The organism is Acidovorax sp. 94 (genome assembly GCF_003634645.1).
Classification (GTDB): domain Bacteria; phylum Pseudomonadota; class Gammaproteobacteria; order Burkholderiales; family Burkholderiaceae_C; genus Acidovorax; species Acidovorax facilis.
Genome location: NZ_RBJA01000001.1, coordinates 2,760,001 through 2,814,953 on the forward strand (window position 1 = coordinate 2,760,001; position 54,953 = coordinate 2,814,953).

The 54,953-nt window shown below is 65.0% G+C and carries 58 protein-coding genes and 1 tRNA gene (1 of these 59 running past the window's edge); 28 read left to right on the plus strand and 31 right to left on the minus strand.

The annotated features are described in order from the left end of the window. Positions 1-615 carry the 3' portion of a tripartite tricarboxylate transporter substrate binding protein gene (locus C8C94_RS12675; protein WP_055398594.1) on the plus strand. Its footprint begins 423 nt before the window's first position, so 615 of the gene's 1,038 nt are visible here — the last part of the coding sequence; its start codon lies beyond the left edge, outside the window; its stop codon occupies positions 613-615. A gap of 134 nt (positions 616-749) precedes the next feature. Here C8C94_RS12675 and C8C94_RS12680 read toward each other — a convergent pair whose 3' ends face one another. Genes C8C94_RS12680 through C8C94_RS12700 form a run of 5 tightly spaced genes read right to left on the minus strand, consistent with a single transcriptional unit; the run spans position 750 to position 4,926 of the window. Beyond that, positions 750-1,367, minus strand: coding sequence for an SCO family protein (locus tag C8C94_RS12680; RefSeq protein WP_121422835.1), 618 nt, complete (start codon positions 1,365-1,367; stop codon positions 750-752). Between the two features lie 8 nt (positions 1,368-1,375). Beyond that, entirely contained in the window at positions 1,376-2,278 is a 903-nt protein-coding gene (cyoE, locus tag C8C94_RS12685; protein WP_121420952.1) for a heme o synthase, read from the minus strand. Beyond that, positions 2,275-3,456: a heme A synthase gene (locus tag C8C94_RS12690; RefSeq protein ID WP_121420953.1), complete on the minus strand. Its 1,182-nt coding sequence runs from the start codon at positions 3,454-3,456 to the stop codon at positions 2,275-2,277. The genes cyoE and C8C94_RS12690 overlap by 4 nt, the downstream gene beginning before the upstream one ends. Beyond that, positions 3,456-4,199, minus strand: coding sequence for a hypothetical protein (locus C8C94_RS12695; RefSeq protein WP_055398591.1), 744 nt, complete (start codon positions 4,197-4,199; stop codon positions 3,456-3,458). Before C8C94_RS12695 ends, C8C94_RS12690 begins: the two co-directional genes overlap by 1 nt. After that, positions 4,141-4,926 (minus strand): SURF1 family protein, encoded by a 786-nt coding sequence (locus C8C94_RS12700; RefSeq protein WP_121420954.1) that lies wholly within the window; start codon positions 4,924-4,926, stop codon positions 4,141-4,143. The genes C8C94_RS12695 and C8C94_RS12700 overlap by 59 nt, the downstream gene beginning before the upstream one ends. 15 nt (positions 4,927-4,941) lie before the next feature. Here C8C94_RS12700 and C8C94_RS12705 point away from each other — a divergent pair, with 15 nt between their 5' ends. Beyond that, positions 4,942-5,166: a twin transmembrane helix small protein gene (locus C8C94_RS12705; protein ID WP_055398589.1), complete on the plus strand. Its 225-nt coding sequence runs from the start codon at positions 4,942-4,944 to the stop codon at positions 5,164-5,166. Positions 5,167-5,283: 117 nt separating this feature from the next. On the opposite strand, the gene C8C94_RS12710 is transcribed toward C8C94_RS12705, so the two are convergent. The 8 genes from C8C94_RS12710 to C8C94_RS12740 form a co-directional block, all read right to left on the minus strand. Beyond that, positions 5,284-6,165, minus strand: coding sequence for a cytochrome c oxidase subunit 3 (locus tag C8C94_RS12710; protein WP_121420955.1), 882 nt, complete (start codon positions 6,163-6,165; stop codon positions 5,284-5,286). 65 nt (positions 6,166-6,230) lie between these two features. Then, positions 6,231-6,455 (minus strand): DUF2970 domain-containing protein, encoded by a 225-nt coding sequence (locus tag C8C94_RS12715; protein ID WP_055398587.1) that lies wholly within the window; start codon positions 6,453-6,455, stop codon positions 6,231-6,233. After that, entirely contained in the window at positions 6,452-7,087 is a 636-nt protein-coding gene (locus C8C94_RS12720) for a cytochrome c oxidase assembly protein (RefSeq protein ID WP_121420956.1), read from the minus strand. Before C8C94_RS12720 ends, C8C94_RS12715 begins: the two co-directional genes overlap by 4 nt. A gap of 13 nt (positions 7,088-7,100) precedes the next feature. Beyond that, on the minus strand, positions 7,101-7,211 hold the full coding sequence (locus C8C94_RS25870; RefSeq protein ID WP_212742253.1) for a cytochrome oxidase small assembly protein: 111 nt from the start codon (positions 7,209-7,211) through the stop codon (positions 7,101-7,103). A gap of 11 nt (positions 7,212-7,222) precedes the next feature. Further along, entirely contained in the window at positions 7,223-8,854 is a 1,632-nt protein-coding gene (gene ctaD / locus C8C94_RS12725; RefSeq protein ID WP_055398585.1) for a cytochrome c oxidase subunit I, read from the minus strand. Between the two features lie 30 nt (positions 8,855-8,884). Beyond that, positions 8,885-10,054 (minus strand): cytochrome c oxidase subunit II, encoded by a 1,170-nt coding sequence (gene coxB, locus C8C94_RS12730; RefSeq protein WP_055398584.1) that lies wholly within the window; start codon positions 10,052-10,054, stop codon positions 8,885-8,887. Positions 10,055-10,113: 59 nt separating this feature from the next. Continuing rightward, positions 10,114-10,590: a DUF2244 domain-containing protein gene (locus tag C8C94_RS12735; protein WP_121420957.1), complete on the minus strand. Its 477-nt coding sequence runs from the start codon at positions 10,588-10,590 to the stop codon at positions 10,114-10,116. A gap of 151 nt (positions 10,591-10,741) precedes the next feature. After that, on the minus strand, positions 10,742-11,647 hold the full coding sequence (locus tag C8C94_RS12740) for a class I SAM-dependent methyltransferase (protein ID WP_121420958.1): 906 nt from the start codon (positions 11,645-11,647) through the stop codon (positions 10,742-10,744). A gap of 23 nt (positions 11,648-11,670) precedes the next feature. Here C8C94_RS12740 and C8C94_RS12745 point away from each other — a divergent pair, with 23 nt between their 5' ends. Both C8C94_RS12745 and C8C94_RS12750 read left to right on the plus strand, forming a co-directional pair. Then, complete coding sequence (locus C8C94_RS12745) at positions 11,671-12,393, plus strand: ComF family protein (RefSeq protein WP_121420959.1); 723 nt, start codon at positions 11,671-11,673, stop codon at positions 12,391-12,393. Between the two features lie 85 nt (positions 12,394-12,478). After that, positions 12,479-13,006, plus strand: a complete 528-nt coding sequence (locus tag C8C94_RS12750) for a tRNA (cytidine(34)-2'-O)-methyltransferase (protein WP_121422836.1) — start codon at positions 12,479-12,481, stop codon at positions 13,004-13,006. Between the two features lie 49 nt (positions 13,007-13,055). Here the strand turns inward: C8C94_RS12750 and C8C94_RS12755 are convergent, their stop codons facing one another. The 4 genes from C8C94_RS12755 to C8C94_RS12770 all read right to left on the minus strand — a co-directional run bounded on the left by C8C94_RS12755 (position 13,056) and on the right by C8C94_RS12770 (position 15,961). Then, positions 13,056-14,000, minus strand: coding sequence for a LysR family transcriptional regulator (locus tag C8C94_RS12755; protein ID WP_055398579.1), 945 nt, complete (start codon positions 13,998-14,000; stop codon positions 13,056-13,058). 32 nt (positions 14,001-14,032) lie between these two features. Then, positions 14,033-14,497 (minus strand): MaoC family dehydratase, encoded by a 465-nt coding sequence (locus tag C8C94_RS12760; RefSeq protein WP_056066019.1) that lies wholly within the window; start codon positions 14,495-14,497, stop codon positions 14,033-14,035. A 96-nt stretch (positions 14,498-14,593) separates the two neighbouring features. After that, positions 14,594-15,214 carry a ParA family protein gene (locus tag C8C94_RS12765; protein ID WP_055398577.1) on the minus strand — a complete coding sequence of 207 codons (621 nt, stop codon included), beginning with the start codon at positions 15,212-15,214 and terminating at the stop codon, positions 14,594-14,596. Between the two features lie 108 nt (positions 15,215-15,322). After that, positions 15,323-15,961: a LysE family translocator gene (locus C8C94_RS12770; RefSeq protein ID WP_055398576.1), complete on the minus strand. Its 639-nt coding sequence runs from the start codon at positions 15,959-15,961 to the stop codon at positions 15,323-15,325. A 253-nt stretch (positions 15,962-16,214) separates the two neighbouring features. On the opposite strand from C8C94_RS12770, the gene kefC reads away from it, so the two are divergent. Together kefC and C8C94_RS12780 are read left to right on the plus strand one after the other, a co-directional pair. Then, a complete protein-coding gene (gene kefC / locus C8C94_RS12775; protein WP_121420960.1) occupies positions 16,215-18,125 on the plus strand; it encodes a glutathione-regulated potassium-efflux system protein KefC in 1,911 nt (636 codons plus the stop codon). A gap of 210 nt (positions 18,126-18,335) precedes the next feature. After that, positions 18,336-19,736 carry a Fic family protein gene (locus tag C8C94_RS12780; protein WP_121420961.1) on the plus strand — a complete coding sequence of 467 codons (1,401 nt, stop codon included), beginning with the start codon at positions 18,336-18,338 and terminating at the stop codon, positions 19,734-19,736. A gap of 162 nt (positions 19,737-19,898) precedes the next feature. Here the strand turns inward: C8C94_RS12780 and C8C94_RS12785 are convergent, their stop codons facing one another. Then, positions 19,899-20,564 (minus strand): hypothetical protein, encoded by a 666-nt coding sequence (locus C8C94_RS12785; RefSeq protein ID WP_147433256.1) that lies wholly within the window; start codon positions 20,562-20,564, stop codon positions 19,899-19,901. Positions 20,565-20,921: 357 nt separating this feature from the next. On the opposite strand from C8C94_RS12785, the gene C8C94_RS12790 reads away from it, so the two are divergent. The 9 genes from C8C94_RS12790 to C8C94_RS12830 all read left to right on the plus strand — a co-directional run bounded on the left by C8C94_RS12790 (position 20,922) and on the right by C8C94_RS12830 (position 29,556). Further along, a complete protein-coding gene (locus tag C8C94_RS12790) occupies positions 20,922-22,973 on the plus strand; it encodes a TonB-dependent siderophore receptor (RefSeq protein WP_121422837.1) in 2,052 nt (683 codons plus the stop codon). A gap of 31 nt (positions 22,974-23,004) precedes the next feature. Then, entirely contained in the window at positions 23,005-24,147 is a 1,143-nt protein-coding gene (locus C8C94_RS12795) for a PepSY domain-containing protein (protein WP_121420963.1), read from the plus strand. Between the two features lie 47 nt (positions 24,148-24,194). After that, the gene (locus tag C8C94_RS12800) at positions 24,195-25,025 is read left to right on the plus strand and encodes a hypothetical protein (protein WP_121420964.1); all 831 of its coding nucleotides are present in this window, start codon (positions 24,195-24,197) and stop codon (positions 25,023-25,025) included. Beyond that, on the plus strand, positions 25,022-25,372 hold the full coding sequence (locus C8C94_RS12805; protein ID WP_121420965.1) for a hypothetical protein: 351 nt from the start codon (positions 25,022-25,024) through the stop codon (positions 25,370-25,372). Before C8C94_RS12800 ends, C8C94_RS12805 begins: the two co-directional genes overlap by 4 nt. A 157-nt stretch (positions 25,373-25,529) precedes the next feature. After that, positions 25,530-26,174 carry a trimeric intracellular cation channel family protein gene (locus C8C94_RS12810; protein WP_121420966.1) on the plus strand — a complete coding sequence of 215 codons (645 nt, stop codon included), beginning with the start codon at positions 25,530-25,532 and terminating at the stop codon, positions 26,172-26,174. 105 nt (positions 26,175-26,279) lie between these two features. After that, complete coding sequence (locus C8C94_RS12815) at positions 26,280-26,972, plus strand: transglutaminase family protein (protein WP_121420967.1); 693 nt, start codon at positions 26,280-26,282, stop codon at positions 26,970-26,972. Beyond that, positions 26,969-27,412 (plus strand): PaaI family thioesterase, encoded by a 444-nt coding sequence (locus C8C94_RS12820; protein WP_121420968.1) that lies wholly within the window; start codon positions 26,969-26,971, stop codon positions 27,410-27,412. The genes C8C94_RS12815 and C8C94_RS12820 overlap by 4 nt, the downstream gene beginning before the upstream one ends. A 225-nt stretch (positions 27,413-27,637) precedes the next feature. Beyond that, the gene (locus C8C94_RS25875) at positions 27,638-28,270 is read left to right on the plus strand and encodes a helix-turn-helix transcriptional regulator (protein ID WP_233573457.1); all 633 of its coding nucleotides are present in this window, start codon (positions 27,638-27,640) and stop codon (positions 28,268-28,270) included. Beyond that, a complete protein-coding gene (locus C8C94_RS12830; protein WP_121420969.1) occupies positions 28,267-29,556 on the plus strand; it encodes a type II toxin-antitoxin system HipA family toxin in 1,290 nt (429 codons plus the stop codon). Before C8C94_RS25875 ends, C8C94_RS12830 begins: the two co-directional genes overlap by 4 nt. A gap of 21 nt (positions 29,557-29,577) precedes the next feature. On the opposite strand, the gene C8C94_RS12835 is transcribed toward C8C94_RS12830, so the two are convergent. Further along, entirely contained in the window at positions 29,578-30,471 is an 894-nt protein-coding gene (locus C8C94_RS12835) for a LysR family transcriptional regulator (RefSeq protein WP_121420970.1), read from the minus strand. A gap of 130 nt (positions 30,472-30,601) precedes the next feature. On the opposite strand from C8C94_RS12835, the gene C8C94_RS12840 reads away from it, so the two are divergent. Further along, positions 30,602-31,204 carry a short chain dehydrogenase gene (locus C8C94_RS12840; RefSeq protein ID WP_121422838.1) on the plus strand — a complete coding sequence of 201 codons (603 nt, stop codon included), beginning with the start codon at positions 30,602-30,604 and terminating at the stop codon, positions 31,202-31,204. Between the two features lie 100 nt (positions 31,205-31,304). On the opposite strand, the gene C8C94_RS12845 is transcribed toward C8C94_RS12840, so the two are convergent. The 5 genes from C8C94_RS12845 to C8C94_RS12865 form a co-directional block, all read right to left on the minus strand. Next, positions 31,305-32,309, minus strand: a complete 1,005-nt coding sequence (locus C8C94_RS12845) for a tripartite tricarboxylate transporter substrate binding protein (protein ID WP_055398564.1) — start codon at positions 32,307-32,309, stop codon at positions 31,305-31,307. A 163-nt stretch (positions 32,310-32,472) separates the two neighbouring features. Then, entirely contained in the window at positions 32,473-33,204 is a 732-nt protein-coding gene (locus C8C94_RS12850; protein ID WP_370449767.1) for an SDR family NAD(P)-dependent oxidoreductase, read from the minus strand. A gap of 5 nt (positions 33,205-33,209) precedes the next feature. Continuing rightward, positions 33,210-34,424 (minus strand): 3-oxoadipyl-CoA thiolase, encoded by a 1,215-nt coding sequence (gene pcaF, locus C8C94_RS12855; RefSeq protein WP_121420972.1) that lies wholly within the window; start codon positions 34,422-34,424, stop codon positions 33,210-33,212. Between the two features lie 35 nt (positions 34,425-34,459). Further along, positions 34,460-35,110 carry a 3-oxoacid CoA-transferase subunit B gene (locus tag C8C94_RS12860; protein ID WP_121420973.1) on the minus strand — a complete coding sequence of 217 codons (651 nt, stop codon included), beginning with the start codon at positions 35,108-35,110 and terminating at the stop codon, positions 34,460-34,462. 29 nt (positions 35,111-35,139) lie between these two features. After that, a complete protein-coding gene (locus C8C94_RS12865; RefSeq protein ID WP_121420974.1) occupies positions 35,140-35,841 on the minus strand; it encodes a 3-oxoacid CoA-transferase subunit A in 702 nt (233 codons plus the stop codon). A gap of 91 nt (positions 35,842-35,932) precedes the next feature. Between C8C94_RS12865 and C8C94_RS12870 the strand changes: the two genes are divergently transcribed. Further along, entirely contained in the window at positions 35,933-36,733 is an 801-nt protein-coding gene (locus tag C8C94_RS12870) for an IclR family transcriptional regulator (RefSeq protein WP_121420975.1), read from the plus strand. 141 nt (positions 36,734-36,874) lie between these two features. Here C8C94_RS12870 and C8C94_RS12875 read toward each other — a convergent pair whose 3' ends face one another. Next, positions 36,875-37,096, minus strand: a complete 222-nt coding sequence (locus C8C94_RS12875) for a hypothetical protein (protein WP_176886849.1) — start codon at positions 37,094-37,096, stop codon at positions 36,875-36,877. Positions 37,097-37,296: 200 nt separating this feature from the next. Here C8C94_RS12875 and C8C94_RS12880 point away from each other — a divergent pair, with 200 nt between their 5' ends. Further along, a complete protein-coding gene (locus tag C8C94_RS12880) occupies positions 37,297-37,731 on the plus strand; it encodes a DUF1841 family protein (RefSeq protein ID WP_010459392.1) in 435 nt (144 codons plus the stop codon). 26 nt (positions 37,732-37,757) lie between these two features. Here C8C94_RS12880 and C8C94_RS12885 read toward each other — a convergent pair whose 3' ends face one another. Continuing rightward, positions 37,758-39,020: a putative Na+/H+ antiporter gene (locus C8C94_RS12885; RefSeq protein WP_199726962.1), complete on the minus strand. Its 1,263-nt coding sequence runs from the start codon at positions 39,018-39,020 to the stop codon at positions 37,758-37,760. A gap of 240 nt (positions 39,021-39,260) precedes the next feature. Between C8C94_RS12885 and C8C94_RS12890 the strand changes: the two genes are divergently transcribed. Then, complete coding sequence (locus C8C94_RS12890) at positions 39,261-39,716, plus strand: DUF3429 domain-containing protein (RefSeq protein ID WP_233573458.1); 456 nt, start codon at positions 39,261-39,263, stop codon at positions 39,714-39,716. 62 nt (positions 39,717-39,778) lie between these two features. Here C8C94_RS12890 and C8C94_RS12895 read toward each other — a convergent pair whose 3' ends face one another. Further along, positions 39,779-40,441 (minus strand): cytochrome c, encoded by a 663-nt coding sequence (locus tag C8C94_RS12895; protein ID WP_055401586.1) that lies wholly within the window; start codon positions 40,439-40,441, stop codon positions 39,779-39,781. 106 nt (positions 40,442-40,547) lie between these two features. Here C8C94_RS12895 and C8C94_RS12900 point away from each other — a divergent pair, with 106 nt between their 5' ends. The 7 genes from C8C94_RS12900 (at position 40,548) to C8C94_RS12930 (ending at position 50,143) form a co-directional block, all read left to right on the plus strand. Then, positions 40,548-41,402, plus strand: coding sequence for a MoxR family ATPase (locus tag C8C94_RS12900; RefSeq protein WP_055401588.1), 855 nt, complete (start codon positions 40,548-40,550; stop codon positions 41,400-41,402). Positions 41,403-41,412: 10 nt separating this feature from the next. Then, complete coding sequence (locus tag C8C94_RS12905; RefSeq protein ID WP_055401590.1) at positions 41,413-41,649, plus strand: hypothetical protein; 237 nt, start codon at positions 41,413-41,415, stop codon at positions 41,647-41,649. Positions 41,650-41,665: 16 nt separating this feature from the next. Beyond that, positions 41,666-42,268: a GNAT family N-acetyltransferase gene (locus tag C8C94_RS12910; RefSeq protein WP_121420978.1), complete on the plus strand. Its 603-nt coding sequence runs from the start codon at positions 41,666-41,668 to the stop codon at positions 42,266-42,268. A gap of 18 nt (positions 42,269-42,286) precedes the next feature. Next, a complete protein-coding gene (locus C8C94_RS12915; RefSeq protein ID WP_121420979.1) occupies positions 42,287-43,474 on the plus strand; it encodes a VWA domain-containing protein in 1,188 nt (395 codons plus the stop codon). A 133-nt stretch (positions 43,475-43,607) separates the two neighbouring features. After that, the gene (locus C8C94_RS12920; RefSeq protein ID WP_121420980.1) at positions 43,608-45,563 is read left to right on the plus strand and encodes an autotransporter assembly complex family protein; all 1,956 of its coding nucleotides are present in this window, start codon (positions 43,608-43,610) and stop codon (positions 45,561-45,563) included. 14 nt (positions 45,564-45,577) lie between these two features. Then, positions 45,578-50,014: a translocation/assembly module TamB domain-containing protein gene (locus tag C8C94_RS12925; protein WP_199731252.1), complete on the plus strand. Its 4,437-nt coding sequence runs from the start codon at positions 45,578-45,580 to the stop codon at positions 50,012-50,014. A 54-nt stretch (positions 50,015-50,068) separates the two neighbouring features. Continuing rightward, positions 50,069-50,143: transfer RNA gene (locus tag C8C94_RS12930), tRNA-Arg, on the plus strand. 130 nt (positions 50,144-50,273) lie between these two features. Here C8C94_RS12930 and C8C94_RS12935 read toward each other — a convergent pair. Further along, entirely contained in the window at positions 50,274-50,651 is a 378-nt protein-coding gene (locus tag C8C94_RS12935) for a hypothetical protein (protein ID WP_121420981.1), read from the minus strand. A gap of 443 nt (positions 50,652-51,094) precedes the next feature. On the opposite strand from C8C94_RS12935, the gene C8C94_RS12940 reads away from it, so the two are divergent. Then, positions 51,095-51,922: a hypothetical protein gene (locus tag C8C94_RS12940; RefSeq protein WP_121420982.1), complete on the plus strand. Its 828-nt coding sequence runs from the start codon at positions 51,095-51,097 to the stop codon at positions 51,920-51,922. Between the two features lie 38 nt (positions 51,923-51,960). On the opposite strand, the gene C8C94_RS12945 is transcribed toward C8C94_RS12940, so the two are convergent. Both C8C94_RS12945 and C8C94_RS12950 read right to left on the minus strand, forming a co-directional pair. Next, positions 51,961-52,182: a hypothetical protein gene (locus C8C94_RS12945; protein ID WP_121420983.1), complete on the minus strand. Its 222-nt coding sequence runs from the start codon at positions 52,180-52,182 to the stop codon at positions 51,961-51,963. A gap of 130 nt (positions 52,183-52,312) precedes the next feature. After that, positions 52,313-53,203 (minus strand): EamA family transporter, encoded by an 891-nt coding sequence (locus C8C94_RS12950; RefSeq protein ID WP_121420984.1) that lies wholly within the window; start codon positions 53,201-53,203, stop codon positions 52,313-52,315. A gap of 89 nt (positions 53,204-53,292) precedes the next feature. Here C8C94_RS12950 and C8C94_RS12955 point away from each other — a divergent pair, with 89 nt between their 5' ends. Further along, the gene (locus C8C94_RS12955; protein ID WP_121420985.1) at positions 53,293-53,784 is read left to right on the plus strand and encodes an Lrp/AsnC family transcriptional regulator; all 492 of its coding nucleotides are present in this window, start codon (positions 53,293-53,295) and stop codon (positions 53,782-53,784) included. Here the strand turns inward: C8C94_RS12955 and C8C94_RS12960 are convergent, their stop codons facing one another. Continuing rightward, a complete protein-coding gene (locus C8C94_RS12960; protein WP_121420986.1) occupies positions 53,785-54,777 on the minus strand; it encodes a 2-dehydropantoate 2-reductase in 993 nt (330 codons plus the stop codon). Between the last annotated feature and the right edge of the window lie 176 nt (positions 54,778-54,953).

The following is a 54,953-nucleotide window of genomic DNA, read 5'->3' on the forward strand; positions in this document are numbered from 1 at the left end:
TCGCCCCTGATCCTGACAGCACCCGTGAGCCAACCCGGGGTGCCCGCCAACAGCAGCGCCCGCGACTTCTTTGTGGCAGCCCGCAATGGCGGCGACAAGTGGAGCTATGGCACGCCCGGCGTGGGCACGGTGGGCCACATTGGCACCGAGTTGCTCAAGTCGCGCAGCAACATCAACCCGGTGCATGTGCCCTACCCGGGCTACCCGCAGGTGGCCACCGCCATGCTGGGCGGGCAGTTGCAGATGGCCTTGCTGCCCCCGGCCCTGGCGCAGGCCCAGGTGCGTGCGGGCAAGCTGCGCGCGATTGGCGTGACGTCTTCCGGGCGCAGCCCGCTGGCGCCCGATGTGCCCAGCCTGGCCGAGGCCGGCATCAGCAACTTCAACCTGGAAATCTGGAACGCCTTTGCGGCGCCTTCGACCCTGCCCAAGCCGATCCAGGCCAAGCTGGCGGCGCTGATCAGCGAGATTGCGCGCAGCGAAGAGGTGCGCGGCAAGCTGTTCCAGCAGGGCTGGCAGACGGTGGGCTCGTCGCCCGAGGGGCTGGCCAACCGCGTGAAGGCCGACACCAACTTGCTGGGCGGCGTGATCGCGATGCGCGGCATCAAGGCGGAATAAATCTGCGCGACGGAAACGCCGCACGCCTTTGCTGCTAGCAAACATCAACCCGGGTCTGGCTGATGCGCCTGCCCGGGTTTTTTTGTTGCAGGTGCTGTCAAACCAGCAGGCGGACTGGCGGGCCCGCAGAGACCTCAGCCCGCCTCGGCAAGCAGTGCCTTGACGTCTGCCGCCAGGGCCTGCGCGCCACTGCCATAACGGTTATAGATGCGCAGGCGCCCCGCCGTGTCATACACGTAGCTGCCCGCCGAGTGGTCCATGGTGTAGCTGGTGGGCGTTTTGCCATCGACCTTCTTGTAGTAGATCTTGAAGTCCTTGGCGACCGCAGCCAGTTGCTCTGGCGAGCCATACAGGGCCAGAAAACTGGGATCGAAATTGGCCATGTAGGCCTTGAGCACTTCCGGCGTATCGCGTTCGGGGTCTACCGTGACGAAGATGCCCTGCAGGCGGTCGCCGTCCTTGCCCAGCATCTTCTTCACCTCGGCCAGCTCTTGCATGGAGGTGGGGCACACGTCCGGGCACTGCGTGAAGCCGAAGAACACCACCACTACCTTGCCCGCAAAGTCCTTGAGGTGTCGCGCCTGGCCGTTGTGGTCGGTCAGCGGGATGTCACGGGCATAGTCCGCACCGGTGATGTCCACGCCACGAAACTCTGCCTTTTTCTCGGAACAGGCACTAAAAATCCCCGCAGCGCTTATAGATAAAGCGCCAACAGCTATCGTTTTAAGAGCACTTCTTTTCAACATGGTCATGGCGGTCTTCACAGCACGTAGTGGTCCACCAGGAGGGCGGCAAACAGGGCGCTCAGGTGGATGAGGGAAAAGCGGAAGGTCTTGCGCGCGAGCGCGTCCGAATAGTTGCGCCACAGGGCAAAACCGTAGCCGCAGAAGCCTGCGCTCAGCACCACCGCAGCGGCCAGGTAGATCCACGAGCTCATGCCGTAGACGAAGGGCATCAGGCACCCGGCAAACAGGATCAGGGTGTACAGAAACACCTGCAGGCGGGTGAACTCGTTGCCATGGGTCACCGGCAGCATGGGCAGGCCAGACTTGCGATAGTCCTCCACCCGGTACAGGGCCAGCGCCCAGAAGTGAGGAGGCGTCCACAGAAAGATGATGAGGAACAGGATGAGCGCTTCCGGGCCGACATCGTTGGTCATGGCCGCCCAACCGAGCACGGGCGGCATGGCGCCTGACGCACCACCAATCACAATGTTCTGCGGCGTAAGGGGCTTGAGAATCACTGTGTAGATGACCGCATAGCCCATAAATGTGGCGAACGTGAGCCACATCGTGAGAGGGTTCACCCAGAAGTACAACAGTGCGGACCCCGCACCACACAACACGGCAGAAAACAGCAGCGTCTGGGCGTTGGACAGCTGGCCCTTGGCCGTGGGACGCCAGGCGGTGCGCTTCATCTTGGCGTCGATGCCCTGCTCCACGATGCAGTTGAAGGCGGCGGCAGCGCCCGCCACCAGCCACACCCCGGCACAGGCCAAGACCATCAGCCCAAGTTGCGAGGCCGACGGAAGCCCAGGCACAGCCAGCACCATGCCAATGAGGGCACAAAACACAATGAGCTGGACCACGCGCGGCTTGGTCAGCGCATAGAACTGCGCAATGCGCGACGGCGTAGAAACAGCGGCGGGGGCAGCAACACTCATGCGGAAACTCTCGATGCACCCGAAGGCGCGGAAAACTCTTGCGGCGCGGACACCGCGCGGCTGGACACCAAGGCCCAGGTCAACACCACCACCAGCGCCGCAGCGCCACCGGTATGCAGCACGGCGGCCAGCAGCGGCCAGTCCAGCACCACGTTGGAGAGGCCGGTGGCCAGTTGCAGCAGCGCCAGCGCGGCCAGCCAGCGGGACTGAACCCGGAGCAAGCCCGCCTGGCGAAGGCGCCAGCAAACGATGCCCAGGGCCAAGAGGACCACATAAGCCATGAGCCGGTGTACATAGTGGATGGCTGTGAGCCCGGCAAAACTGATGTGGCTGCCGTCCTGCAGCATACCCAGCGCGCGCCAGACCTGAAAACCCTGGCCAAAGTCCATGGCTGGCCACCAGCTCCCCTGACAGGTAGGAAAGGTGGTGCAAGCCAGCACCGCGTAGTTGGTGCTGACCCAGCCACCCAGCACCACCTGCACCGCCACGAGCACGCCGGTGATCACCAGGCCCCAGCGCAACCCGGTGGAGACACGCACAGGCAGCTTGCCCTGGGCGCTCTGGGTGTGGCGCACTGCCTGCACACACAGCAGCGCCAGCAGCACCAGCCCCCCGATGAGGTGCAGCGTGACGATGGCCGGAAAGAGTTTCATCGTCACCGTCAGCGCCCCGAAAGCCCCTTGCAGACACACCCAGAACAGCGTGAAGGTGGGCCACCACGGGCTGATGGGGGGACGTTCGCCCCCCATGCGCAAGGCCTTGCGGTGCTGCACCCACGCCGACACCGTGAGCACGATGATGAGCACGCCCACGCCCGTGGCCAGGTAACGGTGGATCATTTCAACCCAGGCCTTGCCATGGGTCACAGGGCCCGTGGGCATGGCCTCCTGGGCCGCCGCGATCTCGGTGCGCGCCCCCACGGGGCTGGCGCTGCCGTAGCACCCAGGCCAGTCGGGGCAGCCCAGACCCGAGTCGGTCAGGCGGGTGAAGGCGCCAAAAAGCACCAGATCAAACGTCAGGAACAGGGTGAGCACCGTGAGTGCCTGCAAGCGCCGCATGGGGGAGTTGTTGCGGTTGCGCCAGCCCACCCAGGCGAGCGGCCCGAGCGCAATCAGCACGCCCAGCAGCATCAGCCGGGCGATGGGCGCCAGATCGTAGAGCGGCTGTGGGGTGTCCATCACGGCTTCCCGGGACGCCCGGCCTCATCCCATGACGAGGACGCACGCAACAGGCGTTCAAGATCCCGCTTGGCCTTGGCCGCGCCTGCCGCGTCCATGGCTGCCGGAAAACGCATCATCCAGTTGCCCATGGGGTCCACCACATACAGGTGGTCCGCGATCTGGTGCCCCTCGGCAGGCGCAAGCCACGCATTGAGTGCAGCAGCATCCATGCGCAGCACCGTCGCTTTCTGCAATGCGGGCGTGAGCTCCGGGGGCACGCTGGTAGCGTCGTTCACCAGCCAGACCCAGTCCACGCGGTCTTTCTCCTTGCCCACACTTTCGCGCAGTTGCCGCTGCAGGTACAGGTGCTTCTGGCAGGCGGCATCACAGGCCCCGCCCGCAACGCTGACCAGAAGCCATTGCCCCTTCAGCGAAGCCAGGGGAACGGCCTTGCCATCGAGTGCCGTGGCGCTCAGGTCCGGCAGGGTGCGCTGCGGGTTGATCAACTCGCCATAGTTGCGCCGGCCTTCGGGGCGGATGACGTAGTACGTGAAATACGAGGCGATGACCGGCGCCGCGCAGATGAGCAGCACGCCCAGCATCTTCAAACGCCCATGGCGCGTGCGCTGCGTCAGGGCCACGGCGCCCGCCGCTTCGGGCAGCGTGTGCACGGTGAGCCCCAGGGGATGGTCCCCCTGGGCTTCAGGCGGCAGGGTGGCTGCGCGGGCGAATGAACCGTCGGACGATTTGGAACCAGACATAGAGAAGTGCAATCAGGCCGCAGAGCCCGAACCATTGAAATGCGTAACCGTAGTGTTTGTCGACGCCTGCGCCGACCACGGGCCAGTCGCGTTGAAGCCCCTCGCCTGCTTCGCCCGTCTGCAGCACCGTGAGGTGGGCAAGCGCCAGACCGGTTTCGGTGCGAAACGCTGCCAGGTCGAGATTTTGCCGGATGCGAGAAGACCCCTGGGCACTGTCGGCGCCCTGGAACTCATACAAACGTGAAGGCGCGGGCGCCACACGGCCCTGCACCCGCACCGCCACATCCTGTGGCGTCTGCACCTGTGGCAATTGCGTGCGGTCCTGGAAATTGCGCGGCGCCCAGCCACGCTGCACCAGAACCGCCGCGCCACTTTGCCCTGCCAGCTGCAAAGGCGTCACCACAAAAAAGCCCGGGCGCCCGTGCATCTGGCGGTTGTCGAGGTACACCGTGTGCTCCGACAGCCACCGCCCCTCCAGAACCACAGCACGGTGCACCAACGAAGAGGCGTCCTTCGAGGATGGATCTGCCACCGCAGCAGCAAGCAAGGCGCGGCCGTCAATGGCAGGCATGCGACCCCGTTCGTCCAGCGCGGCCTGAAGCGCCTCTTTTTCGGCTGCGCGCGACAGCTGCCAGCGGCCCAGCGATGCCGTGACCAGCATGCCCGCCACTGCGGCGAGTGTGATCAACCAGAAACGCAAGCCTGCGGGACGGCGGAAAGTGGTCACGGGATAATGTGCTCCATGAAATACCTCGTAGTGCTGGCGTTCATCGCCATTCTGGCCAGCCTGGCATCCGCCCTGTTCTTCATGATGCGCAATGGACGCGATGACAAGTCCAAGGGCAACCACATGGCCAAGGCGCTGGCCGTGCGGGTGGGGATCTCCATCGTGCTGTTCCTGTGTATCCTGGTCGCCTGGCAGCTGGGCTACATCCAGCCTACTGGCCTGCCGGCAACCGCCCGCTAACCCCCCCCAACCGTGGCGAGCAGGACGCCGCCAGCGATGGACCAGGCTCTGCGCTGACAGCATGCATGCCAACAAAAAAAGCGCCGCGAGGCGCTTTTTTTACATGGCAGGCGCGGTTTACATCCAGTAGACCAGCACGTACAGACCCAGCCACACCACGTCCACAAAGTGCCAGTACCAGGCAGCGCCCTCGAAACCGAAGTGCTTGTCGGCGGTGAAATGGCCCTTTTGCAATCGCAGCGTGATCACCAGCAGCATCAGCATGCCCAGGAACACGTGGAAACCGTGGAAGCCGGTCAGCATGAAGAACGTCGAACCGAACACGCCCGAGTTGAGCTTGAGGTTCAGGTCGGTGTAGAGGTGGTAGTACTCATAGCCTTGCACCAGCAGGAAGACAAAACCCAGCAGCACCGTGGCCCACATGAAGCCGATCGTCTTGCCGCGATGGTTTTCGCGCAGTGCATGGTGGGCGATGGTCAGCGTCACACCCGAGGTCAGCAGCAGAGCCGTATTGATGGTGGGCAGCCAGAAGGGACCCACCGTCTGGAAGGGCTCGACGATGCCAGCCGGCGAACCGGTCACGCCCGCAGCCAGACTGGGCCAGACCGCCTTGAAATCAGGCCACAGCAGTGCATTGTCCAGGCTTCCCAGGGCAGGTACAGAGTGCGAACGCGCCCACCACAGGGCCGTGAAGAACGCGCCGAAAAACATCACCTCCGAGAAGATGAACCAGCTCATGCTCCAGCGGTACGACAGATCGATCTTGTGGCCATACAGGCCACCTTCACTCTCACGCACCGCATCGCCGAACCATTGGTACAGCGTGAATAGCCACCACACCAGGCCCAGCGCCAGGGAATACTTGCCCCAGTCGTGGCCGTTGATCCACTGCCCTGCGCCCAGAATGACGAAGAACAGGCCTGCAGCCGCCATCACAGGGTGACGCGACTCGGCAGGCACATAGTAGTACGGGGTTCCGCCGTGGGTTGATGCACTCATTTCAGCTCCTGACTCTCAAAATCTTTGTTTTCAGTATTTGTTCGTACCAACCAACACACACTCACTCACACGATCCAGTTCACCAGCCCGATCAGGCCGATGACCAGCAGAAAGACCGCGATCAATCCCACCACGATGATGTGCAGTGGGTTGAGTTTTTCGACATCCTGCTGGTATTCGCTGCCCTTGCGCAGGCCGATGAGCGACCAGGCCACGGCGCGCACGGTGCGCAGCAACGAGCCTTTGCGCGCATGCGGCTTCACCACGGGCTGCTCCAGGGGGGTATTCATGATCCAGCCCCTTCCAATGAGGAAATGGTCGGAAGGGATACATCCACGGCTGCTGTGGACTGCGGTGCTGCGGGTGTCTTGCCACCCACTTCAAAGAACGTGTAGGACAACGTAATGGTCGTCACGTCCTTTGAAATACGGGGGTCAATCACAAACGCCACCGGCCATTCCTTTTTCTCGCCGGGCTCCAGCGTGTACTGGTTAAAGCAGAAGCACTCCAGCTTGTTGAAGTGTGCAGCAGCCTGGCGGGGCGCGTAGCTGGGAATGGCCTGCGCAGCCATGCGGCGGTTCTGAATGTTCTGAAACTGGTACATCACCGTGGTCAGCTCACCCGGGTGCACCTGCACCGATCGCTGGGCAGGTTTGAAATCCCAGGGACCCCGCGCGTTGGCATCAAACTCCACCGTGATCGTACGGGTCTTGTCCACCTGCGTGTTGGCAGGAACCTTGACATCCTTGCCCGCCACGCCGTTACCAGGCACCTGACGCTCGGAGAGCGACAGGATGTTGATGCCCGTCATCTCGCAGATGTGCTTGTAGATGGGAATCAGCACATAGCCGAAGGCGAACATGCCAGCCGCGATCACGACCAGCTTGCCGACCATCTTGGCGTTTTCGCGGTGCAGGCTCATGGCAGGTGTGGACTCAACGGGAAAGGAAGAACACCTTGGCCATGAACCCGACGAAGAACACCACCGCAATCGACGCCAGGATCAGCGCCATCCGCAGGTTGCTCTTTTTCTGCTCGGGTGTCATCGTCGTGGCCCTCAGCCGATTACACGGGTTGCCGTGGCATCCAGCTTGGGTGGATTCTCAAAAGTGTGGAAAGGCGCTGGAGAGGGAACTTCCCATTCCAGACCTTCAGCACCGTCCCAAGGCTTAGCAGCTGCCTTTTCACCCTTGCCACGCATGGCAGGAACAATCACCGCCAGGAAGAAGTAGACCTGCATCAGACCGAAGCCCAGCGCGCCGACCGAGGCAATCGCGTTGAAGTCAGCGAATTGCATGGGGTAGTCGGCGTAGCGACGGGGCATACCGGCAAGACCCAGGAAGTGCATGGGGAAGAAGGTGATGTTGAACGTGATCAACGAGCCCCAGAAGTGGATCTGGCCGCGCGTTTCAGAGTACATCACACCCGTCCACTTGGGCAGCCAGTAGTAGACGCCAGCAAACATGGAGAACAGGGAGCCCGCCACCAGCACGTAGTGGAAGTGGGCCACTACGTAGTACGTGTCTTGCAGCTGGATGTCGATGGGAGCCATGGCCAGAATCAGGCCGGTGAAACCACCCATGGTGAACACGAAGATGAAGCCCACCGCAAACAGCATGGGGGTCTCAAAGGTCATGGAGCCGCGCCACATGGTGGCGATCCAGTTGAAGATCTTCACGGCCGTGGGCACGGAGATCAGCATGGTGGCGTACATGAAGAACAGCTGGCCCGTCACGGGCATGCCCGTCGTGAACATGTGGTGGGCCCACACGATGAACGACAGGATGGCGATGGACGACGTGGCGTACACCATGGAGGCGTAGCCGAACAGCTTCTTGCGGGCAAAGGCAGGCACGATCTGGCTGATGATGCCGAAGGCCGGCAAGATCATGATGTACACCTCGGGGTGGCCGAAGAACCAGAAGATGTGCTGGTACATCACCGGGTCACCGCCGCCAGCGGGGTTGAAGAAGCTGGTGCCGAAGTGGCGATCCGTCAGCGTCATGGTGATTGCGCCAGCCAGCACGGGCATCACGGCGATCAGCAGGTAGGCGGTGATGAGCCAGGTCCAGGCGAACATGGGCATCTTCATCAGCGTCATGCCGGGTGCGCGCATGTTCAGGATGGTCACGATGATGTTGATCGAACCCATGATGGACGAGGCACCCAGGATGTGCATGGCGAAGATGCCGGCATCCATGGAGGGGCCCATCTGCAGCGTCAGCGGCGCATACAGCGTCCAGCCCGCAGCAGGAGCGCCACCGGGCATGAAGAACGATGCCACCAGCATGATGGCCGCAGGGATCATCAGCCAGAAGCTGAAGTTGTTCATGCGGGCAAAAGCCATGTCGGATGCGCCGATCTGCAGCGGGATCATCCAGTTCGCAAAGCCCACGAAGGCCGGCATGATGGCGCCGAACACCATGATCAGACCGTGCATGGTGGTCAGCTGGTTGAACAGCTCGGGGTTCACCAGCTGAAGGCCGGGCTGGAACAGCTCGGCGCGAATCAACAGCGCCAAGACGCCGCCCACCATAAGCATGGCGAAGGCAAACAGCAGGTACAGGGTACCGATGTCCTTGTGGTTGGTGGCATACACCCAGCGGCGCCAGCCGGTGGGACCATGGTGTCCATGGTCGTCGTGTGCGTGGTCGCCCGCATGCCCGTGGTTGTCGAGAACTGCACTCATCTTGGATTCCTCAATACGTTAGGGCGCTGATTACTTGCCGCGCTGGGCCACGATTTCAGCAGGCTGCACCAGCTGGCCGGTCTTGTTGGACCACGAATTCTTGGTGTAGGTGGCAACGGCTGCGATATCGGTATCGCTCAGTTGCGCCCATGCAGGCATGGCACCATTGGCTGCGCCCTTGAGCAGAACCTGGATCTGCTTGACATGGTCCGCGTCCAGCACGATGGCCGAACCGTCCAATGGCTTGATGGGGCCAGCGCCCTTGCCGTTGGCCTGGTGGCAGGCCGCACAGTTGGCGGCATACACCTTCTCGCCCCGCTTCATGATGTCGTCCAGCGCCCAGACCTTGGTGGGGTCGTCCAGCTTGGCAGCAGCCTTCTTCTTCTGATCAGCCACCCAGGCGGTGTAGTCCTCAGCAGACACGACCTTCACATGGATGGGCATGTAAGCGTGCTCCTTGCCGCACAGCTCGGCGCACTGGCCGTAGTAATCGCCAATCTTCTCGGCGCGGAACCAGGTGTCGCGTACAAAGCCAGGGATCGCATCCTGCTTGATGCCGAAGGCGGGCACCATGAAGGCGTGGATCACGTCGTTGGCCGTCGTAATGATGCGGATCTTCTTGCCCACCGGCACCACCATCGGGTTGTCCACCTTGAGCAGGTAGTCGGTCGGCGCATCCTTGACATTGCCGCTGTCAGACATCACGCGGTGGCTGCTGTCCAGCGTGGAGATGAAGGCCAGACCCTCGCCCTCGCCGGTGATGTAGTCATAACCCCACTTCCACTGGTAGCCCGTGGTCTTGATGGTGAGGTCGGCGTTGGTGGTGTCCTTCTGGGCCACCAGCACCTTGGTGGCAGGCAGGGCCATCAGGATCACGATGATGAACGGAACAATGGTCCAGACCACTTCCACCGTCACGGATTCATGGAAATTGGCCGACTTGGCGCCCTTGGAACGGCGGTGTTTCCAAATCGAGTAGAACATCACGGAGAACACTGCAACAAAGATCACCGTGCAGATGATCAGCATCATCCAGTGCAGAAAATGTTGCTCTTCTGCGATCTTGGTGACCGGGGGATGCAGGTTCAGCTGGTTGACTGCAGGGCCGCCAGGCAGGTCCTGAACGGCATGGGCTGCGGAGCCCACCCATGCACCGGCAATCAGCAGCAGAGAAGCCAGCTTGTTGGAAATGCTCTTCATAGTTCTCACTTACTTCTAAGCCTCAATTTAACCAATCCCTTTCGCGCGCCTGCGTGGGGTCAGGCTGCGCGCAAGGCCATGCGGATCTCCGATGCCAGAGCCGGTCGAAGTTCGGGGCGCATGAAGCGCCCCACTTCGACCGTTCGGCCCTGCGCAGACAGCATGATCAGCGAACGGTCCCCAGACTTGGGCTCTACGCGAACCCAACTCCGGTCAAACTCGGCGCGCTCCAGCTTGCCTGCTGTCTCCAGTTCCACCACAAGGCGTGAACCCTGCAGCGAAATCCTCTCGCCATCCGCCGCATGGCGACCGTACATGGCGAATGCAATTCCTACCGCCACCATCTCCAGCCACGCAAAGGGCATGACCAGGCGGGCACCGAGTATCCAGAAGCACGTTGCGATACCCAGGGACACCACACACAAGGACAGATACATCCAGCCCAACTGCACCGGCGTGACCGAACAGTTGCGAACGAGACGCCAGTCAATGCGTTGACCCGACACCGTGGCAAAACGAAAAACCAAGCCCGTCACCAGAAGTGCTCACAAGACTGCCAGCTGGGTGCCTGTCATGCCCAAGGCAAGACAGGCGCAGCCCGCAAAGTTGCGCGGGAAGATGCCCGAAATCTCAATAACCCGGAATTGTAGCGTGCCTTGTTCCATGTCATTGACACGCCGTTACAGGCTAGTTCTCTTTGCCGCCCTGGCGCAACATGGTGCGCATGTCCTGCAGAGACACAGCGCTGCTGGAACTGACGCGCACCCGAGGCGCAGGCTTGAAGGCATGGCCATAAATGATTTCGAAAGTCAGTGCCAACTGACCACCTTGTTGCGGATCTGCCAACCGGTCGGACAGCACTTGGTAGAGCTTCTCGCGCCAGCGCCGACCGCGCAATGAGGGAAAGCGATCAGGGTGCAGATTGCAACCCAGCTCGCGCAGCTCTTGAACCAGCCGCTCGGGCGTGGCAAACGTGAGCGTGATGCGCTCCATGTCCATCACCGGTTCGGCAAAACCGGCGTGCACCAGCATGTCACCCCAATCGTGCATGTCGGTGAAGGCATGCCCTGCCGGGGGCCAGCCCAGCTCGGCATACACCGCATGCAGTTCTCGCAGGGTATCGGGCCCCAGGCACGAGAACATCAGGTAGCCATCCACCGCCAGGGCACGGTGCCATTGCGCGATCAGCGCCTGCGGGTCGGTTGCCGTGTGCAGCGCCATGTTGGCCCACAGCATCTGCACACTCGCATCTGCAGGCATACCCAGCTGGGGGTTGCCTGCGCTCCAGCGCGCAGGACTCCACCACGGCTTGGCCAGCGCTTGCCGTGCAGAGTCCTCGCAATGGGCTGCCGTTTCGTAGATCTGGCAACGCGCTTTGGGATAGCGTGCGCTCACGAGCGCATGCGCCTGCAGGCCGCCACGCGCTGCGTCCCAATGGCACCACGATTCAGGGGCCTGGCGAATCCATTGCAAGCGGCCCTCCATGCGGCGGGCCACTTCTTCATGAAGCCAGGGAGATACGGCGGGGGCTGCTGCATGCCAGCGGGCCGCAGCAACGGGATCAATGGTGGGGGGGCGCTCGGAGGACGTCATGGGCCGCGCGAGTATATTGATTCATGCTTTTTACGGGCCTGACAGGGATTTCGCGCCGTTTCCACACCTGGGCCCACCAGGTGCCCAGCCAGTGCGCGTTCTGCCACACCTGGCCCTCGCAGCGCATCTGCAACGCCTGCGTGGCGCGGTTTGCCCAGCCCACCACGCGCTGCCAGCGCTGCGCCCTGCGGGTGCCCGCAGGGGTAGAGGTCTGCGGCGCCTGCATCCAGACCCCGCCCAGCTTTGATGCCTGCATTGCCGCAGTGGACTACGCCTACCCCTGGGCCGATGCGCTGGCGCAGTTCAAGTTTCGCGGTGATCCGGGCTGGGCCAAGGCGCTGGCCACACTGATGCGCAGCACGCCGTGGATGGAACCGGCGCTGGAAGCGGCCGACCGCGTGCTTCCAGTGCCGCTGTCCACCGAACGCCTGCGCGAGCGGGGCTTCAACCAGTCGGCCCTGCTGGCAAGGCACCTGGTAGGCCCCAAAACCGACCTCCACACCCTGCTGCGCATGCACGCCACCGAGGCGCAAAGCAGCCTGCCCCGCGCCCAGCGCCTGCGCAACCTGCGCGGCGCCTTCGCCGTTGAACCCAGCCGCGCGGCAGCCCTGCGCGGCCAGCGGGTGGTGCTGATCGATGACGTTATGACCACCGGTGCCACGCTGCAGGCGGCCACCCTGGCGCTGCGCGAGGCAGGCGTGGCGCATGTCACCGCCGCCGTCCTGGCGCGCACGGGGCTCGACTGAGCCCCGCAACCTCGAAGTACCAGCGGGATACTTTTGATTACGAGCGGTTGCTCAACTCACACGCCCAGCGATGACAATTGGCGGCATGTTCCATATCGTCCTCGTCGAACCCGAAATACCGCCCAACACGGGGAATGTGATTCGCCTGGCGGCCAACACGGGGTGCACTCTGCACCTCATCGAGCCGCTCGGGTTCTCGATGGAAGACCGCCAGATGCGCCGTGCGGGGCTGGACTATTACGAATACGCCCAGGTGCAAGTGCATGCAGGCTGGACCGCCTTCCTGCGGGATACCCAACCAGACCCGACCCGCATGTTCGCAATGACCACACACGGCTCGCAGCCCGTGCATTCCACCTGCTTCCTGCCGGGCGACTGGATGGTGTTTGGCGCTGAAACGCGAGGGCTTCCGCCCGAACTGCGCGAGAGTTTTCCGCCCGCACAACGCCTGCGCCTGCCCATGGTGGCGGGCCAGCGCAGCCTGAATTTGTCCAACGCCGTGGCTGTGACGGTGTTCGAAGCCTGGCGCCAGAACAGTTTTGCGATGCCCGACGGCGAAATCGCCGTGGAGCCAGAGGGCACCATCATCAGCGGATTTGCGCAGCTGGGTTGATGCTTGGCTGATTGTTGGTAGGTGCGCCGCCCTGGCCGATGGCCTTGGGTTACTTGGCCTGCTGCCCGCGTTGGTCCGCCACGGCCAGGGGCACCTGCTCGCTGAGAAAGTCCAGAAACACCTTGGTGCGCGCGGGCAGCATGCGGCCGGACGGCAGCGCGGCATAGATGGTGTAGCGCGAAAAAATCCACGCAGGCAGGATGTGCACCAGTTCGCCACGGGCCAGGTGTTCCTCGGCCAGCAGGCGCGATGTGACGGCCACCCCCGCGCCGTCTACCGCCGCGCGCAGAAGCAGCTCTGTGCTGACCGACTGCAGCACTGCCGGCACATCGACCTCTTGCGCGGGCATGCTGCCGTTGAGCGATTGCAGGCGCAGCTTGCGCGCTGGCCCCAACTGCGCTCGCGCGGCCATGCCGGAGTCGCGCAGATAGTCGTGTTGCAGCAGGTCTTGCGGCTCGCGCGGAATGCCCTTGCGCTCCAGGTAGTCGGGTGATGCAACAACAATCGCCTCCCCCTTCAACAGGGGGCGTGCCACGATGTTGGCATCAAAATCCTCGCCTGCCACCATGATGGTCACATCATATTCATCCACCCTCGCCGAGGCATAGGCGTCCAGGTCGATGTCAAGCAACAGCTTGGGGAACTCCGCATGCCACAGCGCCACCATGGGCGCCAGAAAGTTGGTCGCCAGCACAGGCGCCGCAACGATGCGGATGGTGCCGCGCAGATCGCGCGTGTTGGCCGCCGCTGCCGCTTCGGCGTCGTCGATCTCGTGCAGGATGGTGCGTACGCGCTGCAGATAGGCATCACCCGCGTCGGTGAGCGCCAGCTTGCGGGTAGTGCGCTGCAGCAGCCGCGTGCCCAGATGCTGCTCCAGCTCGGCCACCATGCGGGTGACCACAGGGGGTGACATGTCCATGGCGCGGGCGGCGGCGGCAAAGCCGCCCTCCTCCACCACACGCTCGAAAATTTTCATGGCTTGCAGGCGGTCCATGGTTCAGACCTCCTGCCCGGTGGCGACCAGGCTCAGGCCGGAGCGCCGAAATTGCGCGCCAAAGACTCGGCCACGCACACCGGCTTGTCGCTGCCCTCGCGTTCCACCGTCACCAACCAGGTCATCTGCATGCCATCGGGCGCCACGGGCTCGGCAGCCTGCAAGGTGAGACGCGCGCGCAGGCGGCTGCCCACCGGCACCGGTGCCGTGAAGCGCACCTTGTTCAGCCCGTAGTTCACGCCCATGCGCGCACCCTCGATGGTCAGGCCCGTCTCGAAAAACTGCGGGATCAGCGACAGCGTGAGAAACCCATGCGCAATGGGCGCGCCAAACGGCCCGGCCTTGGCACGCTCGGGGTCCACATGGATCCACTGGTGGTCGCCCGTGGCCTGGGCAAACAGGTTGACCTGTTCCTGCGTGATGGTGATCCAGTCGGTCACGGCGACCTCCTGGCCCACGCAGGCGCTGACTTCGGAATAAGAGCGGAAGATTTTCATCGTCGCAATGTAGCCCCGCACCCAGGCGCGCCTTGTCTGCCGGGTGACAGGTGTTTTCCCGAGGGACTGGTTGTACGTTCTGCTTCACGCTGTCCTTCAAGAATTGAGCCATGCACAGATGCCCTGCCACTGCTCCAGGTCGCGCGCCACGCGGCCGGGCGCCACGTCAAACAGCGTGAGGCCATGCGCCGCCAGGTGGATGTAGTTCTGCGTATCGCGCAGGTAGCCCAGCACCGGGAAGCCCAGGCTGTCCACAAAATGGTGCAGCTGCTCGGCGGCCTTGGTACGGGCGTCCACGCGCATGCCCACAATGCCGATCTGCACCCCTTCAGCACGGCGATGCTCGGCCAGCTGGTCCAGAAAACTGCGTGTGGCAAAGATGTCGAACACGCTGGGCTGCAGCGGCACGATGATCTTGTCGGCCAGCTTGAGCACATCGTTCAGCCGCCAGCCGTGCAGCCCGGCAGGGGTGTCGAGCACCGCGTGCGTGGTGCCCTTGGGCGGGCGGCTGATCACGTCCGAGTTGATGCCATCCCAGGCGCCAATGGGGCGCGCGGCTGGCGGGCGCAGGCCCAGCCAGAGCTTGGCGGATTCCTGCCGGTCGGTGTCGCCCAGGATCACGGGATGCCCCTGGCTGGCGTAGTAGCCCGCGATGTTGGTGGACAGTGTGGACTTGCCCACACCACCCTTCGGGTTGGCGACAACAACTACTGGCATGACAACCTCCTTGGAATCTGCGTATCCATGAAAAACCAAGCCAAATCAGCCTCTAGCGCTTTATAGGCAAGCGCAAGCAGCTATTAAAATCGAAGCGCAACCATCCTATCAAGCGTGCTGCCCGCCGCGCTTGACGAAGAACAGCCCGGCGCCCACCGCCATCAGCAAGCCGCCAAACACACGGTTTTGCGCCCGCACCGCACGCGCGCTGCGCATCAGGCGGCGCAGCGCGCTGGCCCCCGCAGCGTAGCCGTGCATCACCACCACGTCCACCGTCACCGTGGTGGCGGCCATCACCACCAGCTGGGTCCACAGTGGGCGCGTGTCGGTCATGAACTGGGGCAACACCGCCACCATGAAGATGATGCCCTTGGGGTTGGTGGCGTTGGTCAAAAAACCCGTGAGGCAGCGTTTTTGCCAGGTGCCGGCCGACTCTGCTTCATCGCCCTGCACCGGCGATTTGTCCCCGGCACGCCACTGCGCAAAGCCCACATAGATCAGATAACAGGCGCCCAGCACTTTCACCACGCTGAAAGCCACCTCGGACGCCAGCAGCAGCGAACCCACGCCCGCCCCGGCAATCAGCAAAATCAGCAACAGGCCCAGCTGCAGGCCCAGGATGGTGGCGCCCGTCTTGCGCACGCCGTACGACAGCCCATGGCTCATCGACAACACGGCCCCCGACCCCGGCGACACCGCAATCAGGCACGATGCCGCAAAAAAAGCCAGCCAAGTCTGAAAGTCCATGAATCATCAAGCCCGTGTGCGAAGAAGGGCGAGCATCTTAACAACGCCCCCGTGTCGCTGCCATGATCTGGATAAAAATGCCTGCTAGCGCTTGACCATAAAGCGCTACCTGCTATCAAAATAGAAGCATTTCAATGCTATGCCACGCGCACCCCCGCATCGCTACGGCAATGCCAGAATCCTGACACGCCCACGCCCGCCCGTCCGCCCCCTGCGACGCCCCTCCCAACGCCATCACTATTGCCGCGCCTCCATGGAACACGCCCCCACCTGGCTCACCTACGGTTTCCTGTACCTCACCGCTGCCGTGCTGGCCGTGCCCATTGCCAAGGCGCTGGGCCTGGGCGCCATCATTGGCTACTTGGCGGCGGGCATCGCCATCGGGCCCTGGGGCCTGGGGCTGGTCAGCAACGTGCAGGACATCCTGCACTTTGCCGAGTTTGGCGTGGTGCTCATGCTCTTCCTGGTCGGGCTGGAACTGCAACCCAGCCGCCTGTGGGCGCTGCGCCGCCCCATCTTTGGCACCGGCACCGCACAGGTGCTGGGCTGCGCAGCTGTGCTATTTGCGCTGGGTGCGCTGGCGGGCCTGCCCTGGCGCGTGAGCCTGGTGGGCGCTTTAGGCCTGGCGCTGTCGTCCACGGCGATTGCGCTGCAGGTGCTGGCCGAGCGCAACCTGATGCGCACCAGCAGCGGCCAGGCAGGTTTTTCGATCCTGCTGTTCCAGGACGTGGCCGCCATCCCCATCCTGGCCCTGCTGCCCGTGCTGGGCGCAGCCGCCGGCGAAGGCGCGGGCCACTCGCCAGGTGAGATGGTGCTGGAGGTGCTCAAGATCGTCGGCGTGATCGCCGCCATCATCCTCGGCGGGCGCCTGCTGCTGCGCCCCGTGCTGCGCTGGATCGCCAAGAGCAACACCCCCGAGATCTTCACGGCCGCCGCGCTGCTGTTGGTGGTGGGCATTGCCTACCTGATGGTGCTGGTGGGCCTGTCGATGGCGCTGGGCGCCTTCCTCGCTGGTGTGCTGCTGGCCGACAGTGAATACCGGCGCGAGCTCGAAGCCGACATCGAGCCCTTCAAGGGCTTGCTGCTCGGCCTGTTCTTCATCGCCGTGGGCATGAGCATCGACTTTGGCGTGATCCTGCGCTCGCCCGGCCTCATGGCCGCCATCCTGGTCGGTTTTCTCGCTGCCAAGGCCATCGTCATTTACACCCTGGCCAAGGTCGTCGGCATCCCCTACCAGGAGCGCCCGGTATTCACCCTGCTGCTGGCCCAGGGCGGCGAGTTTGCGTTTGTAGTGTTCCAGGCCGCAGCCGGTGCCAGCGTGTTCCCGGCCGAGACCGCCTCGCTGCTGATTGGCGCCGTGGCGCTGTCGATGCTGATCAGCCCGCTGCTGCTGGTGCTGCTGGACCGCGTGCTGCTGCGCCGCTACGCACAGCTCAAAAACACAACGCCCCAGGCCGAGGAAATTTCCGAACCCCAAGAGGCGCCCATCATCATCGCGGGCTTCGGCCGCTATGGGCAGATCGTCTCGCGCGTGCTGCTGGCCCAAGGCATCCCCACCACCGTGCTGGACCACAGCGTGGACATGCTGGAAGTGGCGCGCACCTTCGGCTACCGCGTGTTCTACGGCGACGCCACGCGGCTCGACCTGCTGCGTATCGCCGGGGCAGAACACGCGCGCATCCTGGTGGTGGCCGTGGACGATGCCGAGCAGTCCCTGCAGATCGCCAAACTGGCGCGCGAGCACTTCCCGCACCTGCAGATCGTGGCCCGCGCGCGCGATGTGACGCACTGGAACAAGCTGCGCGACCTGGGCGTGACACTGGTGCAGCGCGAGCTGTTCGAGTCCAGCCTGCAAAGCGCTCACACCGTGCTGGAGCTGATGGGCCTGCCACCCGCGCAAGCCACCGCCATCACCCAGCGCTTTCGCACCCACAACATCGCGCTGGCCGACCGCATGTACCCGCACCACAAGGACCGCGCCAAGTTCATCGCCGTGGCGCGAGAAGGGCGCAACCAGTTTGCGGAGCAGATGGCGCGGGAGCGGCAGGAAGGGGCAGCGCTGGGTGGGGCGGGCGGCGCCTATCCGGGGTATGGCGAGGCGGAGGAAGCGGATGCTGGGAAAGAGGTTGCCAGCGGCGAAAATTTGGATAAAAACAGGCTCTAGCGCTTATTTATCAAGCGCTTATAGCTATCTATTAAATAGCAAAATCAGCCTCCCTTGGAAAAGAGAATATGGCGCCCCGCGCCGCCAGGGTAACTGCACCTAACTCCACCGTGACGCGAAACCACGATTCGTGACACTTTATTTGTCGCTTAAAATTGTTTCGCGACACTTATTTGTCGCGATTTCGACTCGCGACAACAGGAGCCCCTCATGCCACGCATCACCCCATCCGAGGAGTTGAACACGCTTGCGGTACTGATCGCCAACGCTGCCCCTGCAGGCATTGGCAGCGACGCCCTGCTGCACCAGTTGGGCAACGCTTACCAGCGCCGCACCCTGCAGCGCCGGCTTGCGCAGCTGGTGGATCAACAACGCATCGAAGTGCGCGGAGAGGGCCGCGCCACCCGCTACTACCCACGCTCGCAGCCTGTCGAATCCGCCCATCCGGCGGCAACCAGCCCTGTTGCCACCACTGCAGATTACGTGCCCACCTCGGCAGAGGGCGCGGAAATCCGCGCGGCCATCTCCCAGCCCCGCCACCTGCGCAAACCGGTGGGCTACCAACTGGATTTTTTGTCGCAGTACCACCCCAACCACACGGCCTACCTGCCGCCGAGCCTGCGCGAGCAACTGCACACCCTGGGCCGCTCCCCCGCCGACCAAACGCCCGCAGGCACCTTCGCCAAAGACATCCTCAACCGCCTGCTGATCGACCTGTCCTGGGCCTCATCCCACCTCGAAGGTAACACCTACAGCCGGCTCGACACAGAACGCCTGATCGAATTCGGCCAGGCCGCCGAAGGCAAAAACGCGCTGGAAACCCAGATGATCCTGAACCACAAGCAGGCCATCGAATACCTGGTGCTCCAGCCTGAAAACGCGCAGGTGCAAACCGGCACGCTGATCGCACTGCACGCCTTCCTGTCCGACGGCCTGATGGCCGACCCCGCCGCCGTGGGCCGCATCCGCCGCCGCGCGGTGGAGATTGGCGGCAGCGTCTACCTGCCCATCGCCCTGCCCCAGCGGCTCGAAGAACTCTTCGGCATCGTCACCCAGATGGCCGCCGAGATCACCGACCCGTTCGAGCAAGCCTTCTTCTTGATGGTGCACCTGCCCTACCTGCAGCCGTTCGAGGACGTGAACAAACGCGTCTCGCGCCTGGCGGCCAACATCCCCTTCATCCGCCACAACCTGTGCCCGCTGTCGTTCATCGACGTACCGCAGCAAGCGTATGTAGACGCCATGCTGGGCGTATACGAACTCAACCGCGTGGACCTGCTGCGCGATGTATTCGTGTGGGCATATGAGCGGTCTTGCCAGCAATACGTGGCAGTGAAGCAGAACCTGGTGCCGCCGGATATTTTTCGGCTGCGGCACCGGCAGGCGCTGGCCGAGGTGATTGCGGCCATCGTGCGGAAGGGGGAGGCGGCTACGGAGGAGGCGGTGAAGCGCAGGATGCCTGCTTCTGTCCCAGAGGCCGACCACACGCATTTTGTGCAGCTGGCGCTGGCCGAGTTTGGCGCGCTGCATGCGGGGAATGCGGTGCGGTTTGGGATTCGGCCGTTGGAGTTTGGGGAGTGGGAACGAAACTATCGAGGTGAGACTGCGTAATGCGCTTTATGCATTTTGGGACATGCCTCCCAAAATCGGCTTTCGAAAGAACCATTCTCCGGTGCATTTGACGGCACAAAGTCATTGCTGCACAGCGGATCTGCTTACTCCTGCGACAACGCATCCAAGTCGGCAGATGCTATTACAGCGCGATCCGAGAACTCAACATATCGCAGCGAGTGTTTCGGCTTCGTCCTGAGTCAATCCTAGTTCAGCCGCCATGAGATGTTCCACTGACACGTCATTGATCATTGGCTGAATTTTCCTCAGCTTCTTTATTGCGTCGGCATCACGCTTCAGCAAGGCAAAAACGCTCTTGAAAGCCATGAAGTACCTTGGGGAGTTCTCCGCCAAGCCCCTGAGGACAGATTCAGCAGCTTCGTCGCCGTAGTCCGCTGAAACGACTATCACTGAAAAATAAGTCGAAATCCCCTCATTGAGCACGGTTGTCTGCGGCGTAGCGGGATCATCAGGATCAACTGACGGATACAAGAGATGGCAGACCTCATGAGATAGCTGAAAGTCTCGTTGCATATCGTCATCAAGAGCCCGCATGCTCAGTGCGATTTGGACCGAGTTTGTCTCAGGCGTGTAATAAAGATGCGGAGGATGATCGCAGAATGTCACCCCCACATACTTCCATTGCGACGTCATTGACCCAAACATCTGCTCGGCGTATTTGAGTAGTTGAGCTGCTCTCTCGCTCGCAGCGACTAATTCTTCTTTCATTTGGCAGCGCAGCTCCAACGGATAAGCGAAATAAGGTGGGATGTTTTGGACACCATTTCTCTTGTTTAAAGCTGCCGTACATGTAGTGAAAAAGTGCATGAAGCACTTGCATCCATGGGGATTGCTACTCAAGAGATACCCAACTATAGCGGCCGCAAGACAGCCGACGTTGGCGCACTAGCATCCGCATAAAGAGTCCAAAACACCAAATCAAACAAGAACCATTCGCATTACAATCATTCCTCCTGCCAGCCAGCGTCCCGAAAGTCACGCGAGCCAGCGCCCCAGCGTTTGTCCGCCTCTCTTTCCATCGGGACTCCCATGTCTTCTCAGCCCTCGCGTGCGGTGTCGCCACGCTCCTCGCTCGCCCGCCTTCGTTCGTCATCACGCACATCGACCCGCCAGGCCACCTTCTTCGCCCTGACCCCACTGGCCCTGTGCCTTGCCCAGGCCGCCATGGCGCAACAGGTCAGTACACCGACAGCAGACCCGGCAACGGCCGCGCCCCAACTGCAAGAAGTCCGCATCAACGCCAGCACCGAAAAAGACATGGGTTTTGCGCCCGTGGAGGCACAGACCGCCAGCAAGGCGCCCATGCGGCGGTTGGAAACCCCACAGTCCGTCAGCGTGGTCACGCGCGAGCAAATGGAGTCGCGGCAGATCACCAACGTGCAGCAAGCGCTGCAGACGGTGGCGGGGGTCAGCCCGGTCAACTTTGGGCGCCGGGGGTTTGATGACCTGAACATTCGGGGCTTTCGCTCTACCGAATCCATCTTGGTGGATGGCCTGGTGCAGAGCCCGGGCATGTGGGCCAAGTTGCAGCCCTACGGCTACGAGCGCTTCGAGGTGCTCAAGGGCTCGGCGTCGGTGCTGTATGGCCAGGTGCAGCCCGGCGGCATTGTCAATGCGGTGAGCAAGCGGCCCAAGAAGGAAGCGATCAACGAGGTGGGCGTGGAGGTGGGCAGTTTCGGCCAGCGCACGCTGCAGGCCGACATCAACCGACCACTGTCCGAATCGGGCAAGTCGGCGCTGCGCATCAATGCGCATGTCTCCAACGTGGACGACCCCACACAGTTCGTTTACCGCAAGGACCGCTGGTTTGCGCCGTCGCTCTCCATCGACCTGGGCCCGCAGACCGACCTGGTGCTGTTTGCCACCTACAGCCAGAGCCAATGGATGCGCCAGCAGGGCATCACGCCCTATGGCACGCTGCTACCCAACCGCAACGGCACGTTGCCCGTCACGATGTTCACGGGCGACCCAAGTTTTGGCGGGTATGACGTAGAGAGCAATACCGTGGGCTACACGCTGGAGCACAAGATGTCGGAGGCCATGACCTTCCGCCAGAACGTGCGCTACGAAACCGAGAAGGGCACGGGCAACTTTGTCTCCAACCAGGCGCTGCAAACCAACCAGCGGCTGCAGAACCGCCAGGCCTCGCGCCAGTACATGGACTACGACCTGCTGGCCACCGACACCTCGCTGCTGTCGCGCTTTGAAGCGCTGGGCGTGAAGCATCAGCTGGTGACGGGCCTCGATGCGCGCAGCGGCACCAGCCTGCTGGCCAGCCGCACCTGCCGCATCGGTGCGCTGGACCTGTTTGCACCCGTGTATGGCATGCAGGCCACCTGCCCCGAGGCGCTGACGCAGGATGCGCCCGCCAAACTCACCGTGGCCGGGCTGTATGCGCAGGACCAGATCAAGTTTGGCCAGGGCTGGACAGCCCTGGTGGGCCTGCGCCGCGACTGGTCCACCACCGATACGAACAACCGCGTGGCCAACACGCAGACGCGCCAGAAGGACAACGCCACCACGCTGTCGGCCGGGCTGGTGTACGAGTTCAAGCCCGGCTGGGCCGCGTATGGCAGCTATGGCGAGTCGTTTCTGCCCCAGTCGGGCCTGACGTTTGGCGGATCGAACTTTGTGCCCGAAACCGGCAAGCAGTGGGAGGCGGGCGTGAAGTACGAAGCCCCCGGCGGCCAGGTCACCGGCGCGCTCGCCGTGTTTGACCTGGTGCGCGAGAACGTGACCACCGCCGACCCGGTGAACACGGGCTTCAGCGTGCAGACCGGCGAGCAGCGCGCACGCGGGCTGGAGCTGGAGCTGGGTGCAGACCTGAAGAACGGCTGGAAGCTGACCAGCGCCTACACCTACACGCAGTCCAAGGTCACGCGCGACAACAACGCCGCCATCGTGGGCAAGCCACTCAACCTCACGCCGCGCCACACGCTCACGGCATGGGCCACGTACAAGCTGCCGCAGTATCAGCGCGTGACGCTGGGCCTGGGTGGGCGCTACGTGAGCGAGCAGATCGGCTCCTACCCGTTCACGCTGCCGTCGTACTTTGTGGCCGATGCGTCCGTCAGCTACATGGGCGAGAACTACCGCGTGACGGCGGGCGTGAAGAACGTGTTCAACAAGGCGTATTACGACGGCGCGATCAACGCCAACGTGGTCTCGCCCGCGTTGCCACGCAACTTCAGCCTGGGCGTGACGTACTTCTTCTGACGCAGCGCTCCACCCCAGCCGCCCGCACGCCATGACCAGCCAGCGCACGCTCAACCGCCTGTTCACCCTGCACTCCTGGGCGGGCATCGTCACGGGGCTGCTGATGTTCATCGTGTGCTTTTCGGGTGCGGTGGTGGTGTTCAAGAACGAGATCGACCTGTGGGCCAATCCGTCGCTGGCCCAGTTGCCGCGCTCTCAAAAACCTGCGTCGCTCGACACGGTGCTGGCACAGCTGCACACCCGCTACCCAAGCGCGACGGTGGAGACCATCGCGCTGCCCGATGCGGTCAACCCCAGCTACTTCGCCTTTGTGCGCGAGCGTGGCGCGCCCGCCAACACCCGCACCAAGGTGGCCTTGCGCTCCGACACCGGCACGGTGGTGGGCCCGGTGGACAGCCAGCTCGGCCAGTACCTGCGCATGCTGCATGTGTTCCTGTTCTTCGGGCCGCGGTGGATCGTGGGTTTCCTCGGGGTGGCGATGCTGGTGCTGATTGCCACGGGCATCGTCATCCACCGCAAGATCCTGGCCGAGCTGTTCACCCAGCGCTGGGGCCGCAGCTTTCGGGTGGTGATGTCGGACCTGCACAAGTCCGCAGGCATCTGGGGGCTGGGCTTTCACATCCTGATCGCGGCCACAGGCGCATGGATGGGGCTGGCGCCGCTGTTTGAGCAGGGCTACCAATACATCACCACCCCTGCAGCAATGACGGCCTCCAAGCCAGCGCGCAAGGCCGAGGCCAGCGAGCCCGTGCCCATGCAGTCGCTGGACGCGCTGTACGCCACCGCGCAGCAGGCCGTGCCGGGGCTGGAGGCGCGTTATGTGTCGCTGCGCCGCTGGGGCAGCAGCACGGCCGAGGTGGGTTTCACCGGCAACCTGCGCGATCACCTGGCCAGCACCGCGCGGGTGGACATTCATGCCGCCACGGGCGTGCCGAAGAAGGTGCACGACCCGCGCACGGCGGGCTTCTGGTCGCTGGTCAATGGGCTGATGGAGCCCCTGCACTTTGGCGACTTTGGGGGGCTGGCGCTGAAATGGCTCTATTTCTTTCTGGGCATGACACCCGCGTTTTTGTCGATCTCGGGGACGCTGATCTGGCTGGATGCGCGCCAGCAGCGCAGGCGCGAGGCCGAGGCCACACAGGCCACAGCGGGCGGCATCGCGGCTGCGGGCTGACACCAACGCCAAGCGTCCCCCTTCACAGTTTCACAGCTTCGCTCCCCATGCAACGTTTCTTTCTGGCCCTGCATGCCACCACGCCCGCCGCGCTCATCGTGGCGGTGTTCGTGCACCTGTGGGGGCCGGCGGGCCTGCCCTCGCTGGCGCAGCGGCCCGTGTGGGCGGTGTGGGCCCTCATCGGCGTGTGGCTGCTGCTGTCAGCCCTGGCCGCATGGGCGCTGCGCACGCTGGCGCTTTGGCGCGTGGCGCTGGGCGGCGCGGGCGGGTTGCTGGCCCTGGCGGGCATCACGGGCCTGGGGCTGGGCAGCGCGCTGGCGCCTGCCATGTTCGCCAGCCTGGTTGCCGTGGGCCTGGCCTGCGCAGGCATCGCGGCCTTTATCGGCCCCAGCCGGGTGCAGGCGCCCCGGCGCAAGGCAGCGCGCCATGCAGCGACCACTGCAGGCACCAAAACACATCCCGCCACGAACCGCCGCCGCTGGCATCCGCGCGGTTGGGGCCGTGGTGTGGTGCTGGCCCACGGGCCGTTCTGGCTGAGTGGCGTGCTGGCGGTGGAGTCGTTTCGCCTGGCCCACATCGTTGCCACCGAGCCCGCGCGCTCGTCGGGCATGCTGGGCCTGCTGCTCGCCATGCTGGTGGCCCTGCCTGCCGCCACCCTGCGCCATTGGGCACCCCGCACCTCGGCCGCGCTGTGGCTGCTGGCCGCGCTGGCCTTTGGCGGCCTGGCGGCCAAGGCGGGTCTGTGGCAGTGGGCCGCCGCTGCGGTGCTGTGCATAGCCGCTGCAGGCGCGCCGCTGCTACGGCGGCAGCACCTGCTGCGTGCCCTGCGGCGGCAACCGGTGCAGCCCCGCAGCCACCACCCTTCGGAGGCCGCATGACCGAGGAACTCATCGGCGCCAGTGCCGCACTGGCATCGCTGGTCGGCCTGAGCCATTGGGCGCGGTCCGTGCCCACCCGCGCCTGGGGCGACGGCACCCCGGACCGCATCCGGGCCTGGGCCATCGCGCTGGGCACGATGGTGCTGCAGGGCGTGGTGGCGGTCACTGCCGCCGGGCCCACTGCGGGGGTGGCCCTGGTCATCGCCGCCTGGATGGCCCTGGGCTGGCTGCTGGTGTTGGCCATGAATCTGTGGCCGCAGGCCGCGCTGCGCTGGGCGCGGCGCCTGGGGGCACTGGGGGGCGCGGGTTGTGTGGTGGCGCTGGGGTGGCTGCTGGTGCGGGGGTAAGCCGGGGCGCCTCTCTGCGGGTGTACCCAACCTGAGATATGAGAAAAAACAGGCCTTTGCGCCTGATCAGTATGCCTTTATAGCTATATTTTTTATAGCAACTGCACGCACAACGACTCGCCCGGCGCCGCCTGCGCTCCACGGCACAATCGCGCCCATGGACCAGTTGCTCGACGCCCCCTGGGTGCACACCCTGCGCTTTCTTCTGGAAGTGGCCGCCACTGTGGCCTTTGCGCTGTCGGGCGTGATCGCCGCCGCGCGCAAGCGGCTCGACGTGGTGGGCGTGTGTGTGGTGGCCTTTGTGGCCGCCTTTGGCGGCGGCACGCTGCGCGACCTGCTGCTGGACCAGCGGCCCTTCTTCTGGGTGCGCCACACGGGTTTTGTCTGGGGCATCCTGGCCCTGTGCGTGGGCGCCATGCTGTTCATGCGCCAGCGCCACTTCAAGCCCACCGAACGCGCCATGCTGCTGCCCGACGCCATCGGCCTGGGCCTGTTTGCCGCCGTGGGCGTGGACATTGCCACCGCCATCGGCATGCCGCCCATCATCAGCGTGATGATGGGTGTGACCACCGGCGTGTTCGGCGGCGTGCTGCGCGATGTGCTGTGCAACGAGGTGCCCCAGGCCTTCAGCGACCATCGGCCCTATGCGCTGTGTGCGTTTGCGGGTGGCTGGGCCGACGTGGCGCTGCGCCACCTGCAGGCGCCCGACTGGGCACCGCTGTTGGCCTGCGTGCTGCTCACGGCCGGGCTGCGCGGGCTGGCGCTGTGGCGCAACTGGGAGCTGCCTGCGTGGCGGGTGTGATGGGGGCATCGAGCCCCAGCCGCGCCTGGCTGGCGCGCCTGTGACAGCATCGGGTGCCCGGGGCCCGCACACTGGCCTCCGTCCGACTGAAGGAGACACACCATAATGACCACCGCACCCACGCCCGCCCACCTGCGTGCCACGGCCCTTATCGACAGCGACGCACCTTCCATCCAGGCCTTTGCCGCCCAATACGCGCGCGGCGCCACCGACCGTGACCGTGCCGTGGCCCTGTACCTGGCCGTGCGTGACGGCTTTCGCTACGACCCCTACCGCATCGACCTCTCGCACCAGGGCATGGCAGCCAGCACGGTGCTGGCCAACGGCCACGGCTGGTGCGTGCCCAAGGCCGCGCTGCTCACCGCCGCATGCCGCGCGGCGGGCATACCGGCACGCATGGGCTTTGCCGATGTGCGCAACCACCTCAGCACCGAGCGCATGCGAGAGACGATGAAGACCGACCTCTTCATCTGGCACGGCTACACCGACATCTGGCTCGATGGAGCCTGGCGCAAGGCCACGCCCGCGTTCAACATCGAGCTGTGCGAGCGCTTTGGACTGCTGCCGCTGGAGTTCGATGGCGAGAACGATTCGATCTACCACCCGTTCGACAAATCCGGCGCGCGCCACATGGAATATGTGCATCAGCGCGGCGCGTTTGACGACATGCCGCTGGCGCAGATCGTGGCGGACTTCCGCACGGTGTACAGCGGCTGGCTGCCCGAGGACGGTGCCACCCACAGCAGCCTGCAGGGCGCCAGCTTTGCGCAAGATGTGGAGAAGGAGTCCCGCGCATGAGCAGCCATGCCGAGATCCCACCGGGCTTTGCGCCGCTGCAATCCGGCGGCCCGTTCATCCAGCACAACGGCCCGCTCTACCTGCGCCACGAAGGCCGCGTGGTGCAGTTCGGCTTTCGCGTGGAACGCCGCCATGTGAACCCCATGAACAACCTGCACGGCGGCATGATGGCCAGCTTTTGCGACATGCTGCTGCCGCTGTCGGTGCACCGCAAAAGCGATCAGGTGGCCGACCGCTTCCTGCCCACCATCAGCCTGCAGATCGACTACCTGGCCCCTGCCTCGCTGGGCGCCTGGGTGCAGGGCGAGGCCGAGCCGCTGCGCGTCACACGCTCGCTGGTGTTTGCTCAGGGACTGGTGACGGCCGATGGCGTGCCCTGTGCGCGGGTGAGCGGGGTGTTCAAGATCGGGCCTGCGGTGCCCAGCGACGCTGTGGAGTGAGCCCTGTAGGCCCGGCATGGCGGCGCGTAGCAGCACGTCCTTGTGCTGATTGCCCCCTTGTTGCACGACCTTGCCGACAGCTCAGCATCATTTAATTCATAGATGTTATTTTTTCTCGCATTCACGCGCATCTATGAATAATTTATACCATTCAACTCTTGCCCTCAGTCACCTGCAAATAATTCATAGATGTTTAAAAAATCCTTCTTGAACTAATATCTATGAATGCCGTCTCAAAACACCAAGCCCGCTGACTACCCCCAGGCGGTCCTCCAGCAGATCGCGTTGCTCGCGCAGAACATCGTGATTTCTCGCAAGCGCCGCAAGGAAACACAAGCCCAGTGGGCCCAGCGGCTGGGCGTGTCCCAGCCGACCATGGCGCGCATTGAGCGGGGCGACCCGTCGGTGTCGATGGCGTCGTATGTGATGTGCATGTGGCTCATCAACCAGGCCCATGGGTTAGCCGACCTGATTGCGCCGCAGAACGACCTCACATCGCTGGAGCTTGAGGTAACCAAAGCCCGCCCCCGGCGCGCTGCACAGAAGACGGTGCAGAAAGACGCAAAGACGCCAGCAAGCAACGCAAAGCCTGCCGCCTTGCCGTCCGTCTCCAAAACCAACGCACCTGCCCACTTGGGGACCGTGCACGTTGCCGAAGAGATGAAGGGCTCCTTCGAGGAAGCAAGCCCTGCCAAACCAACCATTGGGGCCGCGCAGAAGGTCGCTGGACTGGGCCCCGAAGAACAGATCCGGCAAGCCATTCGAGTTACAGGACTCGGCGCGCCAAAGCGCCAGCCCAACAGCACCGCCGCAGGCCTGGCCGCACTGATCGCGGGCCAGAAGAAAGCGCGGCCATGAGCCAGCAGCACCACGCGCAGCAGGTCACGCCGCGCTCCTATGTGCCGCACGACACGCTGTATGTCTGGACGCTGGTCAACCCCGCCCAGCCGGTGCTGACCGGGGCGGTGGGTTTGTCGCAGCTGGTGCCCAACTGCGCCACTTTCAGCTACGCCACAGACTGGTGGCAGTTTGCGCTGAGCGAAGACCTGCCCCTCATCGCAGGCCAGACGTTCAGCGCAGGCCACAAGGACAGCGCGCCCGGCGCCATCGACGATGCGCGGCCAGACCGGTGGGGCGAGCGCATCATCCGCCACATCGACCGCCCCGCGCGCCTTTCGATTCTGGAGATGCTGCTGTTCGCTGGCGACGACCGCTTTGGCGCGTTGGGCATCTCCACATCGGCCGACCACTACATCCCGCGCCGCATCGGGCCGTATCCGCAACTGCGCGATCTGGAGGCCATGGTGCGGGCGGTGGAAGACGTGCAGTCGCAAGCCCCGGTCACACCAGAAATTCAGCGGCTGGTGCAGCCCGGCGTGACGCTGGGCGGCGCACGGCCCAAGGCGCTGCTGCAAACCGACAGCGGGCCTTGCGTCATCAAGTTCAGCGAGCTGGACGACACCGTGGATACGCCTCTCATCGAACACGCCACCATGACGCTGGCAGCCCTGGCAGGCATCCACGTTGCCACCACGGGTGTGCTGCCCATCCCATCAAGGCGGGGCCGGGGGCCGCAGCGCCATGCGCTGACCATCCAGAGGTTTGACCGGGTGCAGATGGACGCCCTGAGCCTGCGCGTGCATTGCATTTCTGCCAAAACGGCGCTGGCTGCGGCAGGCTTGGCAGAAAGCTATGGCGCACTGGCCACCGTGCTGCTGCGCCAGGCGCACCCCGACCGGCAAAAAGCCCTGCGCGAAGAGCTGTTTCGGCGCATGGTGTTCAACATCCTCATGGACAACACCGATGACCATGAGCGCAACCACTGCCTGCGGCTGGGTTTTGACGGCTACTACGACCTGGCCCCCGCGTTCGACGTGGTGCCCACGCTGCAGAACATGGGCTACCAGGCCATGGTGGTGGGCCAGCACGGCGCGCAGTCCACGCTGGACAACGCGCTGACCGACCTGAGCGAATTCGGTCTCACCCGCTCCCGGGCCATCGGGTTGATTCAGGAGGTTGCTCACGCGATAGAGCAATGGCCGCTGCATTTTGCGCAGCACGGCGTCTGCGCGGCCGACATGGAACAGCTCGCGGCGAGCATCGACCGCGATGCACTCAAGGACCAGCGCAAAGCATTCTGCTGAGCCTGCTGCCGTATAGCTCAGTCAGTGGCCATCTACGCCCAGCGTCCCCACCACGTACTCCACAAACCGCGCCAGCTTGGGCAGTTGCCGCCGGTCGGGCGCGTACACCAAGTGCACATCGCGCTGTGCGGGCAGGCAACGCTGCAGCACGGGCACCAGCGCGCCGCTGGCCAGGTCGTCGGCCAGTAGCACCTCAGGCTGCATGACGAGACCCAGCCCACGCAGCGCCGCCTGGCGCAGGCCATCGCCCTGGTTGCAAACGAAGCGCGCGTTCTCCGGCCAGAAGAACTCCTCGTTGCCATCGCGCAGCGTCCATTCCACACGGCGCTGCCACACCGAGTGGCTCAGGCACTGGTGGCGGGCCAGGTCGGCCGCGCCCTGTGGCGTGCCATGGCGCGCCAGATAGGCGGGCGTGGCGGCAATCACCATGCGGTAGGGGCGCAGTGAGCGGGCCACCAGGCCTTCGTCCACGATGCGGCCGATGCGGATGGCGGCATCGAACCCCTCACCCGCCATGTCCACCACGCTGTCGGTGAGCTGCAGGTCCACACGCACCTGCTCATGGCGCTGCAGAAACTCCGCCACCAGCGGCGCGATGACATGGCTGCCCAGGGTAAAAGGCGCGCTCACGCGCAGCAGGCCCTGTGGCACGGCGCGGCTGCGCTCCACGGCCGATTCGGCCCATCGCACCTGCTCCAGCACGCGTTTGCTGTCTTCGTAGAACGCGGCACCCACCTCGGTCAGGCTGTTCTGGCGCGTGCTGCGCTGGAACAGGCGCGCCCCCAGGTGGGTTTCGAGCTGCTGGATGTGCTTGCCCACCATCACCGCCGATATCTGCAGCTGCCGCGCGGCGGCCGCAAAGCTGCCCGCCTCCACCACGGCCACCATGACTTCCATGTTGCGCAGCTTGTCCATGGCTCCTGGATATTCCTAATCAATAGTTAGCACAAGCATAACTCGCAGGCACTTTATGCATTGATTGATTAGCAAAAGAATCGGGCTGTCAGTTCTTCATCAACCCTTTTTGACACCCAAGGAAAACACCATGTCCAAGATTCTTCTCATCGGCGCCAGCGGCACCATCGGCCAGGCCGTGCAGGCCAACCTGGGCGCACGCCACGACGTGATCACCGTCGGCCGCAGCAGCGGCGAGCACCGTGCGGACTTCTCGCAGCCAGGCTCGGTCGTAAAGCTTTTCGAGGCGGTGGGCAAAGTCGATGCCATTGTGAGCACTGCAGGCAACCTGCACTTTGGCCCGCTGGCCGAGATGACAGCCGAGCAATTCAACCTGGGCCTGCAAGACAAACTGCTGGGCCAGGTGCAACTGGCGCTGGTCGGCCAGAAGTACTTGAACGATGGCGGCTCCATCACGCTGACGGCGGGCATCCTCTCGATCGAGCCCATCCGCAACGGCGCCAATGCCACGGCGGTGAACGCGGCCATCGAGGGCTTTGTGGCCGCTGCCGCCATTGAGCTGCCGCGCGGCCTGCGCATCAACGCCGTGAGCCCCACCATCCTCACCGAATCCGTGGGCGTGTACGGGCCGTTCTTCCCGGGGTTCGACACGGTGTCTGCCGAGCGCGCCGCGCGCGGCTACCAGCGCAGCGTGGAAGGGGCGCAGACGGGGCGGGTGTACCGGGTTCAGTGAGCCACACCACCTGGATTTGAAAGAAAAAATAGCTGCTGCCGCCCGTCTAACAAGCGGCAGCAGCTATCAACTTGGTAGCTGCGGTGATCAAAGGCGCAGATCAGTCGAGACTTGCGCCCGACTCCTTCACCACCTTGCCCCACTTCACCGACTCGGCCTGGATGAAGGCGGCGAACTGCGCGGGCGTTTCGCTCATGGCTTCCGCGCCCTGGTCATTGATCTTCTTCTTCACATCGGCCTGGTTCAGCACCTTGACCAACGCGGTGTTCAGCTTGGCCAGCACTGGCGCGGGCGTGCCTGCGGGGGCAAACATGCCGAACCACGACGTGGCTTCGTAGCCCGCCACACCCGCTTCGGCGATGGTGGGCACGTTGGGCAGCTCGGGTGAGCGCTTGGCGGTGGTCACGGCAATGGGCACCAGTTTGCCGCTGCGAACATGCTGGATGGCCGAGGGCATGTTGTCGAACATGATGCCGATCTGGTTGCCCAGCAGGTCGGTGACAGCGGGTGCGCTGCCCTTGTAGGGCACGTGCACCATGTCCACCTTGGCGAGACTCTTGAACAGCTCGCCCGACAGATGGATGGAGCTGCCGCTGCCCGACGAACCGAAGTTGAGCTTGCCGGGGTTGGCCTTGGCGTAGGCAATCAACTCGGGCACCGTCTTGAACGGCTGGGCGGGGTTGGCCACCAGCAGGTTCGGCACATTGGCCACGCGGGTCAGCGGCGCGAAGTCCTTCACGGGGTCAAACGGCATCTTCTTGTACAAGCTGGCATTGATGGCGTGCGTGCCCACCGTTCCCATGAACAGCGTGTAGCCGTCCGCCGGGGCCTTGGCAGCCATGGAGCCGCCAATGTTGCCGCCCGCGCCTGCGCGGTTGTCGACGATGACGGACTGGCCGAGTTCGGTGGTCAGCGCCTGGCCGATGATGCGCGCCAGGATGTCGGTGGTGCCGCCTGCGGCAAAGGGCACGACGATGGTGACGGGCTTGCTGGGGTAGGTCTGGGCCAGCGCAGCGCTGCTGCCCAGCAGGCCAGCCCCTGCGATAGCGGCGCAGGCAGCGGCCGACAGCGCGAAGCGGCGGGTGGTGTGGATGGAACGGGTCATGGTTTGTCTCCTTCAAGAAGGTGGATGAATGAATGGGTCGGTGCCACCAGTGCTGCGTTGGTCCGCGTCTGGCCGCGCCATGGCCTCAACCGGGCGCCGAAGCCTCCGGGCGAGAACGGGGGTGCGCCCCTCGCGGAGCGGCAGGGAAGATCAGTTCAGGTTGCTAAACAGGCGCCACTCCCAGCGTGGTGCCGCCGCACACGTACAGCACCTGCCCGGTCACGAATCCGTTGTCGGGCGAGAGGAAGAACAGCGCTGCGCGCGCCACGTCGTCGGGCGTGCCCATGCGGCCCACGGCAATGCTGTTCAGGATGCGCTGCGTCTGCGGCGCACCCTCAGGGTTGCTCTGTCGGAAGAGTTCAGTCGCAATCGGGCCGGGGCCGATGGCGTTGACGGTGATGCCGTCACGCCCCAGCTCCATGGCGAGCGTGCGTGTCATGCCGATCATTCCAGCCTTGGTGGCGGAGTACACGATGCGCTCGCCCTTGCCCAGCGCTGCGCGCGACGACATGTTGACGATGCGGCCCTGCCCGCTGGCGCGCAGCGTGGGCAGGAACGCTTGCACCAGCAGCATGGGCGCGCGCAGGTGCAGGCCCACCACGTCGTCGAGCTGCGCGGTGGTGGCAGTGTCGATGGTGCCGGGGCGCGTGGCGCCCGCGTTGTTCACCAGCGCCGTCACGTTGTGCTTGGCCGAGATCTCGGCCGCGCGTTCGCGAGTCGATGCTTCGTCGGTCAGGTCTCCCTGGTAGGAGGTGAGTTGCGGGTGGCTCCAGCTGGGCAGCACATAGTCCAGGTTGACCACCGCGTGGCCCTGGGCCAGAACGGCCTCGGCGATGGCGCGGCCGATGCCGTTGCTGGCGCCGGTGACGACCGTGACGGGAGTGCTTTTATCAATTGCGGTCACACGCGCTCCAGGATGATGGCAATACCCTGCCCCACGCCGATGCACATGGTGCACAGCGCGTACTGGCCGGCGTGTTCGTGCAGGCGGTTGATGGCAGTGGTGACCAGGCGCGCGCCGCTGGCGCCCAGCGGGTGGCCCAGCGCAATGGCGCCGCCCCAGGCGTTCACTCGGGCGTCGTCGTCCTTGATGCCCAGGGCACGCAGCACGGCCAGGCCTTGCGCGGCAAAGGCTTCGTTCAGTTCGATCACGTCCATGTGGTCGATGGTCAGGCCCGTCTGCGCCAGCACCTTCAGCGTGGCGGGCGTGGGGCCGAAGCCCATGATGCGCGGCGCCACACCGGCCACGGCCATGCCCACCACGCGGGCGCGGGGCTTGAGGCCATATTTGGCGGCGTTGGCTTCATCAGCCAGCAGCAGCGCGCAGGCGCCGTCGTTCACGCCGGAAGCATTGCCCGCCGTCACCGTGCCACCCTCCCGCACCACGCCCTTGAGCTTGGCCAGCGCTTCGATGCTGGTCTCACGCGGGTGTTCGTCCTGGCTCACGATGATGGCGTCGCCCTTCTTTTGCGGGATGTGCACCGGCACGATCTCGCGCGCCAGATGCCCGGCCTGGATGGCGGCCACGGCGTTGAGCTGGCTGCGCAGCGCCATCTGGTCCTGGGCTTCGCGCTCGATCTTGAAGTCGGTGGCCACGTTCTCGGCGGTTTCGGGCATGGAGTCGACGCCGTACTTTTCCTTCATCAGCTTGTTGATGAAGCGCCAGCCGATGGTGGTGTCGTACACCGCGTTGCTGCGGCTGAAGGCCGACTCTGCTTTGGGCATGACGAAGGGCGCACGGCTCATGCTCTCCACGCCGCCTGCAATCATCAGGCCCGCCTCGCCCGCCTTGATGGCGCGCGCTGCGGTGCCCACGGCGTCCAGGCCCGAGCCGCACAGGCGGTTGATGGTGGCCCCGGGCACGTCGATCGGCAAGCCCGCCAGCAGGCTGCTCATGTGGGCCACGTTGCGGTTGTCTTCACCGGCCTGGTTGGCGCAGCCATAGAGCACGTCGGTGACGGCGGCCCAGTCCACGCCGGGGTTGCGCTCCATCAGCGCCTTGATGGGGATGGCGCCCAGGTCGTCGGTGCGCACGCTGGAGAGCGCGCCGCCGTAGCGCCCGAAGGGGGTGCGGATGGCGTCGCAGATGAAGGCTTGGCGTTGAGCTTGGCTCATGGTTTTGTCTCCTCGTTTCTGGGGGTTGGATTCGGTCAGGCGGCGGGGCGGATGGGCAGGCCCACCAGTTGCTCCAGCTCAGGCAACCGCAGGCCGGGCGCGGTGTCGATGAGCTGCAGCCCGGTGGGTGTGCAGGCCAGTGTGCACAGATCGGTGTAGATGCGCTTCACGCACGCGACACCGGTGAGCGGGTAGGTGCATTGCGTCACGATCTTGCTCGCGCCCTGCTTGGTCAGCAGGTCCATCATCACCCAGGTCTGCTTGGCGCCGATGGCCAGGTCCATGGCACCGCCGACCGCCGGGATGGCGCCGGGCTCGCCCGTGCTCCAGTTGGCCAGGTCGCCCGTGGCGCTGACCTGAAAAGCGCCCAGCACGCAAATGTCGAGGTGCCCGCCGCGCATCATCGCGAAGCTGTCGGCGTGGTGAAAATACGCACCGCCGGGCAGCAGCGTCACCGGCTGCTTGCCGGCGTTGATGAGGTCGTAGTCCTCCAGCCCCGCAGCGGGCGCAGGGCCCATGCCCAGGATGCCGTTTTCGCTTTGCAGGATGACCTCGCGGCCCGCTGGGATGTGGTTGGCCACCAGGGTGGGCTGGCCGATGCCCAGGTTGACGTAGGCGCCGTCGTGGATGTCTTGCGCCACGCGCTTCGCCAGTTCTTCTTTACTACGCTTTTGATAGCTGCTCACGCTTTATCCTTGTGCGGTAGGTGCCGATTTCATGCCGATTTCTTGAATCCACCCGCCTGCGTGGCCGTGCGGTCGATCTTGACCACATGGCTCACGTAGATGCCCGGGGTGACGATGGCCTCGGGGTCGAGCGCGCCCAGTTCCACCACCTCGTGCACGGTGGCAATCGTGGTCTTGGCAGCCGTGGCCATCACAGGGCCAAAGTTGCGCGCCGACATGCGGTAGGTCAGGTTGCCCCAGCGGTCGCCCTTCTCGGCCTTGACCAGGGCCACATCGCCATGGATGGGGTATTCGAGCACGTAGTGTTTGCCATTGATCTCACGCGTTTCCTTGCCTGCAGCCAATTCGGTGCCATAGGCCGTGGGGCAGAAAAAGGCGCCGATGCCCGCACCCGCAGCGCGCAGACGCTCGGCCAGATTGCCCTGGGGCACCAGTTCCAGCTCCAGCTTGCCACTGCGGTACAGGTCGTCGAACACATAGCTATCCACCTGGCGCGGAAAGCTGCAGATGATCTTGCGCACCTGCCCGGCCTTGAGCAACGCGGCCAGGCCCTGGTCGGCATTGCCTGCGTTGTTGTTGACCACCGTGAGGTCCCGCGCGCCCTGGGCAATGAGGCCATCGATCAGCTCGCCCGGAATGCCGGCCGTGCCGAACCCGCCAATCAACACCGTGGCACCATCCTTCACCCCCGCAAGGGCCTGGGCCACCGAGTCCGCCAGTTTGTTGATCATTGCAACGCTTTCTTGGTTTCTCTGTTGTCTCTTTGAAATTTGTTCGCATATAGAACAAATGTTCGCTTAAAGAATTATAGTTGGCATACGTATGAATTCCCAAACCCCTGAAGCCAAAGACCCCAAACCGAGCGACAGCTATGTGCAGTCGTTCGCGCGCGGGCTGGAGGTGATCCGCTCGTTCAGCGCGGCCACACCGCAGCAAACCTTGAGCGAAGTCGCCGTGCAGACTGGCCTGACCCGCGCAGGCGCGCGCCGCATCCTGCTCACGCTGCAGACGCTGGGCTATGTGGAGACGGACGGCAAGCTGTTTCGCCTGAGCCCGCGCATCCTGGACCTGGGGTTTGCGTACCTGTCTTCGCTGCCCATCTGGAACCTGGCCGAGCCGGTGATGGAAGACCTGGTGGAAGAGGTGCGCGAATCGTCATCGGCCGCCGTGCTCGACGGCCTGGACATCGTCTATGTGCTGCGCGTGCCCACCCACAAGATCATGCGCACCACGCTGGGCGTGGGCTCGCGCCTGCCCGCGTGCTGGACGTCCATGGGCCGCATGCTGCTGGCGGGGTTGCCGGACGACGAACTGCAGGCCCGGCTGCAAGGCCACCCCATGCAGCGCTTTACCGAACACACCACCACCGATGTGGATGCACTGCTGGCCCACATACGCCAGGCGCGGCAGCAGGGCTGGTGCCTGGTGAACCAGGAACTGGAAGAGGGCTTGATATCGATTGCTGCGCCGCTGACCAACCGCACGGGGCAGACGGTGGCGGCGCTCAACATCAGCGGTCAGGCCAATCGCACAAGTGCGGCGGTGATGCAGGAGCGCCTGCTGCCCACACTGCTGAGTGCGGCCCGGACCATCTCGCGCATGATGGGCGCACCGAGGGGATGACGAAGGGAGGAAGGCACACCGAGAAAAGCCGATGATCCCCCCCCGCAACGAGCAGCCCGTGCTAAAGCACCGACTCCCGTCTTAGTTGGAGAGGGCAAGAACCGGAGTCGTAACTCCAGTCGCTCGCCATGACAGGTGAAATCAGTTCTTGCGAAACCCCAGCACCAGCACCACGCCGCCCAGCACCATCGCACCCAGGCTCATCCACTGGGGGATATTGACGGATTCTTTTTCCTTCACGGTGAGCTCCAGCGGGCCCAGCTTGGCTTGGGTGGTGTCCTTGGTAAAGCTGAAGCCGCCGGTCAAAAACCCGGCCAGCCCCACCACCAACAACAGCACACCAACGATTCGCATTGCATTCATGACACTTCTCCCGATGCCGGGTTTGGAGGACTGCGACAAAGTGGACCCGGCTCCCGACCTTTGCGCCAGCCCAATGTAGGTGCGCCAGCGCAGGGCCAGCGTAGGACGCCGCCCCGGCGCGATGTAGCAGGCGGGCGCGATCCGAACCGCCTTCCCCTGTGCGCTCCAGGCTCTTGCCCTGCGTGCTACCCTCACGCCCCATGTTCAGCCCCTCCCAAGCCGATGTGCGCCGCTTTCTGTGCGGTGTGCACGCCAAGACCCAGAGCGGCGCCCCCATGGAAGCCATCGAGACGCTGGCCAGCCTGTGGATCGCCGAGCACCCCGAGTACCACGCCGACCTGTCCGACGCCGATGCGGCCGTGGCCCGCAACTACGACGAAACACCGGGGCAGACCAATCCCTTCCTGCACCTCTCGATGCACCTGTCCATCAGCGAGCAGTGCAGCATCGACCAGCCGCGCGGCATCCGCCAGGCGGTGGAACTGCTGACGGCACGGCTCGACTCCTTGCACGACGCGCACCATGCCGCCATGGACTGCCTGGGCGAGATGCTGTGGGAGAGCCAGCGCGCAGGCCGTCCGCCCGATGGCGACGCCTACATCGCCTGCGTGCAGCGGCGCGCCACACGGGACTGACCACCCACGCTACGTCCGCTGGCCGGTCACAATAACTTGAACGCCAGCACCGCCACCATGGTAGGTGGCAAGGCACCCAGCAGCAGCCCCAAGGGGTGGATGGCGTTGTCAGCGAACTTCTCTTTCAGGATTGCCGCGCCTGCGGGGTTGGGTGCATTGGCAATCACAGTCAGCCCCCCACCCGTTACTGCACCCGCCACCAACGCGACCTTGAACTCGTCGCTCAGGCCTTCGACCAAAGAGCCCAGGTAGGTCAGCGCAGCGTTGTCTGTGAAGGCAGTGAGCGCCGCCGCCCCAAAGAACACGGCATTGGCGTCCATCTTCATGAGCACCGGCTGCAGCCACCACTGCTGCAAACCACCCAGCACCACCAGCCCGGCCAGGAAGAAAGCCACCAGCAAGGCCTCCCGCAGGATCAGCGGGTTTTGGTGGCGTTGGTAGGCCGTGGTGAACCCCATGAAAAACAGGAACAGGCCCATGAAGACTGCCGGGTGGTGCGCAAACAGCACGACAAGCCCCAGGAATACCAGATGCACCAGCATCACGGACACAGGCACGGGCGCCTCGTGCGTCGTGATCTTGCGTCCCATGTGCCCCACCTGTTGGCGAAACAGCAGCGTGGCGATACCGGCGTTGACCACCACCGCGACGGCCGCCTTCCAGCCAAAGTTGGACACCATGAACCACAGGTCCCAGTTCCACTGCGCCGCCACCATGAGCACCGGCGGCGCGGCGAACGGCGTGAGGGTGCCGCCGATCGAGATGTTGACGAACAGCACGCCAATGGTCGAATACTTGAGCTTGTTCGACAAAGGCTGCGAAAACAGGATGTCACGCAGCATCAGTGCCGCCAGCGTCATCGCAGCAGGCTCGGTGATAAAGGAGCCCAGCAGCGGAACGGCGGACAACACCACAAAGTACATCGCCACACCGCGCTGAAAAGGCATGCACCTTGCCAACACCCGCACCGCGGAGCCAGCCATCTGAAGAATCGGCCGCGTAGCCGCAATCACCATGATCGCGAACACAAACAGCGGTTCGGTGAAATTGCGCGAGTCCAGGTAGGCCGTGGCCTCCTGCTTGCCGCTGATGGAGAACATGAACAGCATGAGCACCAGCGCCCAGAAGCCGAAGACCACCTCGACCTCGCCCAGCAAATGCCAGATGCCCGCATGCTTGGGCTGCGTGTGCGCCAGGCGTTCGAAATACTTGGTGGAGAAGGTGTGGAGGATGGCCAGGCCGAACAGGACGGCACCGATCACCTGAATCAGGGTGGGAGAGGAGTTCATGGGTCGCAGAAAAACCGCGTGGCGGCCCGACCAGCGCATGAACCTGCCGGGCCACCATGGCGCCGACACCCAGCCTCCATTTTACCGTTGCACAACGGCGGCTCCGTGTAGGCGCAGCGCGCTTGGAACGCCTCTCACGGCATACACACAACCATGCACCCTACTCGGGAGTCGCGCTTTCCAGACAATGCGGGCACCGTACCCGGAGGCACCATGCACAGTCACCCATCCGCACAACCCTTGACTTCACCACCCCCTGCGCCGATCCCTGGTCCCGTGGCCTGGCTGGGCTATGGTGGCCTGCTGCCGTTTGTGGCACTGGCGGCTGGGGGCCTGTGGGCACCCAGCACGCCCTGGTGGAGCGCGGCGCTACTGGCCTATGGCGCGGTGATTCTGAGTTTTGTGGGAGCGCTGCACTGGGGCTTCGCCATGGCGCTGAGCGGCCTCAGCACCGCCGAGCGCACACGCTGCTTTGTGTGGAGTGTGGTGCCATCGCTGATGGCCTGGCCTGCGACGCTGTTACCCCCAGCGGGAGGGGCAGCGCTGCTGGTGACAGGCTTTGTGGCGCACCTGGTGCAAGACCATCGGCTGGCCGCACGCACATCGCTGCCGGCGTGGTACTTGCCGCTGCGCTGGCGCCTGACAACCACGGCCTGCGTGTGCCTGGCCGTGGGCGCCATGGCCGCCAGCCGCTGACGATTCGATGGCCCAGCAAAAAGCCCGCCGAAGCGGGCTTTTTATCAACGGTGGTCTGTCGTTTAACGGAAACGCGACTGGGGCACCGTGTGCAGATCGCCTTCGAGGCCGCTGATGTAGTTGGACAGCGCCTTCAGCTCAGCGTTGGTGAACTGCTTGGCCACACCGCCCATGATGGCGTTGCCACGGCCCACATTGGCGTTCTTCTCCACCTTGTAGGACTTGAGGGCCACGAAGAGGTAGTCGGCATGCTGGCCGGCGATCTTGGGGTACGAGGGATCAATGGGCTTGGCGAAGTTGTCGCCATGGCATGACACGCAGGCGCCCTTCTTCAGCAGCTCGGCCACCTGCACACTGGGTTCGCGGCCGGGCTTGGCGGGCAGTTCGGCCCCCGTCTTGCCGTGCTGTTCGTAGTAGGCCGACACGTCAGCGATGTCCTTCTCGGACAACGACTCGGCGATGCCACGCATGGTGGGGTGCTTGCGCTCGCCCTTCTGGTAGGCGACCAGCGCTGCCGCAATGTACTTGGCGCTTTGGCCCGAGATCATGGGCACCTTGTGGATCTCAGGAAAGCTGGCCTGGTAGCCAACAATGCCGTGGCAGCCAATGCACATGGCAATCTTTTGCTTGCCGGCTTCCACGTCGCCTTTGGCTTCCTGGGCATGGGACAAGGCGGTCACGGAAGCGACAGCCAGGGCAAATAGCGTGGTCAGCGTTTTGTTCATTTTGCGCGCACAATCTCGTGGAAGTTCAGCTCTGGGCTCTGATCAGCCGCCGATTATAGCCAGCGCCCTGTCAAGCCCATTCATCAACGATCCGGTGTTTTCCCCCATGAAATTCCAAGGCTCCCAGAACTACGTCGCCACCCAGGACCTGATGCTCGCCGTCAATGCCGCCATCACGCTGCAACGGCCGCTGCTGATCAAGGGCGAGCCCGGCACGGGCAAGACGATGCTGGCCGAGGAAGTGGCCCAGGCGCTGGACATGCCGCTGTTGCAGTGGCACATCAAGTCCACCACCAAGGCCCAGCAGGGCCTGTATGAATATGACGCCGTGAGTCGCTTGCGGGACAGCCAGCTCAACGACGGCGACAGCGCAGAGCGCGTGAAGAACATCCGCAACTACATCATCCAGGGCGTGCTGTGGCAGGCCTTCACGGCCGACCGGCCCGTGGCACTGCTGATCGACGAGATCGACAAGGCCGACATCGAATTCCCGAACGACCTGCTGCGCGAGATCGACCGCATGGAGTTCTACTGCTACGAAACGCGCGAACTCATCAAGGCCAAGCACCGCCCGCTGGTGTTCATCACGTCGAACAACGAAAAGGAGCTGCCCGACGCCTTCCTGCGCCGCTGCTTCTTCCACTTCATCAAGTTCCCCGAGGCCGACACCATGCGGCAGATCATCAACGTGCACTTCCCCACGCTCAAGAGCGAGCTGCTCAGCGTGGCGATGAAGACGTTCTATGACGTGCGCAATCTGCCGGGCCTCAAGAAGAAGCCATCGACCAGCGAACTGATCGACTGGCTCAAGCTGCTGGTGGCAGAAGACATTCCCCTCACCGCCTTGCAAAGCGCCGATAACAAAGTGGCGGTACCCCCGCTGGTGGGGGCGCTGCTCAAGAATGAACAGGACGTGAGCCTGTTCGAAAAGCTGGTGTTCATGAATCAGCGCAACCGCTGACTCCCCGGCAATGTCCCAACACCCTACCCCTTCGCTGGCAGACGGCATTGCCGACGCCATTGGTTTTGTTGGCGGCGCACTCGCCGGTTTCTGGCTGGGTCAGTGGCTGGGCATGGACATCTTTGCGCCAGGCTACGGCACCCCGGCCCTGGTGGGCATTGCCCTGGTGGGACTGGGCGGCGGCCTGGGCCTGCACGCTGCGCGGCGCTGGCAGACCAGTCGGCGCAACAAGCCCTCCAAGGATTGACGAAGAGAAAAGACCCATGGCTTTTGTAGAACCAGTCACCCTGCGCGACCGAGGCATCCGCCTGGAGCCCCTGGCGCTCTCCCACGAACACGGCTTGGCCGCCGCTGCGGCCGATGGCGAACTGTGGAAGCTGCGCATCACCTCGGTACCCGAGCCCCAGGACACCCGCGCGTACATCGAAGCCGCCTTGAAGATGCGCGAAGACGGGAACCGCTTTGCCTTTGCTGTGGTGGATGACGCCACCGGCAAGGTGCTCGGCTCCACCAGCTACCACGACATCGTGCCGGCCGTGAAGCGCGTGGAGATCGGCTGGACCTGGTACTGCCAAAGTGTGCAGCGCACCCACGTCAACACCACCGCCAAGCTCTTGATGATGGGCCACGCCTTCGACACGCTGGGCTGCCATGTGGTGGGCTGGCGCACCGACAACTACAACTTTGCATCGCAAAAAGCCATCGAACGCCTGGGCGCCAAGAAGGACGGCGTGCTGCGCGGCCACGCGCTGCGCCGCGACGGCACCATTCGCGACACGGTGATGTACAGCATGCGCTCAGGCGAGTGGCCTGAGGCCAAGGCGCAGTTGCTATATCTTTTAGAGCGTCGAACGCTTACCAAATAAGCGCTGGAGGCCAAAATCATGCTGATCGACTTCTTCTACACCCTGCGCTCGGCCAAGTTGCCCGTGTCGGTCAAGGAATACCTCACCCTGCTCGAAGCCCTGCAGGCCGGTGTGGTGGGCCCCAAGTCGGATGACGCATGGAGCCTGGACGACTTCTACAACCTCTCGCGCCTCACGCTGGTCAAGGACGAGAAGCACTACGACAAGTTCGACCGGGCCTTTGGCGCCTACTTCAAGGGCGTGGAGATGGTGGCCGACTTCACCAAGGAGATCCCGGCCGATTGGCTGCGCAAGATCCTGGAGAACGAGCTGACGCCCGAGCAAAAGGCCGCCATCGAGAAGATGGGCTGGGACGAGCTGATGGAGACGCTGAAGAAGCGCCTCGAAGAACAAAAGGAGCGCCACGAGGGCGGCAGCAAGTGGATCGGCACGGGCGGCACCAGCCCGTTCGGCCACGGCGGCTACAACCCGCAGGGCGTGCGCATTGGCGGCGCGGGCAAGAACAAGAGCGCGGTGAAGGTGTGGGAGCAGCGCGCCTACAAGGACTACGACGACCAGCAGGAGCTGGGCACGCGCAACATCAAGGTGGCGCTGCGCCGCCTGCGCAAGTTTGCGCGCGAGGGGCATGAGCTGGAGCTGGACCTGCCAGACACCATCCGCAGCACGGCCGCCAACGCAGGTTACCTGGACATCAAGATGGTGCCCGAGCGGCACAACAACGTGAAGGTGCTGCTGCTGATGGACGTGGGCGGCACCATGGACGAGCACATCCAGCGGGTGGAAGAGCTTTTCAGCGCGGTCAAGAGCGAGTTCAAGCACCTGGAGTTCTATTACTTCCACAACTGCGTGTACGACTTCATGTGGAAGAACAACCGCCGCCGCTTTGCCGAGAAGTTTCCGACCCTGGACATCATCCGCAAGTACAACAAGGACTACAAGCTGATCTTTGTGGGCGACGCGACCATGAGCCCCTACGAAATCCTGCAGCCCGGCGGTAGTGTGGAATACAACAACGAGGAAGCGGGCGCCGAGTGGATTCAGCGCCTCACGCACGCCTTCCCCAAGTTTGCGTGGATCAACCCCGAGCCCCAGGGCGTATGGCAGTACCGCCAGAGCATCAGCATCATCCAGCAACTGGTGAGCAACCGCATGTACCCGCTGTCGCTCAAGGGGCTGGAAGAGACCATGCGGCTGCTGTCGAAGTAGGCGGGATGGGGCCCCAGCGCTTTGGAGCCCATCGCGCGGAACTGTCTGACACGACCGGGCTGATTTTCGGTGCATAGTGGCGGTGGGCCGGTTTTGCAGCCAGCCCCAACCACCCAAACCACCTTCTCCTGCCGTGCCTTTTCGCGTCCTGCGCCCCACTGCCCTTTTCTCAACGCCGGCCCCATGGTCGGCGTTGCTGCTTTTCAGCGCGCTGTGCCTGCAGGGCTGCAGCCTGCTGCCGCGCGATGAGGATAGCGAGAGCACAGGCTCGGCGCCCACCCCGGCCATTGCCGAATCGGGCACGCCCTCTTTCGCCGTTCAGGTCAACGCCCCCGCCAACGTGCGCGAGACGCTGGAGCGCCACCTGGAACTGCAGCGCTTTCGCCACCTGCCCGATCTCCACGCCAACGAGCTGCAGCGCCTGCTGGGCGCAGCCGATGCCAACGCCCGCGAACTGTTGGGCACGATGGGCTACTTTGCACCCACCATCACGGTGGAGCTGACCGAAACGCCCGACAGCAAGGCTGCACCGCGCACGGTGGTGGTCACGGTGCAGCCCGGCCCGCAGACCCGCATTGCCAGCGCGGACATCGACTTCACGGGCGACACGGGCGGCACGGACAGCTCCAGCGCGGAGCGACCAACAGAAGAAACCGGTACCAGCGCCAGCATCCGCCAGCAGCAGCGCGTGCAGCGCAACTGGTCCCTGCAGCCGGGCCAGCCGTTCACCCAGTCTGCCTGGGACTCGGCCAAGAACGACGGCCTGCGCCAGCTGCAGGCGCGCCGGCACCCCACCGCCCGCATCGCCAGCAGCCGGGCCGAGATCGATGCCGACCAACACGCGGCAAAGCTCAGCGTGACCTACGAGCCCGGCCCGCCCTACCGCTTCGGGCCGCTGCGGGTAGAGGGCAGCCAGCGCTACGACCCCGACGGCGCCCGGCGCCTGGCACGCCTGCCCACAGGCGCGGTGTATGACGAGGCCGAACTGCTCGACGCCCAGCTGCGGCTGGCCAGCAGCGGTTACTACGATTCGGTGTTCCTCACGCTCGACACCGAGGGCACTGACCCGCAGGCCGCGCCCGTGGTGGCCCAGGTGCGTGAGGCACCGATGCAAAAGCTGGTGTTCGGCCCCGGCTTCTCGACGGACAGCGGCGCGCGCCTGTCGCTGGAGCACATCCACAACCAGTTGCCCGTCATCGGTTGGCGCGCGGTGAGCAAGCTCTCGCTGGACCGCGAGACCAAACACGCCAGCAGCGAATGGACCGACCTGCCCAACAACAACGGCTGGCGCTGGTTTGCAGGCGCCCAGCTGCAGCGCGAGGCGACGGGCGACTACGACGTCAACAGCGGGCGCGTGCGCTATGGCCGCAGCAAAAGCACCAAGAACATCGACCGCAACTACTTCCTGCAGTACGACTACGCCAACAGCCAGGGGCTTGCCACCAACGTGCAGTCGCCGTCCGACACCAGCACGGCCCTGAGCGTGAACTACGGCTGGACGGGCCGCTACTTCAACAGCGCCACCGCCCCCACGCGCGGCCATGGCATCGCCGTGGAGCTGGGGCTGGGCACCACGCTGCGGCCTGAGCGCGACCCGTTTGTGCGCACCCTGGTGCGCTGGCAGTCGTTCATTCCCGCAGGCCGCGTGCAGGACGCCGCTGGTGTGGGGCGCAGCGCCCGCGTGGCCTTGCGCGCAGAGGGCGGGGCCGTGCTTGCGCGCGATGGCGCGCAGATCCCTGTCACCCAACTCTTCCTGACCGGGGGTGACACCACCGTGCGTGGCTACGGCTACCGCAGCATCGGCGCCCGCACCGACAACGGCCAGCTCTACGGCGGCCGCTACCTGGCCGTGGGCAGCGTCGAATGGCAGCGCCCCATCGTCTACCAGGGCGCCATGACCGACTGGGAGAGCACGCTGTTCGTGGATGCTGGCGCGGTGGCCGACCGCCTGGGCGACCTGGACCCGCGCGTGGGCATTGGCGCTGGCGTGCGCTGGCGCAGCCCTGTGGGGCCGCTGCAGGCCGACCTGGCCTATGGCGTGAAAACCAAGGAGGTGCGGCTGCACCTGCGGCTGGGGTTCAGCTTCTGATGAGCGCTGCACCCATGCCCCCACACTCCCCGACACCCCGCGCACGCTCCTCCGATTTCAGCGCAGGGGCGTCGCACCACCAGGGTGGCCAGCACCCTTCGCCACGCCGTGGCCGCCGTGCGCTGCGTGCACTGGGCTGGCTGTTGGTGGCAATGATTGCGCTGCTGATTGCCGCAGCCGCTGCCGTGTGGTGGTGGGCTGGCAGCAGCACGTCGCTGGCCCTGGCGCTGGCGCGCGCGGCGCAGTACCTGCCCGCCAACCAGCAACTGGAGAGCCGCGAGGTCACCGGATCACTGCGCAGCGGGGGGCGTATTGGCTGGCTGCGCTGGCGCAGCCCCAGCCTGTCTGTCGAGATGACCGACATCCGCCTGGGCTGGCAGCTGGCCCCGTTGCTGCAACGCCGCCTGGAGCTGGGCGAGGTGCATGCCGCACGCGTGCAGATCACGCCACTGGGCAGCCAGCCCAGTGCAGAGGCTCCCACGCCCCTGACACAGCTGGTGCTGCCCTTGCAGATCGGCGTGCCGTTCCGCGTAGACCAGCTGCAATGGGCGGGCGCCCCGGCCGTAGAAGCCCAGGGCCTGGCCGGCGACTACCGCTTTGACGGGAGCGAGCACCGCCTGAACATCGCCAGCGTGGAGCTGGCCCAGGGTCAATACACCGCGCGGCTGACGCTGCAGGCCCAGGCCCCCATGGCGCTGAACGCCACTGTGGACGGCACGGTGAGCGCCGCCGTGCCCGGCGGCACCACCGCCCTGCAGGTGGGTGCACACGCTACCCTGCAAGGCACGCTGGCCACAGCGGCAGCGCAGCTACAGCTGCAGGCGCGCATCAGCCCCACCGCCGCCCAGGCCGGGCCCACGCAGCCACCCCCTGCCCCTGCCAAACCACCCACCGCCAAACCAGCAGCACCGCCACCACCCGCCGCAGAACCCATGCAGGCCGACCTGCAGGCCACGCTGGCACCCTGGTCCCCACAGCCCTTGCTATCGGCCCAGGCCACGCTGCGTGCCGTCAACCTGGCAGCTCTGTGGCCCCAGGCCCCGACCACCCGGCTGCATGGCACCGTGCAGGCCGGGCCCACCGGGAGCGGAGCAACGGCCGGCACTGGTTGGTCCCTGCAGGCACAGCTGCGCAACGAACTGGCAGGCCCGTGGGACCAGGCCCGTCTGCCCATCACCGCCCTGCAGGCCGATGCCAGCTACGACGGCACCCGCTGGACGGTGCCCAGCGCCACTGTGAATACAGGCACCGGCGCAGTCACCCTGCAGGGCAACTACACCCCCGCCACCGGCGCGCTGGAGGGCCAGGCTGAACTGCGCAACCTGCGCCCAGACGCCCTGCACACCGCCTGGGCGGCCGCGCCGCTGGCAGGCCGTGTGGGCGCGCAAATGCAGGGCGATGTGGTGCGCTTCACGGCAGATATCCGCGCCACCGGCTCCGCCGCCTCCGGCAAAACCCCCACCAACCGCCCCGCCTTGCTGCGCATCAACACGCTGACCACCCAAGGTAGCTGGCAACCCCCGTCACCCACCCAGCCCGGCGGCACCTTGCAGCTGGAACGCCTGCTGCTGGACGCTCTGCAGGCCCGCATTGAAGCCACCAACCTGCGTGTGGCCCCCAGCGATCTATCGGGCCAGGGCCAGATTGCGCTGACCGTGCCCGGCGCCACAGCGCGCGCCCAAGGCAGCCTGGCGCCCCAGGCGGGTACGGGCGACCTGCAGGTCCAATGGACCGACGTGGACCAAACCCAACGCTGGCTGGCCAGCCTGCCGCTGGTGGGCACCCGTTTGCAAGAAGCCTTGCAGGGCGCCACCGCCAAAGGCGCCGCGCAGCTGAACGCGCGTTGGAAAGGTGGCTGGCAGACAGCGGCCCGGCAACTGCAAGCCGCCACCGCAACCACCAGCGACAGCACATCCCCCAACGCCAGCCGTGCGGGCGGCACGCCGCCATCGGACAAAGCCACCTTCGAGCTACAAGCCAAGCTCTCCACCCCGCTGCTGGACCTGTCACTGCCTCCCGGTAAAGATGAGGGCGGCGGTTCCACCGCCGTGCAACTGCGCGCCGTGAAGGCCGAACTCTCCGGCACCCTGGCGCAGGCCACGCTGGCACTGGACGGCGAAGCCCGCCTGAACGCCTCCCAGCCCCAGCAGATGCAGCGGCTGGCCCTGCAAACCCGCGCCACGGGCGGGCTGACCACATCCACGCAAGGGGCGCAGGTGCAGATCAGCGAACTGCGGCTTGTGGCGCAAGACACCGCACGCCCCGGCCCCTGGACGCTGCAACTGGCCGAGCCCGTATCTATCACCGCACGCGCCACCACCGGTACACGCTCGCCAACAGCGGGCTACACCGTGTTGGCCACTGCAGGCCAGGCCCGCCTGACCGGCCCCCTGCCCGGCACCGCCGTGCTGCGCTGGCAGCCCCTGCGCGTGGCCACCGGAGCGAACCCTGTGCAACTTCAAACCCAAGGCACCGTGCAGGGCCTGCCCATGGCCTGGGTCGATGCGCTGGGTCTGGGCAACACCCCGGTCGCCGCAGGCCGTCCTGCCCAGCCGCTGCTGGCCCGCGTGGGGCTGGCCACCAGCATCGTGCTGGACGGGCAATGGAACGTGGACAACACCCAAGGCCCCCTGCGTGCCAGCGCCAGCCTGCGCCGCGCCAGTGGCGACCTGCGCATCCTGGCGGGCGACGCCACCGCCATCACCGCCGTGCAAAGCAGTGGCCAGGGCACGGGCGCAGGCGCCACGGCGGTGATCGCCACCGAGGCCTCGGCAAGCCCCTCGGCATCAGCTGCTGCATCCGGTGCAGGGGCAGGCACCGCCGCCGGTGTGCGCCAGGCCGAAGTTACCGTCGAGATCGAAGGGGAAGCCCTGCGGGCCCAACTCGCCTGGGCGAGCGATCGGGCGGGCGAGGTGCAGGCCAACGTCAGCACCCGTCTCACACCCGGAGCGCCCGGCGCCTCCGCCGCTGCGGGCGCCAGCCCCTCCTCGCCCGTCAACTCTTCGCCAGCCACCTCTTCGCCCTTCACCTGGGCGCCCGATGCACCCCTGGCCGGCACCCTGCGCGCGCGCCTGCCCGACGTGGGCGTGTGGTCGGCCCTGGCCCCGCCCGGCTGGCGCGTGCGCGGCACGCTGGACGCCAGCGCCACCTTGTCAGGCACCCGCAATGCGCCGCGCTGGGCCGGCACGCTGGGCGCCGACGACATGGCCGTGCGCTCGGTGGTCGATGGCGTAGACCTGCAGGGCGGCCGCCTGCGCGCCACGCTGCAAGGCAACCAGCTCAATATCACCGAGTTCCGCCTGCAGGGCGGGCGCGGCAGCGGTGCGCGCATTGCGGGCTTCAGCGGCAACCGCACTTCCGCACCGCAAGACGGCGGCACGCTCACCGCCACTGGCCGCGTGAGCTGGGGCGACAGCGCCACCGCAGCCACGGGCCTGTCAGGCATCACCATGTCACTGCAGGCTGAGGCCAAGGCGCTACAGGTGCTGGTGCGGGCCGACCGGCAGATCAGCGTGTCGGGCCAGCTGCAAGCACAGCTTCAGCAAGGCCAGATCAGCCTGCGCGGCAAGCTGACCACCGACCGCGCCACCATCATCCTGCCCGACGAAACCGCGCCCACGCTGGGCTCCGACGTGGTGGTGCGCTCTGCGGCCAAGGACCGCGAAGACCAGGCCAAGGCCCAGGCCGCCGCCAAGGCCAACCAAGTGGCGGCCCAGGCCGAAACCGCCAAGCCCCCCGACATCGCGATCACCCTGAACCTGGGGCGCGACTTTGCCCTGAGCGGCCAGGGCATCACCACGCGGCTGACGGGCGAGGTGGACATCCGCAGCAGCGCCGTGCCCGGCGCCCCACCCCGCGTGACCGGCGAAGTGCGCACCGACGAAGGCCGCTACCGCGCCTGGGGCCAGATGCTGGACGTGGAGACGGGGCTCATCCGCTTCAACGGCCCCTACAACAACCCCTCGCTCGATATCCTGGCACTGCGGCCCAACATCAGCGTGCGCGCTGGGGTGCAGGTCACCGGCAGCGCCCAGGCGCCGCGCGTCAAGCTGTATTCCGACCCCGAGCTGCCCGATGCCGAAAAACTCTCGTGGGTGGTGCTGGGCCGCAACGCCTCCGCCGGCGGCGCCGAAGCCGCCGTGATGCAGCAGGCCGCCCTGGCCCTGCTGGGCCGCCGTGGCGGCGGCAACACCACCGCCAACATCGCCAGCCGCATCGGCCTGGACGAAATCGGCTTTCGCAGCGCCACCACAGGCGAAGACGCCAGCGCCGCCGCCCTCACCTTCGGCAAACGCCTGTCCAAGGATTTGTACTTGACCTACGAACGCAGCCTGTCGGGCACGCTGGGCACGCTGTACATCTTTTACGACCTTACCCGCAGCCTCACGCTGCGCGGGCAAACGGGCGAGAAGAGCGCGGTGGACATCATCTACACGGTGAAGTACGACTGAGGTTGAGCACACCAGAGGGCGTGCGTGCGCCCACTACAATGCGCGGCTGTCTTGCTCCTCGTAGTTCAATGGATAGAACGAGTGCCTCCTAAGCGCTAGATACAGGTTCGATTCCTGTCGAGGGGACCAAATTCATGGTGGAATGGACTCTATCGCTTGATAGATAAGCGCTGCAAGCTATCAAAATAGAAGCATTTTCACGGCAGGCTCCTCGCAGTGTGTGCGGTGGAGTCTGTAGCCACACGAAGGCCCGCCGCCCTCAGCTTCTTGAACCGTCTCCGCGCACGCCGCTGTCGGAAGTAGCCTTGGTTGCCTCACCAGCTTCTTCGGTATTGACCGCCGTACCCGCTGCCGCGCCGCCCAGCGCGCCCGCAATGCCGCCCAAGGTGCCTCCGACGACCACGCCGACCGGACCAGCGACTGCAACGCCCACGGCCGCACCGGCAGCCGCGCCCGCCATCATGCCGCCGCCCACCAGCACGGAGTGGGCCTCGCGCTCTGCGTCTTCGGGCTCCAGGGCGGTCTGGGCGCCAGGTCGTGGGTCTTGCGACGGGATGCCGTAGCCGGGGCGGGCTTGGTCGGCCAGGTCTTCATCCACCGGTGGGGTGGCCGGATGAGGGAGTGTGGATGGATGCATGTGCGTCTCCTGGGAAGTGGGTGACAAAACAAAACGGTTTCATCTCCCTCTCTTTTAGGGTCCACTCAACGCCGTGGGCGCCATCCTGCAGACCGTGAAGCTGTCGGACAATGCCCGGTGCCCCCGGCAGACGCGCACATTCTCAAGTCAATACGCCACTTGCCCCCCCTGAGAACCTGTTCAAGCTCTTTTCGGGGATCGCATTGGAGTGCAATCGGGATGATTGGCTGCTTGCATGGGCTTGTGCCCATGCAAGCAGCCGGGGCTTCCAATCGCCCGATTTCACTCCAACCCTTCGGGCAAGTGCCTTGCCGGGAGGTCTGCGGCGTTGCGGCGCTTGCCAATAGCACGAGCTATTGGCTGCCCACCGCGCCTTGCAGCCCATCCCGGCAAAGTACTTGTGCGACCCCGAAAAGAGCTTGAACAGGTTCTAAGATCACCCCATGTCGGCATCCCCTTCCCCCTCCATCCTTCCCTTTGCCCCACAGCCCTCCGCCAGCGCACTGGCGCAGGCGCTGGGGATTCCCGTTTTTTCCCCGCACTGGCACATGCCGCAATACCCCGATGGGGCCGTGGGGCCGTGGCAGATGAAGCGCACTGGGGTGGGGCTGGACCGTGGTTACCACAGCGGCCCGTGTGTCACCTCGGGCTCGACGGTGCTGATGCGCCAGAGCGCTGCGGGCGGGTGGGAAACCTGGATGTCGCTGTCGCCGATGGAAGTGGAAAGCCAGGAACTGGCCTGCCGCCATGCGCGGGGCCACACAGTCGTGATGGGCCTGGGCATGGGCTGGGTGGCGGCCAACATCGCGCTGCAGCCCACGGTGGAGCGCGTGACCGTGGTAGAGCGGGATAGTGATGTGCTGGAGCTGTTTGGCCGTTGCCGCGTGCTGGAGGGACTGCCGGAGTCTGCAGCGCGCAAGGTAGAGCTGGTGCAGGCCGACGCGCTGCAGTGGCAACCCCAGGGCGCGCCCGTTGACTTCCTGTACGCAGACATCTGGCTGTACCTGGCGGAGCCGCAAACCCTGGCAGAGGTGCAGCGCATGCAGGCCAACGTGCACGCTGACCAAGTGTACTTCTGGGGGCAAGAACTGGTGTTGGGTGCCATGGCCAGCGCACAGGCGGCGCCCGGTACGCCCGCATGGACCGACGCGGTGGACCATGCCGTGCGCGAGACAGGTTTGCCGCTGCTGGCGCAGGCAGACGAAGAGTATGCCAACCTCATTGCGCGGGTGTTGCAGCTGCGCCAAGGCGGCCGACCTACCGCCGGTTGACCGGCTGGCAGCCCAGCCAAGGGCGTCGGGCTATTGCGTTATTTGGTGAGCCACTTGCGCTGCGCGCGCGGCTGTACGGTGATGTCGACGCTCTGGTGCACGGCTGGCTGGCCGCTAGCGGCGTCGGTTTCCACCACGTCTTCCAAAGCGATGTCCTTGACCTCTGAATGGGTCGTTTCTTCCAGGTCGGCCAGGATGGCGCTGACCTTGCGTTCAGCCTCAGCGACCTTGGATTGTGGCAACGGCGAAGTGCGCATCATGGGCGGCTCCTGTGAGATAGACCCATTCTGGCCACGGAGCACGCTCTGTGCGTGTCATCCTTTGCCGACGGCCGGGTGTCAGCGTGACGGCCATCCCGGAGGTCTGGACAGGCCCAGGCGGTGCGCGATTTCAGGCCGCCTGAGGCGCTGCGCGGTCGGCGCCAGAGGGCCGACCAGCAGTCATCGCACTGCCCATGGAAGCCGCCACGATGCAGCCAATGGCCAGCCACTGGATGGCGCTCAGGTGCTCGCCCAGCAACAGCAAGGCGAGCACAGCAGCCACCGCAGGCTCCATGCTGATCATGATGCCGAAGGCCTCCTTGGGCAGGCGCTTCAGGGCCATCATCTCCAGCGAGATCGGAATGGCGCTGGACACCGCCGCCACCGCCAAGCCGATGAGCAGCACGGTGGGCGACAGCAGCGCAGCGCCCGCATGCACCACGCCCACCGGCACCACCACCAGCGCCGCCACCAGGAGGCCCAGCGACACCGTGTGCCCGGCGTGCAGGTGCCCGGCGCGCTTGCCGAACACGATGTACAGCGCCCAGAACACCGCCGCGCCCAAGGCATACAAAACTCCCACCGGGTCCAGCGTGCTGCCGTTCAAACCCAGCGGCAGCAGCATGCCCAGCCCGGCCATGGCCAGCGCCACCCACACAAAATCCACGGCGCGCCGCGAAGACCAGATCGCCACCGCCAGCGGCCCTGAGAACTCGATGGCCACCGCCAGCCCAAACGGCAGGGTGCGCAGCGACATGTAGAACATAAGGTTCATGCCCCCCAGCGCCGCGCCGTACAACATGACGGCACGCGCATCGGCCCGCGACAGATGCCAGCGCCACGGCCGCCACAGCAACAGCACCAGCAGCGCCGAAAAGCCCACGCGCACGGCAGTGGTGCCCTGCGCCCCCACCACCGGAAACAGCCAGTGCTTGGCCCAGGAGGTACCAATGCCCAACGCGGTGACGGAGCCCAGGACGGCCAGAAAGGGGAAAAAACGGTGCAGAAGGGAAGCGCTCATGGGTTGAAAATATAGTGTGACCCATGCGTGCTTTTTGCTCGATTTTCAGGACCTGCGCGCAACTTTCGCTCACCACCACGAGACGCCCCATGCCCGCCACCCCAGCACTCGACCGCTTTGACATCGCCATCCTGGACATCCTGCAGACCGACAACATCACACCCCAGCGCGTGATTGCGCAGGCGGTCAATCTGTCGGCACCCGCTGTGCAGCGGCGCATCCAGCGGCTGAAAGACAGCGGCGTGATCCGCGCCAACGTGGCCGTGCTGGACCCGGTGAAAGTGGGCAAACCGCTGACCATCGTGCTGGAGGTGCACCTCGAAAACGAACGCCCCGACCGTACCGCCCCGCTGCGTGCGCGCATTGCTGCCGAGGACGCCGTGCAGCAGTGCTACGGCGTGACGGGCGAGGCGGACTATCTGCTGGTGGTGAACGTGGCGTCGATGGCCGATTACGAGGCGCTGACGCAGCGGCTGTTTGAGGGGGATGACAACATCAAGCGGTTCAGAACGTCGGTCGCACTGGCCAGCCTGAAGACCGGGCTGCGTGTGCCGCTGGACCACGCACTTCCAGTTGCCTGACTACAGCCCCAACGCCCTGCGCATCTGCGCGCCCGTGAGGCGCTGGCGCGGGCCGCCCAGCAGCTCGCACATGCGCGCATTCAGCGGCGCCTCCATGCCCTGCTGAGCCGCCAGCCTCACCACAGCCCCGCTGAGTGCATCAATCTCGGTCACACGCCCGGCTTCCAGGTCGTCCCACATCGACGAGCGCGCCTTGGCGTCAATCTGCAGCATGCGTTTTGCCAGGCGTGTGAAGAGCCAGTTGGGCAGGCGCAGCACATGGGGCAGCAGCGTGGGCGACACGGCGGTGACCTGGGCGGGTTTGATGCCTGCACGCGCCATCACACGCAGCGCCTCGGTTTGCAGGGCAGCAAAGACGCGGCGGCAGTCGCGGTCGAGCAGCTCTTGCCGCAGAGGCAGGTCGGACAGCGCATTGACCGGGTTGTTGAGGTTGAGCAGCAGCTTGCCCCACTGCACCGCACGGATGTCGGCAGGCAATACGGTGGCCAGGCCTGCAGCGTTGAAGACCGGCGCGATACGTTCGGTGATGGCATCACGCTGCAGTTGCAAATGGCCCGCGGTGGCGCGGTGCACCTGGGCGCCGCGCAGCACCACGTTGTAAGGCACCATGCCCGCCAGAACACTCAGGCCCGGCGCCCGGGCTGTGACGCGGGCCACGTTGTCCATGCCGTTTTGCAGCGAGATGACGGGCGTTCCCGGCGCGCAGGCGTCGGCCAGTTCGCGCGCAGCGGATTCGGTGGCGCCGCTTTTGACGCACAGCAGGATGATGCTGTCCGGGCCCGGCGCCGCGTCGGCCAGTGTGTGGGCCAGTTGCAGTGCAGATACCGGCACGGTGCGGTCAAAGCCGTCCAGGTCGCTCACCTTCAGGCCGTTCAAGGCGATGGGCTCCATCGCATGCGGTCGGCCCACCAGGCAGACCGGCTGGCCGTGCGCGGCCAGGCGCCCACCCACATAACAACCAATGGCGCCTGCGCCGAGAACGATGAAGTGCATGCAGATGCTTTCTGGATCAACGGAAGACGGTGCACCGCGATGGATGCGGCGCCTGCGCATTGTGCGGCGACACGCCTACCGGGCCTGGCGCAGAGGCGACGGTATCTGCAGGCGCCTGCAGCCTGCAGCCTGCAGCCTGCAGCCTGCAGCCTGCATATTTTGAGCTTTTTTGGCCC

Bases quoted from the DNA above. Each gene is read 5' to 3' on its own strand.
- C8C94_RS12680 (WP_121422835.1), bottom strand. From the start codon at position 1,367: ATGACCATGTTGAAAAGAAGTGCTCTTAAAACGATAGCTGTTGGCGCT.
- cyoE (WP_121420952.1), bottom strand. From the start codon at position 2,278: ATGAGTGTTGCTGCCCCCGCCGCTGTTTCTACGCCGTCGCGCATTGCG.
- C8C94_RS12690 (WP_121420953.1), bottom strand. From the start codon at position 3,456: ATGGACACCCCACAGCCGCTCTACGATCTGGCGCCCATCGCCCGGCTG.
- C8C94_RS12695 (WP_055398591.1), bottom strand. From the start codon at position 4,199: ATGTCTGGTTCCAAATCGTCCGACGGTTCATTCGCCCGCGCAGCCACC.
- C8C94_RS12705 (WP_055398589.1), top strand. From the start codon at position 4,942: ATGAAATACCTCGTAGTGCTGGCGTTCATCGCCATTCTGGCCAGCCTG.
- C8C94_RS12710 (WP_121420955.1), bottom strand. From the start codon at position 6,165: ATGAGTGCATCAACCCACGGCGGAACCCCGTACTACTATGTGCCTGCC.
- C8C94_RS12715 (WP_055398587.1), bottom strand. From the start codon at position 6,455: ATGAATACCCCCCTGGAGCAGCCCGTGGTGAAGCCGCATGCGCGCAAA.
- C8C94_RS12720 (WP_121420956.1), bottom strand. From the start codon at position 7,087: ATGAGCCTGCACCGCGAAAACGCCAAGATGGTCGGCAAGCTGGTCGTG.
- C8C94_RS25870 (WP_212742253.1), bottom strand. From the start codon at position 7,211: ATGACACCCGAGCAGAAAAAGAGCAACCTGCGGATGGCGCTGATCCTG.
- ctaD (WP_055398585.1), bottom strand. From the start codon at position 8,854: ATGAGTGCAGTTCTCGACAACCACGGGCATGCGGGCGACCACGCACAC.
- coxB (WP_055398584.1), bottom strand. From the start codon at position 10,054: ATGAAGAGCATTTCCAACAAGCTGGCTTCTCTGCTGCTGATTGCCGGT.
- C8C94_RS12740 (WP_121420958.1), bottom strand. From the start codon at position 11,647: ATGACGTCCTCCGAGCGCCCCCCCACCATTGATCCCGTTGCTGCGGCC.
- C8C94_RS12745 (WP_121420959.1), top strand. From the start codon at position 11,671: ATGCTTTTTACGGGCCTGACAGGGATTTCGCGCCGTTTCCACACCTGG.
- C8C94_RS12750 (WP_121422836.1), top strand. From the start codon at position 12,479: ATGTTCCATATCGTCCTCGTCGAACCCGAAATACCGCCCAACACGGGG.
- C8C94_RS12755 (WP_055398579.1), bottom strand. From the start codon at position 14,000: ATGGACCGCCTGCAAGCCATGAAAATTTTCGAGCGTGTGGTGGAGGAG.
- C8C94_RS12760 (WP_056066019.1), bottom strand. From the start codon at position 14,497: ATGAAAATCTTCCGCTCTTATTCCGAAGTCAGCGCCTGCGTGGGCCAG.
- C8C94_RS12765 (WP_055398577.1), bottom strand. From the start codon at position 15,214: ATGCCAGTAGTTGTTGTCGCCAACCCGAAGGGTGGTGTGGGCAAGTCC.
- C8C94_RS12770 (WP_055398576.1), bottom strand. From the start codon at position 15,961: ATGGACTTTCAGACTTGGCTGGCTTTTTTTGCGGCATCGTGCCTGATT.
- kefC (WP_121420960.1), top strand. From the start codon at position 16,215: ATGGAACACGCCCCCACCTGGCTCACCTACGGTTTCCTGTACCTCACC.
- C8C94_RS12780 (WP_121420961.1), top strand. From the start codon at position 18,336: ATGCCACGCATCACCCCATCCGAGGAGTTGAACACGCTTGCGGTACTG.
- C8C94_RS12785 (WP_147433256.1), bottom strand. From the start codon at position 20,564: ATGCACTTTTTCACTACATGTACGGCAGCTTTAAACAAGAGAAATGGT.
- C8C94_RS12790 (WP_121422837.1), top strand. From the start codon at position 20,922: ATGGCGCAACAGGTCAGTACACCGACAGCAGACCCGGCAACGGCCGCG.
- C8C94_RS12795 (WP_121420963.1), top strand. From the start codon at position 23,005: ATGACCAGCCAGCGCACGCTCAACCGCCTGTTCACCCTGCACTCCTGG.
- C8C94_RS12800 (WP_121420964.1), top strand. From the start codon at position 24,195: ATGCAACGTTTCTTTCTGGCCCTGCATGCCACCACGCCCGCCGCGCTC.
- C8C94_RS12805 (WP_121420965.1), top strand. From the start codon at position 25,022: ATGACCGAGGAACTCATCGGCGCCAGTGCCGCACTGGCATCGCTGGTC.
- C8C94_RS12810 (WP_121420966.1), top strand. From the start codon at position 25,530: ATGGACCAGTTGCTCGACGCCCCCTGGGTGCACACCCTGCGCTTTCTT.
- C8C94_RS12815 (WP_121420967.1), top strand. From the start codon at position 26,280: ATGACCACCGCACCCACGCCCGCCCACCTGCGTGCCACGGCCCTTATC.
- C8C94_RS12820 (WP_121420968.1), top strand. From the start codon at position 26,969: ATGAGCAGCCATGCCGAGATCCCACCGGGCTTTGCGCCGCTGCAATCC.
- C8C94_RS25875 (WP_233573457.1), top strand. From the start codon at position 27,638: ATGCCGTCTCAAAACACCAAGCCCGCTGACTACCCCCAGGCGGTCCTC.
- C8C94_RS12830 (WP_121420969.1), top strand. From the start codon at position 28,267: ATGAGCCAGCAGCACCACGCGCAGCAGGTCACGCCGCGCTCCTATGTG.
- C8C94_RS12835 (WP_121420970.1), bottom strand. From the start codon at position 30,471: ATGGACAAGCTGCGCAACATGGAAGTCATGGTGGCCGTGGTGGAGGCG.
- C8C94_RS12840 (WP_121422838.1), top strand. From the start codon at position 30,602: ATGTCCAAGATTCTTCTCATCGGCGCCAGCGGCACCATCGGCCAGGCC.
- C8C94_RS12845 (WP_055398564.1), bottom strand. From the start codon at position 32,309: ATGACCCGTTCCATCCACACCACCCGCCGCTTCGCGCTGTCGGCCGCT.
- pcaF (WP_121420972.1), bottom strand. From the start codon at position 34,424: ATGAGCCAAGCTCAACGCCAAGCCTTCATCTGCGACGCCATCCGCACC.
- C8C94_RS12865 (WP_121420974.1), bottom strand. From the start codon at position 35,841: ATGATCAACAAACTGGCGGACTCGGTGGCCCAGGCCCTTGCGGGGGTG.
- C8C94_RS12870 (WP_121420975.1), top strand. From the start codon at position 35,933: ATGAATTCCCAAACCCCTGAAGCCAAAGACCCCAAACCGAGCGACAGC.
- C8C94_RS12875 (WP_176886849.1), bottom strand. From the start codon at position 37,096: ATGAATGCAATGCGAATCGTTGGTGTGCTGTTGTTGGTGGTGGGGCTG.
- C8C94_RS12880 (WP_010459392.1), top strand. From the start codon at position 37,297: ATGTTCAGCCCCTCCCAAGCCGATGTGCGCCGCTTTCTGTGCGGTGTG.
- C8C94_RS12885 (WP_199726962.1), bottom strand. From the start codon at position 39,020: ATGAACTCCTCTCCCACCCTGATTCAGGTGATCGGTGCCGTCCTGTTC.
- C8C94_RS12895 (WP_055401586.1), bottom strand. From the start codon at position 40,441: ATGAACAAAACGCTGACCACGCTATTTGCCCTGGCTGTCGCTTCCGTG.
- C8C94_RS12900 (WP_055401588.1), top strand. From the start codon at position 40,548: ATGAAATTCCAAGGCTCCCAGAACTACGTCGCCACCCAGGACCTGATG.
- C8C94_RS12905 (WP_055401590.1), top strand. From the start codon at position 41,413: ATGTCCCAACACCCTACCCCTTCGCTGGCAGACGGCATTGCCGACGCC.
- C8C94_RS12910 (WP_121420978.1), top strand. From the start codon at position 41,666: ATGGCTTTTGTAGAACCAGTCACCCTGCGCGACCGAGGCATCCGCCTG.
- C8C94_RS12915 (WP_121420979.1), top strand. From the start codon at position 42,287: ATGCTGATCGACTTCTTCTACACCCTGCGCTCGGCCAAGTTGCCCGTG.
- C8C94_RS12925 (WP_199731252.1), top strand. From the start codon at position 45,578: ATGCCCCCACACTCCCCGACACCCCGCGCACGCTCCTCCGATTTCAGC.
- C8C94_RS12935 (WP_121420981.1), bottom strand. From the start codon at position 50,651: ATGCATCCATCCACACTCCCTCATCCGGCCACCCCACCGGTGGATGAA.
- C8C94_RS12940 (WP_121420982.1), top strand. From the start codon at position 51,095: ATGTCGGCATCCCCTTCCCCCTCCATCCTTCCCTTTGCCCCACAGCCC.
- C8C94_RS12945 (WP_121420983.1), bottom strand. From the start codon at position 52,182: ATGATGCGCACTTCGCCGTTGCCACAATCCAAGGTCGCTGAGGCTGAA.
- C8C94_RS12950 (WP_121420984.1), bottom strand. From the start codon at position 53,203: ATGAGCGCTTCCCTTCTGCACCGTTTTTTCCCCTTTCTGGCCGTCCTG.
- C8C94_RS12955 (WP_121420985.1), top strand. From the start codon at position 53,293: ATGCCCGCCACCCCAGCACTCGACCGCTTTGACATCGCCATCCTGGAC.
- C8C94_RS12960 (WP_121420986.1), bottom strand. From the start codon at position 54,777: ATGCACTTCATCGTTCTCGGCGCAGGCGCCATTGGTTGTTATGTGGGT.